Source organism: Sporolactobacillus sp. PKPK-6 (assembly GCF_056678885.1).
This window is the reverse complement of the sequence record NZ_JBWXPA010000001.1, coordinates 922,745-980,415: the sequence shown is the minus strand read 5'-3', so window position 1 is coordinate 980,415 and position 57,671 is coordinate 922,745. Positions and strand designations below refer to the sequence as shown.

At 43.3% G+C, this 57,671-nt stretch carries 46 protein-coding genes and 1 CRISPR repeat array (2 of these 47 running past the window's edge); of the genes, 33 read left to right on the top strand and 13 right to left on the bottom strand.

The genetic code is table 11. The features are described from left to right. The 8 genes from cas8c to AC1MBV_RS04630 all read left to right on the top strand — a co-directional run. A protein-coding gene (cas8c, locus tag AC1MBV_RS04665) for a type I-C CRISPR-associated protein Cas8c/Csd1 (RefSeq protein ID WP_480947645.1) crosses the window boundary here: on the top strand, positions 1 to 908 show its 3' portion. The gene continues 1,021 nt to the left of window position 1, outside the view; the window shows 908 of its 1,929 coding nt (coding positions 1,022–1,929); its start codon lies off the left edge, out of view; it ends in the stop codon at positions 906 to 908. 28 nt (positions 909 to 936) lie between these two features. Further along, positions 937 to 1,797 (top strand): type I-C CRISPR-associated protein Cas7/Csd2, encoded by an 861-nt coding sequence (gene cas7c / locus AC1MBV_RS04660; RefSeq protein ID WP_480947643.1) that lies wholly within the window; start codon positions 937 to 939, stop codon positions 1,795 to 1,797. Next, entirely contained in the window at positions 1,784 to 2,446 is a 663-nt protein-coding gene (cas4, locus tag AC1MBV_RS04655) for a CRISPR-associated protein Cas4 (RefSeq protein WP_480947641.1), read from the top strand. Before cas7c ends, cas4 begins: the two co-directional genes overlap by 14 nt. Continuing rightward, a complete protein-coding gene (gene cas1c / locus AC1MBV_RS04650) occupies positions 2,443 to 3,474 on the top strand; it encodes a type I-C CRISPR-associated endonuclease Cas1c (RefSeq protein ID WP_480947640.1) in 1,032 nt (343 codons plus the stop codon). Before cas4 ends, cas1c begins: the two co-directional genes overlap by 4 nt. Before the next feature lie 10 nt (positions 3,475 to 3,484). Beyond that, on the top strand, positions 3,485 to 3,775 hold the full coding sequence (gene cas2, locus AC1MBV_RS04645) for a CRISPR-associated endonuclease Cas2 (protein ID WP_480948257.1): 291 nt from the start codon (positions 3,485 to 3,487) through the stop codon (positions 3,773 to 3,775). A gap of 200 nt (positions 3,776 to 3,975) precedes the next feature. Next, a CRISPR array of direct repeats spans positions 3,976 to 15,988; the repeat unit is 32 nt; unit sequence ATCGCACTCCTTGAGAGTGCGTGGATTGAAAT. 249 nt (positions 15,989 to 16,237) lie between these two features. Further along, positions 16,238 to 17,653 (top strand): AAA family ATPase, encoded by a 1,416-nt coding sequence (locus AC1MBV_RS04640; RefSeq protein ID WP_480947639.1) that lies wholly within the window; start codon positions 16,238 to 16,240, stop codon positions 17,651 to 17,653. After that, a complete protein-coding gene (locus AC1MBV_RS04635; protein WP_255747530.1) occupies positions 17,646 to 18,383 on the top strand; it encodes a hypothetical protein in 738 nt (245 codons plus the stop codon). The genes AC1MBV_RS04640 and AC1MBV_RS04635 overlap by 8 nt, the downstream gene beginning before the upstream one ends. Before the next feature lie 11 nt (positions 18,384 to 18,394). Beyond that, on the top strand, positions 18,395 to 19,732 hold the full coding sequence (locus AC1MBV_RS04630; RefSeq protein ID WP_480947638.1) for a D-serine ammonia-lyase: 1,338 nt from the start codon (positions 18,395 to 18,397) through the stop codon (positions 19,730 to 19,732). Positions 19,733 to 19,743: 11 nt separating this feature from the next. On the opposite strand, the gene AC1MBV_RS04625 is transcribed toward AC1MBV_RS04630, so the two are convergent. Then, on the bottom strand, positions 19,744 to 19,899 hold the full coding sequence (locus tag AC1MBV_RS04625) for a hypothetical protein (protein ID WP_480947637.1): 156 nt from the start codon (positions 19,897 to 19,899) through the stop codon (positions 19,744 to 19,746). Between the two features lie 282 nt (positions 19,900 to 20,181). On the opposite strand from AC1MBV_RS04625, the gene AC1MBV_RS04620 reads away from it, so the two are divergent. From AC1MBV_RS04620 to AC1MBV_RS04610, 3 genes are all read left to right on the top strand, one after another. Then, a complete protein-coding gene (locus AC1MBV_RS04620; protein ID WP_480947636.1) occupies positions 20,182 to 20,718 on the top strand; it encodes a VanZ family protein in 537 nt (178 codons plus the stop codon). Positions 20,719 to 20,834: 116 nt separating this feature from the next. Further along, a complete protein-coding gene (locus AC1MBV_RS04615; RefSeq protein ID WP_480947635.1) occupies positions 20,835 to 22,115 on the top strand; it encodes a methyl-accepting chemotaxis protein in 1,281 nt (426 codons plus the stop codon). Between the two features lie 67 nt (positions 22,116 to 22,182). After that, positions 22,183 to 24,300, top strand: a complete 2,118-nt coding sequence (locus tag AC1MBV_RS04610) for a methyl-accepting chemotaxis protein (protein WP_480947634.1) — start codon at positions 22,183 to 22,185, stop codon at positions 24,298 to 24,300. Positions 24,301 to 24,373: 73 nt separating this feature from the next. On the opposite strand, the gene AC1MBV_RS04605 is transcribed toward AC1MBV_RS04610, so the two are convergent. Continuing rightward, positions 24,374 to 25,606 (bottom strand): aminopeptidase, encoded by a 1,233-nt coding sequence (locus tag AC1MBV_RS04605; RefSeq protein ID WP_255747520.1) that lies wholly within the window; start codon positions 25,604 to 25,606, stop codon positions 24,374 to 24,376. A 204-nt stretch (positions 25,607 to 25,810) separates the two neighbouring features. Between AC1MBV_RS04605 and AC1MBV_RS04600 the strand changes: the two genes are divergently transcribed. Next, a complete protein-coding gene (locus AC1MBV_RS04600; protein WP_255747519.1) occupies positions 25,811 to 25,909 on the top strand; it encodes a YjcZ family sporulation protein in 99 nt (32 codons plus the stop codon). 54 nt (positions 25,910 to 25,963) lie between these two features. Here AC1MBV_RS04600 and AC1MBV_RS04595 read toward each other — a convergent pair whose 3' ends face one another. Beyond that, positions 25,964 to 26,497, bottom strand: coding sequence for a GNAT family N-acetyltransferase (locus AC1MBV_RS04595; RefSeq protein ID WP_480947633.1), 534 nt, complete (start codon positions 26,495 to 26,497; stop codon positions 25,964 to 25,966). Between the two features lie 119 nt (positions 26,498 to 26,616). Then, positions 26,617 to 27,672, bottom strand: coding sequence for a ribosome small subunit-dependent GTPase A (gene rsgA / locus AC1MBV_RS04590; RefSeq protein ID WP_480947632.1), 1,056 nt, complete (start codon positions 27,670 to 27,672; stop codon positions 26,617 to 26,619). Between the two features lie 352 nt (positions 27,673 to 28,024). Here rsgA and AC1MBV_RS04585 point away from each other — a divergent pair, with 352 nt between their 5' ends. From AC1MBV_RS04585 to AC1MBV_RS04570, 4 genes are all read left to right on the top strand, one after another. Continuing rightward, positions 28,025 to 29,056 (top strand): YkvI family membrane protein, encoded by a 1,032-nt coding sequence (locus AC1MBV_RS04585; protein ID WP_480947631.1) that lies wholly within the window; start codon positions 28,025 to 28,027, stop codon positions 29,054 to 29,056. Positions 29,057 to 29,272: 216 nt separating this feature from the next. Beyond that, positions 29,273 to 30,553 carry an Nramp family divalent metal transporter gene (locus tag AC1MBV_RS04580; RefSeq protein ID WP_255747695.1) on the top strand — a complete coding sequence of 427 codons (1,281 nt, stop codon included), beginning with the start codon at positions 29,273 to 29,275 and terminating at the stop codon, positions 30,551 to 30,553. 229 nt (positions 30,554 to 30,782) lie between these two features. Then, positions 30,783 to 31,790, top strand: a complete 1,008-nt coding sequence (lacD, locus tag AC1MBV_RS04575) for a tagatose-bisphosphate aldolase (protein ID WP_255747515.1) — start codon at positions 30,783 to 30,785, stop codon at positions 31,788 to 31,790. Positions 31,791 to 32,444: 654 nt separating this feature from the next. Continuing rightward, positions 32,445 to 33,356, top strand: a complete 912-nt coding sequence (locus tag AC1MBV_RS04570) for an LCP family glycopolymer transferase (protein WP_255747514.1) — start codon at positions 32,445 to 32,447, stop codon at positions 33,354 to 33,356. Positions 33,357 to 33,443: 87 nt separating this feature from the next. On the opposite strand, the gene AC1MBV_RS04565 is transcribed toward AC1MBV_RS04570, so the two are convergent. Continuing rightward, complete coding sequence (locus AC1MBV_RS04565; protein WP_480947630.1) at positions 33,444 to 35,171, bottom strand: HD-GYP domain-containing protein; 1,728 nt, start codon at positions 35,169 to 35,171, stop codon at positions 33,444 to 33,446. A 412-nt stretch (positions 35,172 to 35,583) separates the two neighbouring features. Between AC1MBV_RS04565 and AC1MBV_RS04560 the strand changes: the two genes are divergently transcribed. From AC1MBV_RS04560 to AC1MBV_RS04550, 3 genes are all read left to right on the top strand, one after another. Further along, positions 35,584 to 36,417, top strand: a complete 834-nt coding sequence (locus AC1MBV_RS04560) for a flagellar motor protein (RefSeq protein ID WP_255747512.1) — start codon at positions 35,584 to 35,586, stop codon at positions 36,415 to 36,417. Further along, positions 36,414 to 37,196, top strand: coding sequence for a flagellar motor protein MotB (locus AC1MBV_RS04555; protein ID WP_255747511.1), 783 nt, complete (start codon positions 36,414 to 36,416; stop codon positions 37,194 to 37,196). Before AC1MBV_RS04560 ends, AC1MBV_RS04555 begins: the two co-directional genes overlap by 4 nt. Positions 37,197 to 37,317: 121 nt before the next feature. After that, on the top strand, positions 37,318 to 38,088 hold the full coding sequence (locus AC1MBV_RS04550) for a hypothetical protein (protein ID WP_480947629.1): 771 nt from the start codon (positions 37,318 to 37,320) through the stop codon (positions 38,086 to 38,088). 104 nt (positions 38,089 to 38,192) lie between these two features. Here AC1MBV_RS04550 and AC1MBV_RS04545 read toward each other — a convergent pair whose 3' ends face one another. The 5 genes from AC1MBV_RS04545 to AC1MBV_RS04525 all read right to left on the bottom strand — a co-directional run bounded on the left by AC1MBV_RS04545 (position 38,193) and on the right by AC1MBV_RS04525 (position 41,822). Beyond that, on the bottom strand, positions 38,193 to 38,582 hold the full coding sequence (locus AC1MBV_RS04545) for a glycerate kinase (RefSeq protein WP_480948256.1): 390 nt from the start codon (positions 38,580 to 38,582) through the stop codon (positions 38,193 to 38,195). Continuing rightward, on the bottom strand, positions 38,555 to 39,154 hold the full coding sequence (locus AC1MBV_RS04540; protein ID WP_480947628.1) for a glycerate kinase: 600 nt from the start codon (positions 39,152 to 39,154) through the stop codon (positions 38,555 to 38,557). The genes AC1MBV_RS04545 and AC1MBV_RS04540 overlap by 28 nt, the downstream gene beginning before the upstream one ends. After that, complete coding sequence (locus AC1MBV_RS04535) at positions 39,142 to 39,345, bottom strand: glycerate kinase (RefSeq protein WP_480947627.1); 204 nt, start codon at positions 39,343 to 39,345, stop codon at positions 39,142 to 39,144. Before AC1MBV_RS04535 ends, AC1MBV_RS04540 begins: the two co-directional genes overlap by 13 nt. 158 nt (positions 39,346 to 39,503) lie before the next feature. Next, entirely contained in the window at positions 39,504 to 40,766 is a 1,263-nt protein-coding gene (locus AC1MBV_RS04530) for an aminopeptidase P family protein (RefSeq protein ID WP_480947626.1), read from the bottom strand. 315 nt (positions 40,767 to 41,081) lie between these two features. After that, positions 41,082 to 41,822: a WecB/TagA/CpsF family glycosyltransferase gene (locus AC1MBV_RS04525; RefSeq protein ID WP_480947625.1), complete on the bottom strand. Its 741-nt coding sequence runs from the start codon at positions 41,820 to 41,822 to the stop codon at positions 41,082 to 41,084. A gap of 303 nt (positions 41,823 to 42,125) precedes the next feature. Between AC1MBV_RS04525 and AC1MBV_RS04520 the strand changes: the two genes are divergently transcribed. Together AC1MBV_RS04520 and AC1MBV_RS04515 are read left to right on the top strand one after the other, a co-directional pair. After that, entirely contained in the window at positions 42,126 to 43,181 is a 1,056-nt protein-coding gene (locus AC1MBV_RS04520; protein ID WP_480947624.1) for a glycosyltransferase family 4 protein, read from the top strand. 276 nt (positions 43,182 to 43,457) lie between these two features. Beyond that, a complete protein-coding gene (locus AC1MBV_RS04515; RefSeq protein ID WP_480947623.1) occupies positions 43,458 to 44,270 on the top strand; it encodes a hypothetical protein in 813 nt (270 codons plus the stop codon). Positions 44,271 to 44,551: 281 nt separating this feature from the next. Here the strand turns inward: AC1MBV_RS04515 and AC1MBV_RS04510 are convergent, their stop codons facing one another. Together AC1MBV_RS04510 and AC1MBV_RS04505 are read right to left on the bottom strand one after the other, a co-directional pair. Further along, positions 44,552 to 45,703 carry an LCP family protein gene (locus tag AC1MBV_RS04510; protein ID WP_255747503.1) on the bottom strand — a complete coding sequence of 384 codons (1,152 nt, stop codon included), beginning with the start codon at positions 45,701 to 45,703 and terminating at the stop codon, positions 44,552 to 44,554. 244 nt (positions 45,704 to 45,947) lie between these two features. Next, the gene (locus tag AC1MBV_RS04505) at positions 45,948 to 46,613 is read right to left on the bottom strand and encodes a YigZ family protein (protein WP_255747502.1); all 666 of its coding nucleotides are present in this window, start codon (positions 46,611 to 46,613) and stop codon (positions 45,948 to 45,950) included. A 458-nt stretch (positions 46,614 to 47,071) separates the two neighbouring features. Between AC1MBV_RS04505 and AC1MBV_RS04500 the strand changes: the two genes are divergently transcribed. The 4 genes from AC1MBV_RS04500 (at position 47,072) to AC1MBV_RS04485 (ending at position 51,702) form a co-directional block, all read left to right on the top strand. After that, positions 47,072 to 48,247 carry a sensor histidine kinase gene (locus AC1MBV_RS04500; protein WP_255747501.1) on the top strand — a complete coding sequence of 392 codons (1,176 nt, stop codon included), beginning with the start codon at positions 47,072 to 47,074 and terminating at the stop codon, positions 48,245 to 48,247. A 193-nt stretch (positions 48,248 to 48,440) separates the two neighbouring features. After that, complete coding sequence (locus tag AC1MBV_RS04495; protein WP_255747694.1) at positions 48,441 to 49,181, top strand: response regulator; 741 nt, start codon at positions 48,441 to 48,443, stop codon at positions 49,179 to 49,181. 311 nt (positions 49,182 to 49,492) lie between these two features. Then, on the top strand, positions 49,493 to 50,938 hold the full coding sequence (locus tag AC1MBV_RS04490) for an ATP-dependent helicase ComFA (protein ID WP_480947622.1): 1,446 nt from the start codon (positions 49,493 to 49,495) through the stop codon (positions 50,936 to 50,938). Beyond that, a complete protein-coding gene (locus AC1MBV_RS04485; protein ID WP_255747497.1) occupies positions 50,938 to 51,702 on the top strand; it encodes a ComF family protein in 765 nt (254 codons plus the stop codon). The genes AC1MBV_RS04490 and AC1MBV_RS04485 overlap by 1 nt, the downstream gene beginning before the upstream one ends. A gap of 34 nt (positions 51,703 to 51,736) precedes the next feature. Here AC1MBV_RS04485 and AC1MBV_RS04480 read toward each other — a convergent pair whose 3' ends face one another. Further along, positions 51,737 to 52,507: a C39 family peptidase gene (locus AC1MBV_RS04480; RefSeq protein WP_480947621.1), complete on the bottom strand. Its 771-nt coding sequence runs from the start codon at positions 52,505 to 52,507 to the stop codon at positions 51,737 to 51,739. A 267-nt stretch (positions 52,508 to 52,774) separates the two neighbouring features. Here AC1MBV_RS04480 and AC1MBV_RS04475 point away from each other — a divergent pair, with 267 nt between their 5' ends. From AC1MBV_RS04475 to csrA, 8 genes are all read left to right on the top strand, one after another. Further along, a complete protein-coding gene (locus AC1MBV_RS04475) occupies positions 52,775 to 53,161 on the top strand; it encodes a TIGR03826 family flagellar region protein (protein WP_255747495.1) in 387 nt (128 codons plus the stop codon). A gap of 128 nt (positions 53,162 to 53,289) precedes the next feature. After that, a complete protein-coding gene (flgM, locus tag AC1MBV_RS04470) occupies positions 53,290 to 53,556 on the top strand; it encodes a flagellar biosynthesis anti-sigma factor FlgM (RefSeq protein WP_255747493.1) in 267 nt (88 codons plus the stop codon). A gap of 29 nt (positions 53,557 to 53,585) precedes the next feature. Continuing rightward, complete coding sequence (locus AC1MBV_RS04465) at positions 53,586 to 54,077, top strand: flagellar protein FlgN (protein ID WP_480947620.1); 492 nt, start codon at positions 53,586 to 53,588, stop codon at positions 54,075 to 54,077. Between the two features lie 22 nt (positions 54,078 to 54,099). Continuing rightward, on the top strand, positions 54,100 to 55,617 hold the full coding sequence (flgK, locus tag AC1MBV_RS04460) for a flagellar hook-associated protein FlgK (RefSeq protein ID WP_480947619.1): 1,518 nt from the start codon (positions 54,100 to 54,102) through the stop codon (positions 55,615 to 55,617). A 6-nt stretch (positions 55,618 to 55,623) separates the two neighbouring features. Then, on the top strand, positions 55,624 to 56,520 hold the full coding sequence (gene flgL, locus AC1MBV_RS04455) for a flagellar hook-associated protein FlgL (protein ID WP_480947618.1): 897 nt from the start codon (positions 55,624 to 55,626) through the stop codon (positions 56,518 to 56,520). Positions 56,521 to 56,544: 24 nt separating this feature from the next. Beyond that, positions 56,545 to 57,138, top strand: coding sequence for a DUF6470 family protein (locus AC1MBV_RS04450; protein ID WP_255747485.1), 594 nt, complete (start codon positions 56,545 to 56,547; stop codon positions 57,136 to 57,138). Positions 57,139 to 57,141: 3 nt separating this feature from the next. Beyond that, positions 57,142 to 57,585: a flagellar assembly protein FliW gene (gene fliW / locus AC1MBV_RS04445; protein ID WP_255747483.1), complete on the top strand. Its 444-nt coding sequence runs from the start codon at positions 57,142 to 57,144 to the stop codon at positions 57,583 to 57,585. Positions 57,586 to 57,588: 3 nt separating this feature from the next. Then, positions 57,589 to 57,671 carry the 5' portion of a carbon storage regulator CsrA gene (gene csrA / locus AC1MBV_RS04440; protein WP_480947616.1) on the top strand. 157 nt of this gene lie beyond the right edge of the window, so the window shows 83 of its 240 coding nt (coding positions 1–83); the start codon lies at positions 57,589 to 57,591; the stop codon falls past the right edge of the window.

The following is a 57,671-nucleotide window of genomic DNA, read 5'->3' as shown; positions in this document are numbered from 1 at the left end:
AAGAGGCAATGATCGAACAAACAGCGTTTACTGATCAAGCTTTTGCTGATCAATTTAGAAGAGCAATTGATGGACTCCGAAATGACCTGAGTCATGTAAGTGAAGTTAATATTCTCATCCTTGATTCTGCAACGACGGGTAGAATGGCTATTTTATACGATCGGAGTATGCAAAAAGAGATCTATTTGAATAGCCTGCGCGAATGGCATTCTCAATGTATTTGGAAACATCGATATGTCAGAAAGAAAGATAAGAAATTAATAGAATTTATTGGTGCGCCGTCGACCTTAGATATTGCCTATGCTGCCTATGGTCCCAACGCAAATGAAAAGGTCATTAAAGATACTATAGAACGATTGTTGCCGTGCATTGTTGATCGGCGCCATATTCCAAAGGATATTGTTACATCAACATTTAATCGTGCCGTTAATCCCCTCGTCAAGGATCAATACGAATGGGAGAAAACATTAAGCATTACCTGCGCATTAATTAATCGACAAGAACATGAAAGAAAGAAGGGATTCACATTGGCTTTAGATGAACAGACAAAAGATCGAAGTTATTTGTTTGGCCGTCTGCTCGCAATTGCAGATGTATTAGAGCATCGTGCACTTAAGTCAGAGGATTGGAGAATGAGTAACGCGATGCGCTATATGAATGATTTTGCAAAGCATCCAGAAAGAACATGGGCCATTATTCAAGCGAACCTTGTCCCCTATCAGGCGAAGCTTGGCAGAGGCGGATGGTACTTAACTCAGCTTATTGATCAACTAGGCGCAATGTTTCAAACAGATGAATTTAATGATCGGCCGCTATCCGGTAAATTTCTTCTAGGATTTTATAGTCAACGACATCAACTGTACCAAAAGAAATCTGAGGAGTCAGTGACTTCTCAATTGGAAAAATAAAAAACAAAAATAAAAGGAGCGATTTTAAATGACTGTTCTTGATCATAAAATTGATTTTGCCGTTCTTTTAACGGTTACGAAAGCCAATCCAAATGGCGACCCACTAAACGGAAATCGTCCAAGACAGAATTACGATGGTTACGGAGAAATTTCTGATGTTGCCATTAAACGCAAAATTAGAAACCGCCTTCAAGATATGGGCGAATCAATCTTTGTTCAATCAAATGATCGACAAGCTGATGAATTTAACAGTTTGCGAGAACGTGCGGACGGCAATGAAGAATTAAAAGCAATCACCAAAGATAAAAAGAAAACAAATGATGACTTTGCTGAAGTTGCCTGCAAAACATGGTTTGATGTTCGAAGTTTTGGACAAGTTTTTGCTTTTAAAGGGGGATCCAGTAAAGGTGTTTCTGTTGGGGTACGCGGACCTGTAAGCATACAAACAGCGGTGAGTGTGGCACCAATAGATATATCAAGCATGCAAATTACAAAAAGTGTCAACTCGGAGCCGGGGGAAGGCAAGGGTTCAGATACGATGGGGATGAAGCATCGTGTTGATTTTGGCCTTTATCGGTTTAATGGAAGTATCAATACACAATTGGCGGAAAAAACAGGTTTTACTAATGACGATGCCAATAAAATCAAAGAAGCACTGATGTCATTATTTGAAAATGATGCGTCATCTGCACGCCCTGAGGGGAGTATGGCGGTTTATAAGCTCTATTGGTGGGAACATAGCAGTAAATTAGGTCAATATTCTTCCGCTAAAGTCCATCATTCACTTGAAGTCAAACCAGCTAATGACCTGCTAAAACAATTGGGAGACTATGAAATTACTCTTGAAAAACTTGATGGTCTGGATGTGGAAGTTATTGAAGGCAGATAATGAAGACGATTATTTGATGCTTTCAGGAATCCAACATTTTCAATTTTGCAGACGACAATGGGCTTTAATTCATATTGAGCAGCAATGGGAAGAAAATGTCAGAACAGTTGAAGGACAATTTTTACATCGTAAGGCGGATCAGCCTTTTATCCGGGAAATGCGTGGCGACAAGCTGGTTGTCAGAGCAATGCCTGTGAAATCAAACGACTTGAGAGTTACAGGTATTTGTGATGTCGTTGAATTTGTGAGAGATGAAATACATGGTGTCACAATTAATGGGATGGATGGCAAATTTGTTCCATTTCCTATTGAGTATAAACATGGTAAGCCCAAAGTAGATGATTCAGATCGTTTACAACTGACTGCACAAGCAATATGCCTTGAAGAAATGCTTCTTTGTGATGTGAAACAGGGGTTTATATTTTATAATGAATTAAAGCATCGGGTATCAGTTGAATTTACTGAGGAAATAAGAAAGAAAGTTCATTCAATGATTTCGGAGATGCAGGAATATTATCGACGTCAATACACACCAAAAGTGCGGACCGGTAAATTTTGTTTGAGTTGTTCGCTGCAAAATATTTGTTTACCAAAATTAATGCAGAAACAGACCGTAAAGCGTTATATTGAAGGGAAAATATATGAATGAAAAGACTGCTCAACACACTATATATCACTCAACCCGATGTGTATCTTTCCCTTGATGGCGGCAATATCGTACTGCAAAAAGAGCAACAGAGACTTGGAAGAATCCCGCTTCATAACTTGGAAGCAGTGATCTCGTTTGGATATACGGGAGCAAGTCCAGCACTAATGGGTTATTGCGCAAAAAATAATATTGTACTTACCTTTTTTACCATGAATGGACATTTCTTAGCAAGGGTAATAGGTGAGAGTCGAGGAAATGTTGTTCTTCGAAAAAAGCAATATCGGGTCTCTGACAATCTCACTGAATCATGTTTAATCGCAAGAAACTTTATCTTGGGAAAAGTATATAATCAGAAATGGATTCTCGAACGAGTGACACGAGATTATCCTTTGCGAATTCAAGTCGCTACATTTAAAAATGCCTCACAAGAACTAACCAATGTTTTAAAAGCAATTCGTGAATGTAATGATTTGGAGCGATTAAGAGGCTTAGAAGGACAAGCTGCCACAACTTATTTTGCTATGTTTGATCAGATGATTCTGCAGCAAAAAGATCATTTTATTTTTAAAAGCCGATCAAGGAGACCTCCTTTAGATAATGTTAATGCAATGCTTTCGTTTGCTTACACATTGCTAGCAAACGATGTAACGGCTGCTCTTGAAGGAGTGGGATTAGATGCTTATGTTGGTTTTATGCATCGTGATCGACCTGGCCGTGCTTCTCTTGCATTAGATGTCATGGAAGAATTGCGAGGTGTCTATGCAGATCGGTTTGTTATTTCATTAATCAATAAGAGAGTTCTGCATAACGAGGATTTCATGAAGAAGGAAAATGGCGCGGTAATCATGAATGAAGAAGCAAGAAAACTATTTCTCAAAGCATGGCAAACAAAAAAACAAGAAAAATTGACTCATCCTTTTTTGGGCGAGAAGATTTCATGGGGACTTGTTCCACATGTTCAGGCTTTGTTATTAGCTCGGTATTTACGAAATGATTTAGATGAATATCCACCATTTTTATGGAAATGAGGTGTTGAATATTCTTGTCCTTATCACCTATGATGTCAGTACCGTAACAAGTGCCGGGCAAAAAAGACTGAGAAAGGTAGCAAAAATTTGTCAAAGATATGGTCAACGTGTTCAAAATTCAGTGTTCGAGTGCATTATTGATTCGACACAATTCGTTGGCCTAAAAAGTGAATTAGCTGAGGTAATCGATAAATCTGCGGACAGTCTTCGATTTTACCAAATGGGAAATAAATACAAAAATAGGGTTGAACATCTTGGGGCTAAAGAAACGGTGGATTTAGAGGGGCCCCTATTATTCTAAATTTCAATAGAGGCATCTAATTACTACCTAGGTGCGGATATGGTGTGCACACAATTTCTCTTCAGCTTTCGCACCACTGTAATGTAAAAATGTTGGCCATATAATTAACTGCTAACTAGATATTTGTTATAAAATGTAATTAATTGGCATAAATTAGCAATAATATGGAAATATTAAACATATTATTGCTAGTTTCCGCTATCGCACTCCTTGAGAGTGCGTGGATTGAAATCCCATCGAAAAAGTAATCGATGGAAACATCGAACAATCGCACTCCTTGAGAGTGCGTGGATTGAAATAAGATGCCATGATCGATGCCAACTACCTAAGCATCATCGCACTCCTTGAGAGTGCGTGGATTGAAATAGAAAAAGGAATCGAGACTGACAACCTGCAGAAAGATCGCACTCCTTGAGAGTGCGTGGATTGAAATAAGGTGTTTTACCAAAATCAGAAACAGAAGAAGAAATCGCACTCCTTGAGAGTGCGTGGATTGAAATTTTTAATGGCAGTAAATCGGTTACAATCAGTCAAATCGCACTCCTTGAGAGTGCGTGGATTGAAATCTTTTAACAGTGATTACAAAAATACAAGATGGTATCGCACTCCTTGAGAGTGCGTGGATTGAAATAAATGGTAAAGTTTTAAATGGCTTGGTTAAGCGCATCGCACTCCTTGAGAGTGCGTGGATTGAAATAGATAGGATCTTATCGAAACGAATAGTCGGATACATCGCACTCCTTGAGAGTGCGTGGATTGAAATATTTTTAGTATGTATAGCAGGCTTTACACCTGCTATCGCACTCCTTGAGAGTGCGTGGATTGAAATCTGTTATGGTGTATTTATACTACTTTTACCCTAGATCGCACTCCTTGAGAGTGCGTGGATTGAAATATTTATTTTATTTTCATTGCAATTATGGCTTTGCCATCGCACTCCTTGAGAGTGCGTGGATTGAAATAGACAATCACATAGCACGTTAAGGAACTGGGTAACATCGCACTCCTTGAGAGTGCGTGGATTGAAATTACATTTGGTGATAATACATACATTACTCATTATCGCACTCCTTGAGAGTGCGTGGATTGAAATTCAAGGGAAATACTTAATTTGGCTTCGATGAGAACATCGCACTCCTTGAGAGTGCGTGGATTGAAATCTTGCCTATCTCACTATCTGTTATCTCATATACATCGCACTCCTTGAGAGTGCGTGGATTGAAATTGAAGTCATGCCAGTGTAATCAACTATTCTAATCATCGCACTCCTTGAGAGTGCGTGGATTGAAATATCGATTATGACAATACATTGACCCTCTTTACCAATCGCACTCCTTGAGAGTGCGTGGATTGAAATTAGTTCCGTGCCAAGGCTATCCGAAAAATGCTCTATCGCACTCCTTGAGAGTGCGTGGATTGAAATCCCTTTTCAAGCTTTTTTAACTCCATGAACCAAGTAATCGCACTCCTTGAGAGTGCGTGGATTGAAATAAGGTCAAATACGCTATAGCTTTTCATTGTTCAGCATCGCACTCCTTGAGAGTGCGTGGATTGAAATCGCTATAGCTTCATAGTCAACCATCTTTTCATACATCGCACTCCTTGAGAGTGCGTGGATTGAAATACAAGGTTTGCTTATTATATCGCTACAATAAGGGAATCGCACTCCTTGAGAGTGCGTGGATTGAAATTAGCAATGGCTTACCCGTTTCAAGGTCAAATACATCGCACTCCTTGAGAGTGCGTGGATTGAAATCGAAAGACTTTTATGATCTTCCGGATCCGGTAAGCATCGCACTCCTTGAGAGTGCGTGGATTGAAATGTACGGATGCCGGATCCATGCCGGTCGGAAGAGTATCGCACTCCTTGAGAGTGCGTGGATTGAAATTGTATGCTCTCATTGTTTGCTCCCTCTTCCTTTATCGCACTCCTTGAGAGTGCGTGGATTGAAATTCCTAAAATATATAAGAGTAAAATAACACAACAAAATCGCACTCCTTGAGAGTGCGTGGATTGAAATCATATGCAGAAGATGTCCGGCTCAACCGTACCTTATCGCACTCCTTGAGAGTGCGTGGATTGAAATCCAGTAGCATCTACACCGGCGACAATGGGCAGAAATCGCACTCCTTGAGAGTGCGTGGATTGAAATTACGCTGTGCTGGATGTGGTAAGCGGCCAAGCCAAATCGCACTCCTTGAGAGTGCGTGGATTGAAATTATCCATGCAGCGACCGGATGCACAGGTGTTAGATCGCACTCCTTGAGAGTGCGTGGATTGAAATCGGTAATTATGTAAATGCATTAAATGGTAATTTAAATCGCACTCCTTGAGAGTGCGTGGATTGAAATTGATAACTTATGCTATCTGCGGGCATAGAAAAAGAATCGCACTCCTTGAGAGTGCGTGGATTGAAATTATCAATCAAGTGATAATATGCCGATATGCAGACATCGCACTCCTTGAGAGTGCGTGGATTGAAATATAATATTCAGACTATTTTAGGCAAAAAGAAAAGATCGCACTCCTTGAGAGTGCGTGGATTGAAATGACAAGATCAGCGAACACAAAAGCATTAAGCTAAATCGCACTCCTTGAGAGTGCGTGGATTGAAATATTATGTGGCTATTGATACTAATGGTAACACGTATCGCACTCCTTGAGAGTGCGTGGATTGAAATTTAAATCAGATTTGAAGAAACAGGAGGAGATTAAATCGCACTCCTTGAGAGTGCGTGGATTGAAATCTTCTCAGATTGTAGCCATAAACGTATTACATTATCGCACTCCTTGAGAGTGCGTGGATTGAAATATGAATGATGACGATGAAGGTGATATACATGACAATCGCACTCCTTGAGAGTGCGTGGATTGAAATTAACGTGGCAGCTAAACCATAAAGAAAACAATACATCGCACTCCTTGAGAGTGCGTGGATTGAAATTCTCGGCAAGTAGCGCGACTAAATGGCTGAACTGATCGCACTCCTTGAGAGTGCGTGGATTGAAATATCCTGCGGCGTACTCAACAGTCGTACGCTTAGGCCATCGCACTCCTTGAGAGTGCGTGGATTGAAATATTTATGCTCTAACACCTTAAAAATACCTAATGCATCGCACTCCTTGAGAGTGCGTGGATTGAAATCCAGCACTTTGGCGGTCACGTCCAAGCCTGCAGTATCGCACTCCTTGAGAGTGCGTGGATTGAAATCAAATTGCATCATGCCAAACAGATTGATAGGTAGAGATCGCACTCCTTGAGAGTGCGTGGATTGAAATACAATAGAAGTACCACGAGTTTATTGTGGAAAATATCGCACTCCTTGAGAGTGCGTGGATTGAAATTGCATGACAGATAGGACATTCCCGAGTGCAGCCACATCGCACTCCTTGAGAGTGCGTGGATTGAAATTGTTTTTGTCATCATAGATGATCTCATTACCATCATCGCACTCCTTGAGAGTGCGTGGATTGAAATCCATCATATCCGATACAGACTGAGTGCTAATTGATCGCACTCCTTGAGAGTGCGTGGATTGAAATATACACCAATAAAACATTGTCATATGAAGAAGTAATCGCACTCCTTGAGAGTGCGTGGATTGAAATCCATAAAATGGATGTAAAACACCCCCATGCCTACTAATCGCACTCCTTGAGAGTGCGTGGATTGAAATTTTCTCAATAAATGCTGTTGTACAAAAATCATCCAATCGCACTCCTTGAGAGTGCGTGGATTGAAATTAAAAGTATGCAAATTGTTGATCTTTCAGTAAAAATCGCACTCCTTGAGAGTGCGTGGATTGAAATTGTTGAAGGAGGATATCCTAGAGGATCAAATCAGATCGCACTCCTTGAGAGTGCGTGGATTGAAATAATTTGTGCAATATTATTAGGAATATTTTTACAATCGCACTCCTTGAGAGTGCGTGGATTGAAATTTGCTTATAGATGTCACAATTCATCTCGCCAAATTATCGCACTCCTTGAGAGTGCGTGGATTGAAATTCATCTCGTTGCATGTACACTCCCCCAGATATTTATCGCACTCCTTGAGAGTGCGTGGATTGAAATTTGAATTTATTAATGAAATATAATTGACCTTTCGGATCGCACTCCTTGAGAGTGCGTGGATTGAAATAGACGTATTCTCCTGATATTATCTGTTGTGACCTAATCGCACTCCTTGAGAGTGCGTGGATTGAAATCCTTTACTTTCATTATTCCATCGCATGAAAAATGATCGCACTCCTTGAGAGTGCGTGGATTGAAATAAAAGCTTGATGCCCAGATACTGCCGCATCTCCCATCGCACTCCTTGAGAGTGCGTGGATTGAAATACTAGCCAGTGAGTTCGCGGCAGATAGTGCTAAATCGCACTCCTTGAGAGTGCGTGGATTGAAATCTTCGCCAATCTTTTAGCCCGCTTGTGGTCACAACATCGCACTCCTTGAGAGTGCGTGGATTGAAATATCCTTATTGATCACAAGCTTGTCCTTTTCATTATCGCACTCCTTGAGAGTGCGTGGATTGAAATAACGGCTAAAGCTCCGGAGATCTTCTCATCATCATCGCACTCCTTGAGAGTGCGTGGATTGAAATCCATTTAAGTTTTGACTGTTGTTTTGACATATTAAATCGCACTCCTTGAGAGTGCGTGGATTGAAATATCAATCATAGTAGCAATCATTTTTTCGTATTTAAATCGCACTCCTTGAGAGTGCGTGGATTGAAATCTCCGATTATGTATTCACGCATATAAACTATACATCGCACTCCTTGAGAGTGCGTGGATTGAAATTGATCCCTTATCAAATAGTTTTGATTCAAACGTATCGCACTCCTTGAGAGTGCGTGGATTGAAATAAAAAATAGTTGTTGTTATTGATGCTTCAATTATATCGCACTCCTTGAGAGTGCGTGGATTGAAATACGTAGTAGAGCTTGCGCTTCGAAGGCAGCTGAAATCGCACTCCTTGAGAGTGCGTGGATTGAAATTGCTTCGGGAAGAACACCCTGAACGGTTTGCAACACATCGCACTCCTTGAGAGTGCGTGGATTGAAATAGACCAGCATCGCCAACGTTTCCGCAACCGCGAATATCGCACTCCTTGAGAGTGCGTGGATTGAAATTACTGATCCCAAAGAATGACACCAATACGAAAGCATCGCACTCCTTGAGAGTGCGTGGATTGAAATCCGCCAAAGTCCATGCGCTTCATGGCGCCAACGCATCGCACTCCTTGAGAGTGCGTGGATTGAAATGTCCGTTGCGTGCTTGGTGCCGCGTTCGCTGTCAATCGCACTCCTTGAGAGTGCGTGGATTGAAATGACTTATCAGATCCAGAGCAACAAAGGCAATGCTTATCGCACTCCTTGAGAGTGCGTGGATTGAAATCTTTTTGGATGGCGGCGTTAACGGCTGCGTCAAATCGCACTCCTTGAGAGTGCGTGGATTGAAATCTGATATATCAAGTCCTGCAGTGAAACCAAGGTATCGCACTCCTTGAGAGTGCGTGGATTGAAATATTTTTATCACCTCAAAACGTCCGTACTGGCAAAAATCGCACTCCTTGAGAGTGCGTGGATTGAAATATTGGTCGCCATGTTGTTGTGTTTATCGGCAGCCATCGCACTCCTTGAGAGTGCGTGGATTGAAATTTACAATTCGATCCTTACTATAAAAAGACAATGATCGCACTCCTTGAGAGTGCGTGGATTGAAATAGCCACAATGCAGCGATTGGCGGAACCCTGAAAAATCGCACTCCTTGAGAGTGCGTGGATTGAAATCATCTTTTTTCGGGGCTGATAATCATCACCCAACCATCGCACTCCTTGAGAGTGCGTGGATTGAAATCCATTGTAGTTTTGACCGTTGTTTTGGCATATTAATCGCACTCCTTGAGAGTGCGTGGATTGAAATATACCGACTAACCAAAGGTTGAATATTCTTCATGATCGCACTCCTTGAGAGTGCGTGGATTGAAATTAGTCTTTTTATTATTTATTCCGTTGTGTTTATATCGCACTCCTTGAGAGTGCGTGGATTGAAATTTTAGCAATATGTATTAATGAAATCACCCTCTATAATCGCACTCCTTGAGAGTGCGTGGATTGAAATCATAAATGTTAGTTTGTGAATCTCTAATTAAATTATCGCACTCCTTGAGAGTGCGTGGATTGAAATCGACCCAGATACGCAATAAGAAAGGACAGTAGGATCGCACTCCTTGAGAGTGCGTGGATTGAAATTAATCCCTTGTAAATAAAGGGTTTAGAGACATCATCGCACTCCTTGAGAGTGCGTGGATTGAAATTTGCCATCAGCATTCGGCGTGATACCTGCATCATATCGCACTCCTTGAGAGTGCGTGGATTGAAATGGATTAGGAAAACCAAGAACAAAATTTGGAAAATATCGCACTCCTTGAGAGTGCGTGGATTGAAATAAAATGTGAACCTTAACCCACCGGATAAATTCAGAATCGCACTCCTTGAGAGTGCGTGGATTGAAATACTACATACTTTCTGGTTCGGTTGTTTCTTGACATCGCACTCCTTGAGAGTGCGTGGATTGAAATATTGTAACACAAGAGAAGGAGCGGCGGCAATGAACATCGCACTCCTTGAGAGTGCGTGGATTGAAATTTTATAGAACTTGTCAGTCTGTATTTTTATTGAGATCGCACTCCTTGAGAGTGCGTGGATTGAAATTCCATAACGAATATCACCGCCTATTCGGAACGTGTATCGCACTCCTTGAGAGTGCGTGGATTGAAATAGATGATGCCGCTGAACTTCTGAAAAAGAGCGGAATCGCACTCCTTGAGAGTGCGTGGATTGAAATATTTAATGGGAGGGATTTTGATGCGCACAGAAACACATCGCACTCCTTGAGAGTGCGTGGATTGAAATCCAAACGTTACAAAGCGTGAAATTAGGGAGCATAATCGCACTCCTTGAGAGTGCGTGGATTGAAATCGGAAGTGCAATTTAAAGAAGCTGTCAGACACTAATCGCACTCCTTGAGAGTGCGTGGATTGAAATCGTATACCATCCGCTTAATACATAGCCCTCGCCGCATCGCACTCCTTGAGAGTGCGTGGATTGAAATAACGAAGTCAGGAACTCTCTCTTTTATGACTGAACATCGCACTCCTTGAGAGTGCGTGGATTGAAATCATCAACCGGAATACATGGTGTTCATCCGGTCGTATCGCACTCCTTGAGAGTGCGTGGATTGAAATCGTTTTCTGTTGGAAATAATCCGGATCATCTTTAATCGCACTCCTTGAGAGTGCGTGGATTGAAATAACAATATATCGTAATGGCTAAATCAAGCAAAGAAATCGCACTCCTTGAGAGTGCGTGGATTGAAATAAAATTACTTAATTCATCAGCAGGTGTGTTAAGTATCGCACTCCTTGAGAGTGCGTGGATTGAAATATGAGTGTTAGTAATTCAATAATTAAACTATAATATCGCACTCCTTGAGAGTGCGTGGATTGAAATTCGTTTTCGTCGCGATCGTTCCTGAGGCTCGTCTAATCGCACTCCTTGAGAGTGCGTGGATTGAAATAAATGTATTGGGGCGGCGTAAGATGGGCTATTAATCGCACTCCTTGAGAGTGCGTGGATTGAAATAAATCAATCAAGTGTGCTTCGAGTTTTGCTTTGATCGCACTCCTTGAGAGTGCGTGGATTGAAATAGAAAAATAAAATAAGCCGCTCTGCCAAGCGACTCATCGCACTCCTTGAGAGTGCGTGGATTGAAATTACTACGGCATGGATCAGACAACTAAGAAATGGAATCGCACTCCTTGAGAGTGCGTGGATTGAAATCCCTTGAGTAGCCAATAATAGCGAAACTTATTAATCGCACTCCTTGAGAGTGCGTGGATTGAAATCTCGTACACGCCGGGCAAAAATTTATCGATTGCCTATCGCACTCCTTGAGAGTGCGTGGATTGAAATCATTGTGAGCATATATCGTTGCCAGCTAGTTGAATCGCACTCCTTGAGAGTGCGTGGATTGAAATAGCTTCAGCAGCCGGTCATACTCGGTAAGATAGCATCGCACTCCTTGAGAGTGCGTGGATTGAAATCTTTAATCCATCAAAACCGCTGATTAATCCGCTGATCGCACTCCTTGAGAGTGCGTGGATTGAAATTTGTCCTTGCATTTAAGCAATCGCTCGATGTAGGAATCGCACTCCTTGAGAGTGCGTGGATTGAAATTTTAACCGCCTTGTACCAATTGTCGAGTGCCTTCCCATCGCACTCCTTGAGAGTGCGTGGATTGAAATGACATCATCCGTGCTCAAAACGCCTAACTCGTCATAATCGCACTCCTTGAGAGTGCGTGGATTGAAATACATAGTAGAGTTTGCGCTTGCTTGGCAGCTGAATATCGCACTCCTTGAGAGTGCGTGGATTGAAATCCATTATTGCCGGATATGATGCTATAGGTAATCTATCGCACTCCTTGAGAGTGCGTGGATTGAAATCATAAGGCGCGGCGTTTAAAGCAATTGTTTTGCATCGCACTCCTTGAGAGTGCGTGGATTGAAATCCGGTACCAGGGGCCGTTTGGGAGCAATGGCGACATCGCACTCCTTGAGAGTGCGTGGATTGAAATATATGTCTCGTATTTGATCGATAAAAACATTTCAATCGCACTCCTTGAGAGTGCGTGGATTGAAATAGGGCATCGTTGGCATCAGCGGATAGTACACGATCATCGCACTCCTTGAGAGTGCGTGGATTGAAATCGATTACTGCACCTATACTTTTATCCCATAGCCAATCGCACTCCTTGAGAGTGCGTGGATTGAAATAAAAAAACGATCGATAAACTAACACAACTTGAAGCATCGCACTCCTTGAGAGTGCGTGGATTGAAATCTTTTTCGACAGCTGTGGCTACTTTGTCAGGACCCATCGCACTCCTTGAGAGTGCGTGGATTGAAATCATACCATAACTTGGATAAAGTCGGCTTCGTGCTATCGCACTCCTTGAGAGTGCGTGGATTGAAATTGATCTGGCTCCCCATGTTGGCAATCTGCGTTTAAATCGCACTCCTTGAGAGTGCGTGGATTGAAATGTCAGTCGTTGTGTATGCAGATGTGATCGCTTCACATCGCACTCCTTGAGAGTGCGTGGATTGAAATATCATCATCTAAATGGAGGGATTAAAATGCGAACATCGCACTCCTTGAGAGTGCGTGGATTGAAATTTAAAAATCCAATTTATATCGGCAAGTTTAGATGATCGCACTCCTTGAGAGTGCGTGGATTGAAATATGGAATGGACAACGTGTATCTTATAGGTATGATGATCGCACTCCTTGAGAGTGCGTGGATTGAAATATTAAGTTTATGCGAATCAACCTTATCTACAATAATCGCACTCCTTGAGAGTGCGTGGATTGAAATTGTTTACCAAAAATCCCATTAACAATAGCTGAAAATCGCACTCCTTGAGAGTGCGTGGATTGAAATTGTAAATGCGTTTATTCAAGACATTAACGCTACAATCGCACTCCTTGAGAGTGCGTGGATTGAAATAATAGAAGATATTCTCTCTCAAAATAGTGTTACAATCGCACTCCTTGAGAGTGCGTGGATTGAAATTCATCATAATCATACAATCCACTTTTCCAACGATCATCGCACTCCTTGAGAGTGCGTGGATTGAAATTTTGAATGATGTGTATTGATTATATCCGAATAATATCGCACTCCTTGAGAGTGCGTGGATTGAAATTGATAAATCTCATTGATACTGTGCATATATGTAATCGCACTCCTTGAGAGTGCGTGGATTGAAATTGTGCTTAGTCGGCATGTGTTAGATAGCATCCAAATCGCACTCCTTGAGAGTGCGTGGATTGAAATATGAAAATAACCTGTAGATTTAACAACATGCCCATCGCACTCCTTGAGAGTGCGTGGATTGAAATTTTCGTAGGCAGATCAACGTAACTGCCAATTGGATCGCACTCCTTGAGAGTGCGTGGATTGAAATAATATTGGCATAATACATCCTCGCCGCTAAATGAATCGCACTCCTTGAGAGTGCGTGGATTGAAATCCACTCTAGGGGGAATACAAATGAATACAGTTGAGATCGCACTCCTTGAGAGTGCGTGGATTGAAATTTCCGTAACCGTTGCGTATCTTTGGGTCGTGTCTGGATCGCACTCCTTGAGAGTGCGTGGATTGAAATATAACACTGAGAACTTGAAATAATTTTTAATTCAATCGCACTCCTTGAGAGTGCGTGGATTGAAATGATTTTATTAGAAGAAATATCTGAACAAGCATTCAATCGCACTCCTTGAGAGTGCGTGGATTGAAATAAACTGGCGAAAACATGGCAGGATTTCCGTATTAATCGCACTCCTTGAGAGTGCGTGGATTGAAATTACATCATTAACTAAATTATCAAGAAACATTTTAATCGCACTCCTTGAGAGTGCGTGGATTGAAATTTCGTTTTTGTCTTCTCTAACTTGCAAAAATACTGATCGCACTCCTTGAGAGTGCGTGGATTGAAATAAGATTGAAGATGTTTGCACGCTGGTATTATTACCATCGCACTCCTTGAGAGTGCGTGGATTGAAATAGCAGAGGAGATGAAACATTATGAAGACAGAAGAAATCGCACTCCTTGAGAGTGCGTGGATTGAAATAACTCTATGGAAACCATCACTAAACACCACACTTATCGCACTCCTTGAGAGTGCGTGGATTGAAATCCGAGTGCAGCCACCGGTCTCCTCGAATTCGGTAATCGCACTCCTTGAGAGTGCGTGGATTGAAATAAGTAAGAGACTTAGCACCAATGGCACGCAGAATAATCGCACTCCTTGAGAGTGCGTGGATTGAAATGCTACCTACAGTACCAGTGTATAAATTAATCATTATCGCACTCCTTGAGAGTGCGTGGATTGAAATTCATATTCGCGGCAACCCTGCCCCGAAAGAGAAAATCGCACTCCTTGAGAGTGCGTGGATTGAAATTTTAATCGGCGTTTTTGGCTGCGCTTCAGATGAATATCGCACTCCTTGAGAGTGCGTGGATTGAAATTATATAATTTAGAACTAGGATCAATACTTTGATTATCGCACTCCTTGAGAGTGCGTGGATTGAAATGAGCCTGGGATTAACGCTGATCAAGTCGAAGAAAGATCGCACTCCTTGAGAGTGCGTGGATTGAAATCTTTTGATCATCAGTGCTTGCAAAAGTATATTTATCGCACTCCTTGAGAGTGCGTGGATTGAAATATCAAACATAGAGCCATCGTCATTGGCTTTAAAATCGCACTCCTTGAGAGTGCGTGGATTGAAATAAAAACATATGGCAAGACAGCTTACGAATGTAAAAATCGCACTCCTTGAGAGTGCGTGGATTGAAATTGTCATTAAACGTATCAACTTTGATGAAGATACATCGCACTCCTTGAGAGTGCGTGGATTGAAATAAATTAGTCAAGAGAAAACTCATACAGCACTAGATCGCACTCCTTGAGAGTGCGTGGATTGAAATAAGAGGGCATTACTACAACAAGAAATACTGTTTGATCGCACTCCTTGAGAGTGCGTGGATTGAAATGCAAAGGGATCATTTAACCCTGGTTGTCCTTGCAATCGCACTCCTTGAGAGTGCGTGGATTGAAATTGCATATTTATATCAGCTATGTTTAGTTTTTGGAATCGCACTCCTTGAGAGTGCGTGGATTGAAATGTCTGTGTCTGCAGTTATGGACCAGTCAACCTGGATCGCACTCCTTGAGAGTGCGTGGATTGAAATCAAAGTCGGTGCTCCAGGGCAGTGAGGAGCTGAATCGCACTCCTTGAGAGTGCGTGGATTGAAATCCGCACATGATCCATGAGATCCGTCCAGAGCAGATCGCACTCCTTGAGAGTGCGTGGATTGAAATATGAATTACATCAAACTGCTGGGAACGGACCGAATCGCACTCCTTGAGAGTGCGTGGATTGAAATCGAAAATATCCGTCTTGGTATGAAAGTCTGAACGAATCGCACTCCTTGAGAGTGCGTGGATTGAAATGTATCGGGTATACGAGGGCGGCCAAGATGGTGGATCGCACTCCTTGAGAGTGCGTGGATTGAAATCGCCAAACAGCATTAAAGCTCCGCTTGCCAATCCAATCGCACTCCTTGAGAGTGCGTGGATTGATTGAATTCCATTGGATATCAGTCATAGTAGATGATACTATCGCGCCAATACGCTCCAATCGTGAGCAACTCATGAGTCAATTGAATTCATCAAACGTAATTTGTGGCAGGTGTTGCGCATTATCTACTTTAAAGTGCTAGCGACAAATGCACGGCGAAATTCATGTATACAATCCACCTTTTCCCAGAATACTTATTGTGAGGATTTGTTTTATGTTATCGTTACGAAAATGTCCTTGAAGGAGTACTATTCATGAATCTAAAAGTACGCGTCTCAAGTGTGGAAATACATAATTGCAAAAACGTTGTTCAAGGCAAATTGTATTTTCCTTGTTCCAAAAACCGTTCAATGAAGCGTGCGGATGTGCTCGGTTTGTATGGGCAAAACGGTTCGGGAAAAACGGCGGTTGTGTCTGTGTTTGAGGTGCTTCGTGCACTGCTCTGCGGGCAGCCGCTTGATCCGGGCGTTGATCGTCTGATCTATCAGCGGAGCGATACGGTGCGCTTCGTTTTCACCTTTTTGATTTGTGTGGAGCGTCAATGCTACGAAGCTGTCTATGATGTGGCACTGACAAAGCAGGATCTGGATGCGGATGATGCGGTAAATCTGGCAAATGATCGCGGTCCTGATCCGGTGTATTTGTCGCATGAAGAAATTCGCTATAAGGAATTGGTCAAAGGCGCTCGCTATAAAACGATGGTCGCTTTTACTCGAAAAGATGGGGAGGAGAAGCTTGCCCCGAATACGGTTGCGTCGAAAATAAAATCGAGAAAAGAAAATTTAGTGGTCGCATTCAAGGTCAACTCTGAGTTGGCTTATCAGCAGCGTACCTCTGTTTTCTTTCGTCAGGAAGGCTTTGATCTGCTTGAAAGGACTCTTGATCAGGAACCGTTCACGCTGCTTCAGGTACTCAAAAATATCTTTGCCGGACGATTGTTTGTGCTGAGCAATCATGAATCGGGAATGTCGCTTGCCAACCTGTCGATACCGATTCATTGCAGAAATACGACTTTGAATCCCAATGAGCAGGGCTATGGGGTCATCAATTTTCCAATTGATGCACCCAAAAGAATGGATATGGAAACGTTTGAAATTCTCCACACAATGTTCACAGCGATCAGCAAGGTATTGAAAGAGGTTGTCCCCGGTCTGACTGTGGAAGCAAAAAATCTGGGAGGCGAGCTGCTGCATGACGGCAGAAACGGTGTACGTGTTGAGTTGGTAGCAAAGCGTGAAGGTCGCTCGCTTCCGATCGCTTGTGAAAGTGATGGCATCAAAAAACTGCTGACGGTGCTGAGCTCGCTTATTGTGATGTATAACGATGAAAATGCATGCATTGTGATTGATGAACTTGATGCCGGTATCTACGAATTTTTACTTGGCGAGATTGTGAAAATTTTGAATAACGGCGGCAAGGGGCAACTCCTGTTCACCTCGCACAACTTACGCCTTCTCGAGGTTCTTGAAAGAGAAAATTTGGCATTTACATCTGCCAATCCCGAAAATCGCTATATTGTACTGAAAGGAATACGGGACAGCTCAAATATTCGTGATGTCTATATTCGTGCGATTCAGCTTGGTCATGCTGGAGAAGAAGTTTATCAGCCAACGGATCGCTACGATATTATGGAAGCATTCGATGAGGCGGGTGAATGGAGTCATGGCTGAAAAAAAGGCCATTGTGTTTATTGTGGAAGGTGTGTCGGACGAACGGACAATTGCAGCGATCCGTAACTATGTGCCGAGCAAGTACAGTGTATATGTTCATATTACCCGTGGCGATATGTTCACAAGACCCGGCGTGCGAAAAAATGTAAAGACCCGAGTCACGGATCAGGTTCGAAAAATAATGAATGAAACGAAATACCGCAAGCAGGAGATTCTTGCGGTGATACAGTTGACGGACACGGACGGGGTTTTCGTTGACGATCGAAACATTGAGGTGAACGCATCGGTCGGGCGTGATCCGGTTTACCGTGAGTCGGGAATTGTTGTTGCCAATCCCGGTATTCAACAGTACATACAAAAAAGGAATAAAATAAAGGCATCTGAATTGCGGACCATGTGTTCGGCAGACGTCATTATGAATGGAATCTACTATTTTATCTTCTATTTCTCTTGCAACTTGGATCATGTCATGCATAATAATCGTAATATGACTATTGAAGAAAAAATTAATCAATCGCGTGCATTTGAACGTGCCTGCCGTGATCAGCCGGATCATTTTTATCATTTTTTCCATGATCAGCCTTTTGCTGTTCAAGGATCAATTGATGGCACCTGGGATTTTATTGAGAGGGGCGCACATTCTGTGCAACGGTATTCAAATTTTCATTTGATTTTTGATATGCTGGATACTTTGGAACAGCAGAAAGCCCTTGAAGAAAACGCACGTTAAGGAGGAGACCGATGGACAAATGTATTGGCGGCAAAACATTGGCGGAGTGGGAGCACGCGGAACCGACAGTGATAAAGATAAGAGATAAAAATGAAGTGCTGTGGCTGAATCCACGTTATGGGGAACGTGATGCGAGGATGGTTACCTCTAGTGATGTGACTGATGCGGAAGCGCGGCTGCACCGCTTTGCTCCGTACTTGGCGTCAGTTTTCCCGGAAACCGGGCAAGCGGGCGGCTTGATTGAATCACCGATTTATACAACAGCTGAATTACAGGCTTATTTGGGAAAAGAAGTAGGCACACGAATTCCCGGTCGATTAATAATGAAGGCGGACAGTGAGCTGCCGATTTCCGGATCAATTAAGGCGCGTGGCGGGATTTATGAGGTACTCAAGACCGCGGAACAATTGGCAATCAGCGCCAATTTGCTCAAGGAGTCCGATGATTACGCCATACTTACGAACGATTCGTTCAAGCAATTTTTCTCACGCTATTCAATCGCTGTCGGTTCAACAGGCAACTTGGGTCTCAGCATTGGCATTGTTGGTGCAACGCTTGGATTTCAGACAACCGTACACATGTCGGCGGATGCAAGCACATGGAAAAAAGCGCTGCTCCGCGAAAAAGGAGCTTTTGTTAAAGAATATGCGGCAGACTACAGTGTGGCGATTACAGAGGGGCGCAAGCAGGCGGCTCTAGATCCGCACTGCCATTTCGTTGATGATGAAAATTCAAAGGATCTGTTTGTCGGTTATGCTACCGCGGGTAACCGTTTGAAGACACAATTCCAGGAAGAAGGTATCTCAGTAGATGCCGATCATCCGCTGTTTGTCTATTTGCCGTGCGGTGTCGGCGGGGGACCGGCCGGTGTAACCTTTGGATTAAAACAGGCATTCGGCGTGCATGTTCATGCCTTTTTTGTTGAACCGACCCATGCGCCATGCTTTTTACTCGGCCTTTTGACGGGATTAGACGACCAAGTATCCGTACGCGATTTCGGACTTGATAATCACACAGCTGCTGATGGATTGGCTGTTCCGCGCCCATCGGCGTTCGCAGGCAAGGCAGCCGGTCATTTGATTTCGGGTTGTCTTACCGTGGATGACGATCGCCTTTTCTACTATCTAAAAGCACTTAAGGATAAGGAAAATCATTGGATCGAACCGTCGGCTGCCGCAGGTCTAGTCGGCCCACAAATGCTTCTAAACAATGGGTTGGGCAAGAGATACTTAGAAAATCATCATTTGACGGATAAAATGGCCAATGCGATACACCTTTTTTGGGCAACCGGAGGCGGAATGGTTCCTCAAAAAAATCGAGAAGCCTATTATGTCAGGGCTTCTCGCTAGGAGATTCGTGATCAACGGTTCTCACTCTTATGTTCGCTGGTGAATTCATTCGGTGCATGTTTGTTCCCATTGGCGTGATTTTTTTGCTGGGCGAGCCGTCCATTGCGATGTTCACCTGTATTTTCCCTCGCCTTAAATTGGCGGTTGAATTCCTGCTCTTTATTCATAGAGATAACTCCTTTCAATGTTTGAATCACTTATTAATTTGCACAAATTGGCCATGAATTATGCACGTTTTTTTACAAGGTGATTCAGCAGTACGGACATAATTTTAATTATTCTGACGAATGAACTAATTTGATTAAACAGCAGACGGGGAAAATACACCTATAAAATGTCTAAGTCATTGCGCTATAATTGAGAAATAATTAAGAAATTGTTTTGTGATCTTTACAATGGAATGTTCGGACAGATCTAGGATAGAGATTCTTTTGATGGGGGTTTACAAGATGTTTAAAAATCCTAAAGCATTCGTTTTTTGGCTTATTCTTATCTTATTTATTATTGGCATGATCTATAAAGGATCATCGACTCCTTACGCTGACCAGAATATGCAGCCGTTCTTAAAGGCGCATTTTCAGTGGACGGCGGAAACGTTTCCGCATGTCGATTTTAATTATGGCGGGGAACGTATTACGTCCGACGAACCTTATGCATTGTTTGAGTTTGTTTTTCGCAAGGCAAGTCATGTAACGGAATACTGTCTTTTAACCTTCATGATTATTAACTTATTTATGACGACAGTCATGCCTCGTTTGCTCTGCTATTTGTGCGGTCCGGCGATCTCACTTTGCTATGCGATGTTCGACGAGTGGCATCAGACTTTTGTTCCGGGGCGAACCGGTCACTTAATCGACACATTTACGTTTGATTTGACCGGGATGATTTTGGCGATGGTCATTGTATTTATACTTGATCTTTATTACTATCTCTTTTATACAGGCAGCAATCATTCGTCGCGATTTCGCGCTGAACAACACGGATAAATGATGGAAATTGAATAAACTTTTCAGTTGAACACTCCGATATACTAAGTGATAGATGATGGGCTGTGCGAGAATTGTGAAAGTGATTGAAGTGGGCTTGAAGGGATGGATCAGTCATGGCTTTAAAAGAGAAACAAAAAAGCCAAAACAAAAGGCGCTTTAATCTTCAGAGCCTTTATTTTGTTGCTTTTTTTATTGGCGTATTGGTTGTCGCTGCGGTTTTTTATTATCTCGGTGTCGAAGGAATGCTTGTTCCCGCTATTTTTGCAAGCGGGGTGACCTTAATCGCGGGTCTTTTTGCCTTACTTTTTATCTTCAAGGGATACAACAAGCGTGTGCATGATTTGAGGCTTGCTGTCGGCAAAGCTGAGACAGGCGATATGAGTGTGATTATCAACGATAAAGAAAATGATGAATTGGCACGACTCGCCGAAGGCATCAACCACATGATTCGAATGAATCACAGTGTGATTGAGAGCATGTCACTAGTCTCCGAAAAAGTAAACGATGCCTCGCAATCGCTGGTTTCAAGTGTTGAAGAGCATACGGCTTCATCAAACGAGATCGGATCGACGATGACCGAAATTGCTGCCGGAGCCTCCGATGAAGCAGAATTAATGGGAAAAAATAAAGAGGCAACGGATCAGTTAAAAGAGAGAATGGGCAGCATTACGGAGCAGACACAGATGATGGAGCACGGCGCGGAGCAGCTGGCCAAAATTTCTGAAGGAAATCAGCAGTCTGTCATTAAGCTGAGAAATCATTCGGAACGGACAATCAGTACGACTGCTGATATTATTGACGCGATCGCTTCCTTAGATTCACGTTCAAAGAATGTAGGCAAGATCATTGAATCCGTCTCTGAAATTGCCGGCCAAACCAATTTGCTTGCCTTAAATGCGGCGATCGAGGCCGCTCGTGCCGGAGAACAAGGCAAAGGCTTTGCTGTTGTCGCAGATGAAGTGCGTAAGTTGTCGGAACAAACCGATCATGCCTTGAAAGAAATTTCCGAGTTGATGACCGGCATTCGTTTGGATACGGAAAATACGGTTCAGTTTGCCGGAAAAACAAGTAAAGTTCTGGAAGAACAATTTATCGTTGTCAGTGCTTTTGAGAAGGCATCAAAGCGGATTGCTGAAGCCGTGACTGAGAATAAAGAGCGAATCAGCAACATTTCCGCTTCGATCAAAGACATGGCGACGCAGACGCAAAAAATTAAAGAACATATTGATGGAATGACTCAGATCAGTGAACAAACAGCTGCCGGCACAGAGGAAGTGACGGCATCGATCGAGGAACAGACCGCCGGAATGGAACATCTGACCAAACTTGCGGCTGATCTGGAAGCAGATGCTGCGATCATTCAAAAGGCCCTTAAGGGGTACAAGCTAGTTTAATTCAAATTTTTCCATTGATTTGATCAATAGATATAAGGGAGCAAGGTACTCGGGGGGCTGACAACGCATGAACAAAGAGAAGGACACGGATAAGGCAAAAAAAAAGGTGAGACAACTGAAAAAGAAAACGAAATTGGCGTGGGGAGAAACGTTTAAATCCGCAGGGGCATTAATCGTTAAATTGCCGCAATTTCTGAATGGACGCGCTCTAGAAAAAATGAGTGTGAAAAAACAGCTCTTAATTCCGATTGTCAGTATCATGGTAATCGTCGGTTTGATCGGCGGGCTATTCAGCTACATCTATGGAGCGAGGCTCATTCGCAATCAGATGACGCAATCGGCCATGGCACAATTGAAGGCCACGGATCAAACCTTTGATACCTATTTTGATGACGCACAATCGGTTACCCGCCAGTTTACAATGAGCAAAATGCTCGGAGATGTAAAGAAAAATAACGAAGAAATTCAACAGGATTTCCAAAATGTACTTAGTTCAAATACTAAATATCAGGCAATTACCTATGCATCGGCGAAAGGAGCTGTTGTACGGTCGCCTATGTATTTCTTTGACAAAGGCTATGATCCCACCGAAGAAGGATGGTACAAGGACGGGGTAGGCGGAAACGGCCAGTCCATGTGGACCGACCCTTATACGGACAGCGTGACGAAGCAAAATGTCGTGAGCGTCGTGCAGGCCATTGTTGATAACGGACAAGTAAAAGGTGTCATTAAGATGGATTTATTTATTCAATCCATTATCAAGCAAGTAAGCGAAGCAAAGCTTGGAGATTCCGGCTATGTCGCGCTGCTTGACAGTAAGGGCACCTACATTGCCTCTCCTAAAAAAAGTCAGTTAGGTAAAAATGTTGCCGGTCAAGACTTCTATAAGACAATGCGCAGTATGGGAAAGAGCGGCAAGTTTTATGCAAAGATCGACGGTTCACAAAAATTGGTAAGTTTCCACACGAATAAGACATCCGGCTGGACTCTATTAGGCATTATCGATAAGAGTGCGATTTCAAACAGAGCGAACCTCATTACTCTGCCATCCGTTGCAACGTTGGTCATTATTATTATTGTTTCTATTTTGATCACGCTCTACACACTTGGCCGTGTCGTTACGCGATTGAGAAAGCTTCAAGAAGCTGCAGGTCGCATTGAAAATGGAGATCTTACCGTAAAGATACCGATCCAAGGCGATGATGAATTATCCCAGCTGACAAAAAGTATTAATGCACTTGCGAATACGAACCGTGAAGCCTTTAAGAAGATGTATGAGGTGTCGCATCAAATCATTGGGGCCTCGCAAACATTGGTAGCCAGTGCTGAAGAGAATGTTGCGTCCGCAAATGAAATTAGTGCAACGGTTACGGAAATTGCTACAGGAGCATCAAGTCAGTCTAAGTCGATTGATGAGAGCCAATCGTCGCTGCAAGGCCTTTTGGATGAGGTTAATCGAATTGATGACCGCAGTACAGAGGTTCTCCATGGGGCTGAGCGAATGAAGGAATATGCGAATGGCGGCCTTGAAAAGATGAATCATCTTTCCGCCCAATCAAAGACATCTGCGGATACGACGCATCAGATCATCAATACCGTATTAAAAATGGAGGAACATGCGAAAAATGTGCATCAAATTATTGATGTGCTGGACGGCATTGCACGAAGAACAAATTTGCTCTCCCTGAATGCGAGCATCGAGGCCGCGCATGCAGGTGAACATGGAAAGGGCTTTGCGGTTGTTGCCGGAGAAATTCGAAAACTTGCACAGCAGACGAATCAATCATTAAAAGAAGTAACCGATACGGTTCAATCAATGAATCATGAAATTCAGCAAGCAGTCGCTTATTGTGAGCAAACGAACGAAACACTTCAAGAACAACATGCTGCCGTTGCCGAATCCAATGACGCGTTTAAAGAAATCGAAAAAACCATCAAACTTAATGTGAAGGGCATGCAGACAATCGCCAATGCGATTATTAAGACGCATGAACAGATTGAACAGATAACTCAAGGTTCACAAACCATTGCGTCAACAAGTGAGGAGACCGCTGCCAGCACCGAAGAAATGAGTGCTTCTGTTCAGGAACAGACGGCTTCGATGGAAGAACTGAACAAGTTGGCCGGAGATCTGGATCAACAGGCTCAAATGATGCAGGAAGAAATCAAACGCTTCAAGATTTGAGACTACTTTATAAATTTAAAGAGACGTAAAAAGCAGGCCTGAGTGAACTCAGACCTGCTTTTTATACTGATTTTCAGATTGCCCAATTACCGTTACGGAAAATCGGAGTCCTTTCACCATCTGCTGTTTCACCGTCAATATCCAGTTCACCGGATCCGACCATGAAATCAACATGGGTAAGGCTTTGATTCATCCCTGCCGCCGCGAGTGCCTCTTCAGACATTTTGCGTCCGCCGCGATAGTTAAATGGAAAACCGTGCCCGATTGCTAAATGGCAGGAAGCATTTTCATCATACAAGGTGTTGTAGAAGATAAGATTGGTTTCTGAAATAGGCGAATGGTGCGGAACGAGAGAAACCTCACCAAGATAGTGCGAGCCTTCATCCGTCTCAATGATTTGTTTCAGCGTTTCTAATCCTTGCTCTGCTTTATAATCCACAATTCTACCGTTTTTAAATGTAACAGAGAAGTTGTTAATCAGATTTCCGCCATAATTCAACGGCTTTGTGCTGGAGACGGTACCGTTAACTCCGGTTTTGAGCGGCATTGTAAAGACCTCTTCAGTTGGCATATTCGGCTGAAAAGGAATACCTTGATCATTGGACATTCCGCCGCCAATCCAAAGATGTTCTGCCGGAAGCTCAATGGTTAGGTTGGTGCCTGGTCCTGCATAGTGCAGTGTCTTAAATCGTTTTTCGTTGAAATAGTTCAGCTTGTCCGTTAGTGATTGGATATGCTGTTTCCACGCGGCTTCGGGATCTTCCTTGTCTGCTCGCGTGATTTTGAAAATTTGCTGCCAAAGCGCATCGATTCGTTCAGATTCTTCCATGCCGGGAAACACTTTGGCTGACCAAGCTGCGGTCGGTACCGAGACAATGGTCCAGCTTACCTTGGCACTGCTTTTATCATTTGAAAATTGTTTATTTGCGGCCGCAGCTGCTTTCTGTGCTGTAGCAACGCGCAGCGGATCTATTCCTGCGAGTAATTCCGGATTCGGCGAATAGATATAGAGAAAAGCCGCATTTTGATTCGAGAGTTCCTGAAATGAGCGTGCACGCCATTCGGGAAACTGGCTGAGTGATTTCTCAGACGCAAGATCGAGTCTCAATCGAGTTAATTCTTCATCAGTCCAGTCGACAAAGACATGACGAGCACCTACTTCATAAGCTTTTCGCACAATTTTCCGTACAAATTCCGGCGATTCAATGGGTGCGAAGATCATGACATCTTGATCTTTTTGCACATTAAGACCGATTGTAACGGTGATATCGGCATAGTGTTCCAACAATGTTTCAAAATTTTCCATGTAGCAAGCCTCCTGTAAGATCCATTCATAACGATGGCAAAATAGCGAAAAGCACGGCAGTAATTACTGTCATTTTATCACAGTCATTTTCGTTCGGCATGCGGATCTGAAACAAAGCAAAAAGCAGATGTAACAAAACGGGCGAAACGATTTGGGGCATTCGCATAAGATAGTAGAGAAAATCAAGTGGAGGTGATGAGGATCATGGGTGCTTCAGAAGGATTCGGACAGAACTCAGGCTTCGCGTTGGTGGTTGTTTTGTTTATTCTCTTAATCATTATTGGCGCGTCGTGGGCTTATTAAAACAAAAAATCGGGCCGGCTGTGTCCCCGGACCGATCTTTTGTACATATAATCTTCAGTTTTCCACTCCATAGACAGATTGGAAAATTTCTTTTTTTCGCTCCTTAAAGACATGCTCGGTCAGGGGATTCGGATACTGCATCATGAGCAAGTCAATGTGATCGCCGGTCTGACCTAAATCAGGCTGAACATAACCGAACGAACTGAGCGAGAAACCCAACTGCTCATAGAAGTGAATACGGCGAACAGCAAGATCGGTCGTTGGTGATTCGACCTCAATTAAAACCGTTTTTTTGGCTTGCTCGAGATAATTGCTGAGCAGTGTCGATCCGATCCCGCGTCCGCGCAGATTTGGATCCACGGCGAAATGCTCCAGAAAGAGAAAATCACTGAACGACCATTCGGCGATAAATCCGTCAATTTTTTTCCCAGATAAATCATAGCGTGTTAAAACGGTAAAATTCGCTTGGTTTAATAGCTGGCGCTCTTTACTGCGCGGGCGAAATTCTGCTACTGGGAATGAACATTTCATTAAACGATAAAACAGATCAAAATCTATAGTCTTCAGCGGTGTTAATTTTTGATCCATTTAATGACCTCCATATAAATGATGCTGCTTGTCTTAAACGATCAGTGTTTTCTATTCTAGCATAAAAGTCAAAGGCACTCGGGAACGAATGCCTTTGACTTTTATTTTGTTCGTACGTTTCAGCGATGGCGTCTCATGGACATATGAATCTGTTTCCAGCGTGCTTTTTCTTTAAGCCGCTCTTGGACATCGGACTTGCGCCGAATAAAAGCAAGCTCGCGCTGCAGCTTGAGATAGCTTTGATAACGATTTTCGCTCAAACTGCCATCCTGCAGAGCGCGTTGCACCGCGCACCCTGGCTCTTTTTGATGGGTGCAATCTCTAAAACGGCATTCAGAGGCGAAAGTTTCAATATCTGAGAAGCTTTGTTCCAGCGAATCATCAGAAGCCGTCCAAAGCTGCAGTTCGCGCATGCCCGGCGTGTCAATAATGACCCCGCCGCCGGGAAGAACAATCAGTTCACGTGTTGTTGTGGTGTGTCTGCCCCGGTCATCATCTTCGCGGACTGAATGCACAACCTGAATGTCTTTGCCGCAAAGCCAGTTTGTTAATGTTGATTTTCCGGCACCGGATGACCCGAGAAAAACGGCTGTTTTTCCCTGACCCAGATAGTCAGTGATTTGCTGCTTGCCGGCATCTCTCAGTACGCTGACCGTAATGAGGGGAACGCCGAATGCAATTTCTTCTACCGCGGCGATCTTCGTTTCCAAATCAGTACACAGATCTGCCTTGCTCAGCAGGATGACAGGATTCGCACCGCTTTCCCAGGCCATGGTCAAATAGCGTTCCAATCTGCGGATATTAAAGTCATGATTCAGCGCCATGACAAGGAAGACGGTATCAATATTGGCAGCGACAATTTGTTCCACAGTAGTTACGCCTGCTGCTTTTCGTGAAAATTTACTGTATCTGGGAAGAATGCGATCTATGGTTGCCTTGCACTCTGACGGACGTTCACGGATAACCACCCAGTCGCCGACTGCAGGAAAGTCTTCACGTTCTTCTGCCTGATGACGCAGTTTTCCGGTAACCTCAGCTAAATAGTCGCCTTGCTCTGTTACGAGTTTATACTGTCCTTTATATTCGGATGTCACTCGGCCAATCGACTGGCCATTTTCTAGATTCAATTGTGTTGCGTCTAAATGTTGATTCCAGCCATACATTTTTAAGTTCATATAAATCCTCCGGTTGTCTTAAAATTAGGTATTAAAAAAAGACCGTTCACACGGTCTTTTCGTAAAAATGGAGCTGCCCTGTGAAAGGCCGCCGATCCCTAATCGTCAGTTCAACGTTCAGATTATGCTGAAAATAGGGGACCGGTGGCACGCGACAATGAGATTGTATGCGGCAGTACGTATGCGATTCGCCATAAAACATGTCCCCTTTCTCAATCATATCGTTTACTTTCAGAGTATAACGTGTCTCATAGCCTTTGTAAAGGCTTATGGAGAGTGGTATGGATGGGACAAGCAGCGCATAGGATGAATAAGAAAACCGAGTATGACGGAATCAGAAAGGGACGATCAGATGAAGAACAAGGTGGTTGGCATTATGCAGGTTGCAGCGACGTTCATCGGTACTGTGGTCGGCGCCGGTTTTGCCTCTGGTCGTGAGATCATTCAATTTTTTACCCAGTATCATTCATTCGGTACGATCGGTGCAATCCTAAGCGGCGCGTTCATGACTTGGATTGGGACGAAAATGATGGTGTACGCGAAACGGATTGACGCCTACTCGTTTAATGAGCTTCTTGCCGCTTTATTTGGCGAACGAATCGGGAATGTCATTCAGGCGCTTTTATTCTTTATTATATTGGGCATGACAGGAGTGATGCTGGCAGGAGCCGGAGCAGTCTTTGGCGAGCAGCTGGGATGGAGCCGGCAATTCGGCATTGTGCTCGCTCTTTTGATTGGCATTCTTTTTCTGGTTAGAGGCGTTCGAGGTTTGCTGTTTGTCAACATGCTGGTCGTACCTCTATTGGTCAGCTTTGTGCTGATTACTTTTTGGACAAACAAAGCTGGTGCTCAATTTTTTCCTGAATCCGGCCATATTCACTGGCTGTTTTCTGCATTTAATTACTCCGCATTTAATCTCTCTACAGCGCTTGTTGTGCTTGTACCTATGGCTAAGGAGTTTAAAGATGAACAGGTGATTCGTCTTGGCGGCATTCTCGGGGGATGCGGGCTTGCGATGATTTTGCTTATGTCCCATCTCATGATGCTCGGAAAGTCTGATATCAGTTTGTTTGAATTGCCGATGGCAGAGATGGTGCGTCCGCTCGGAACAGTGATGCATGCTGCATTTATCTGCGTTATTTTTGGAGAAATACTGACCACTTTTGTCGGCAATATTTTCGGTCTGACACGCCAGCTGCACAGTGTATTTCCAACGTTGTTCACAATTCGCTTTGCCATGCTAAGTCTGATCATCTGTACCTTTTTTATTGGACAATTCGGCTACGCATCGTTAATCTCCACGCTTTATCCTCTCTATGGCGCGCTGTGCGCCGTGGTTTTTATCTATATGTGCTTCGTGCGCCTTCCTGAAAAAAAACGCTGATTTTGTAAAATTTATGTTCTTTTATTGAAATAAATTTTTTACATAAGACATTTTTGAGTAAAAACTAGTTGCATTATGTAAAAGAATAAAGTAGGTTATTTATAGGCACATAAGTTTCTCTGGAGAAACTTATGTTCGCAGAGCGAAAAAAGGAGGAGTGTCATGTCCGATCAAGAACAGCAGAAGACCGGACTGAACCAATTCGAACAAAAGACTATGAACAAAAGACAATCTTCCGATGCGGTCAATTCTGAACCGCACCCGCAATCATTTGAACAAGCTGTTGGCGGGGCGAAGGGATGGAGACAAATGCTTCCATTCATTGGCCCTGCTTTCATCGCGGCAGTCGCCTATATTGATCCAGGCAATTATGCAACAAATATTCAGGCAGGCTCGCAATTTGGCTATTTGCTGCTCTGGGTGGTTGTTATCTCCAACTTAATGGCAATTCTTATCCAAATGTTATCTGCCAAAATTGGAATCGCAACCTCACACAATCTTCCGGAAATTATCCGTGACCGCTGGCCGAGAAAAGTTTCGATCTTTTATTGGCTTCAGGGTGAAATTATGATCATGGCAACAGATCTCGCCGAATTTATCGGTGCGGCACTTGGCTTTCATCTTGTTTTTGGTCTTCCGATGATCCCATCTGCGATCTTGACTGCGATTTGTGCACTGTTGATTCTCATGTTTCAAATCAGAGGATTCAGACCGCTTGAAATGGTTATCGCCTTGATGGTTTTTATTGTTGTCATTGCATTCAGCTTTGAAATACTTTTTGCTTTACCGGAGTTTAAACCATTTGTTCAAGGCTTCGTTCCTCAATTTCAAGGAACCGAGAGCGTGCTGCTTGCGGCAGGAATTCTCGGGGCTACGGTTATGCCGCATGCGATTTATATGCATTCGGGGTTGACCTGTCGGCGTGTTATTGGTCGGAACTCGGAAGAACGTAAGAAAATTTTTCGCTTTGAATTGATTGATATTTTAATTGCGATGATTATCGCAGGTGTAATTAACGCTATTATGCTCACCGTTGCAGGATCTACTTTCTACGGTAAGGAAGTCATCAATGATTTAACCGTTGCTTTTCAAGGGTTCAGCACGTATCTTGCACCGATTGCCGGTATTCTGTTCGGTGTCGGTTTGCTCTCTGCAGGCTTGTCAAGTTCATCCGTCGGTACACTTGCGGGCGACATTATGATGCAAGGTTTTATTCATAAACGTATTCCGGTCCTTCTGCGTCGTGTCTGCTCAATGCTGCCGCCGCTCATATTGATCATCTCGGGGGCTAACGCAACAAAAGCGCTTGTCATGAGTCAGGTTGTCTTGTCCTTTGGCATCGCACTGGCGATCATCCCGCTTATTGTGTTTACCAGCAATAAAAAGCTTATGGGCAAGCTCGTGAACCATAAGCTGACAACCTTCACTGCTTGGTGTATTGCGGCTGTCGTGATTTGTCTGAATGTCTTTCTGCTCTACCAAACATTCTTTGGATAGGATTTATTCAATGCTTTTGCACTGTGAGAAAACAGGTGTAAAGCAGTAAAAAAATTGTTCACAGGATTATTGAATTTGTGAAATTGACTTTATGACAGAAAATGACGTAAAATGAAGATTGTGAGATAAAAGCGATAGGCCACCTGAGAAGGTGCGACGGTTGTTTGTCGTTTGTTTATAATGTATCGGACATGTTAGTTGTCCAATAAATTCTTGGAGGTTATCGGTAATGGTTAAAATTTCCAAAGGCAAGTTTGAATTTCTCGAACAATTGTCTGACAAAAACGGTGTAATTGCAGCATTGGCAATTGACCAACGTGGTTCTTTGAAAAGAATGATCGGCGCAGCACAAGGCAAAGACGCTACGGTTGAAGAATTGGCGGATTTCAAAACGCTTGTATCTAAAGAATTGACTCCATATGCAAGTGCTATTCTGCTTGACCCAGAATATGGCATTCCTGCAGGTAAAGCGCGCGCAGCATCTTGTGGCCTTCTGACTTCTTATGAAAAAACAGGTTATGACGCTACTGAAGCTGGTCGTATTCCTGATCTTCTTCCTAACTGGTCTGTAAAACGCATCAAAGAAAACGGCGGTACTGCTGTTAAACTGCTCGTTTACTTTGACCCTGATGAACCAGATGAAATCAACGATGTTAAAAAAGCATTCGTAGAACGTATCGGTTCCGAATGTAAAGCTGAAGACATTCCGCTGTTCTTTGAAATCGTAACTTACGATGAAAAAATTACGGACAAAGAAGAATATGCTAAAGTTAAACCTCAAAAGGTTCTTGATTCGATCAAGGTCTTTACACAAGAACGTTATGGTATCGACGTTCTGAAATTGGAAGTTCCTGTTGACATGAGCCGTGTAGAAGGCGTTGGCGAAAACGCTCCTGTTTACACTGCTGAAGAAGCTAAGAACTACTTCCTCGAAGTTGACAAACTGACAACGATCCCTTACATCTGGCTGAGTGCAGGCGTTTCAACTGAACTCTTCCAGAAAACACTCGTGTTCGCTCACGATGCAGGTGCAAAATACAATGGTGTACTTTGTGGCCGTGCTACATGGCGTGACGGCGTTGAAGCTTACGGCAAGGGTGGAGAAGAAGGCGCTATTAAATGGCTTCGTTCTCAAGGTAAGGCAAACGTTGAAGAACTCAACGCAATCCTTGCTGAAAATGCAACTCCTTGGTATGAAAAATTCGGCGGCAAAGACAAGATCGAAGTCGTTGACTAATTTATTGCTCAATTAAAGAAAGCGCGGCGGAATTATTCCGTTGCGCTTTTTTTATAAGTAAAGTATATGATTTTTGAAAAAGCAAAAGGTTGTGAACCAAACGCGCAGGTGTGAGACGCTTGCGGGTGCGGCTCTGTTGATCGCACGAGACCCCGCAGATTCCTGCCTGTCTGAGGAGGTTCGCGACGATTCAGCACCGAAAAAGACACAAAACCATCACACATGGATGGAGATTAAGGACCAGGCAGCGCCCAGTAGTTTTTCTTGGTATCAAAATAGAGTCAGCAAAAGATAGAATTAGGGCAATATAAGTTGAGACTGATTTACTGGGTTTCAATGCAAATGAAACCTAGATGATGCAGTGGAAACAACGATCGTATGCTTTGTGATTAAAAAGACTCTGGGAGTTTCTATGATTACAAAGAAAATCACTGTTGACCCCTCATTTTTAAAATAAGCAACGAAAGATATCTTTCAGTAAGAATTGGGTGGACTAGGAAATTGTTCACATCAACGAAAGGGCATGTTATGATTTCTCTATAAGTTCAGTGATGCAAGCATCCCGACTAAGAAAAAAAGATAACCTGTTCGAGGTGGCCAGTCCAAGCTGTGCTCAATAACTAAGATGAATCTACAAGGAAAAGGGAAGAGATCATGAAAAAGAAAATTTTACTGACGATCGGCAGCATTATTGTTGTGCTTTTTGCTGCAGGGGCAGGTTATGTTTGGTGGATGTATCACTCGGTTGCGTCAACAGCTGGCGATATGTATGAGACAGCTGGCGGCAAGGGCAACCACGATGCGATCACTCAGAAAAAACCGATAAGTCTGCTTCTATTAGGCGTCGATGAACGTAAGGGAGACCGCGGGCGTTCGGACACTATTATCGCAACAACGTTAAATCCGACAACAAAAACGATGCAGATGATTTCTATTCCGCGTGATACACGAACCGAAATTGTCGGTCGCGGCACAATTGATAAAATTAACGCTGCGTACGCGTACGGTGATACAAAGATGGCGGAAGATACGGTTCAAAAGTTTATAGGCGATATTCCATTCGATTTCTACATAAAGATCAATATGGAAGGCATGAGCGACCTTGTTGATGCGGTCGGCGGGGTTACCGTAAATAATAAATTGGATTGGCATGATGAGGGCTACTATAAAAAGGGTTATCACTACGCGCGCGGCAACATTACTCTGGACACAGGGGCAAAAGCGATGGGCTATGTACGGATGCGCCATCTGGATCCACAAGGAGATTTCGGACGGAATCAGAGACAACGTGATGTGATCATGGCGATTGTCAATAAAATGGCTAATGTGTCATCGGTATCTCGCTACTCACAGATTCTCGATGCGCTTGGTAGCAATGTGAAGACGAACTTGACCTTTAGTGATATGAAGAATCTCGCGTTTAATTATCGTGATGCGCGCAAGCATTCGATTGATTATGAAGTAAAAGGCCAAGGACAGAAAATTAACGGAATCTATTATCTTGTTGTTGGTTCTGCTGAAAAGCAACGCGTTCATGATATGATTAATGATCAACTGAATAACTGAAATTCAAAGTGAAACAATAGTGAAAACGGGAAGCCTTGAGCAATGCTAATGCTACGCTCTGACTTCCCGTTTTTTTATGTAGAAGAATCATGCTCCCATCTTCTTAGCAAATAAGCGCTTCATATTGGCGATTAGTTCACTCAGGTTTGTGCTGAACAGTAATTTATTTCTTTTGGATTCTTTTGCGAGTTCTTCTTGGTTTCCAAGGACAAAGATCGTTAACTTGGGAAACTCATTTCTCAAATGCTTTAGTAAACTAAAGAGGTTGGTCGCGTGCTTATTTGTACATAAGATGGCAAGATAATGTGCCTGTTTTCTTTGAATTTGATCTTGTATTATGCCTATTTCATTAATTTCAGGAAGGAAATCGGTTTTCCAACCGCTGATTGTGAAAAGATCATCCATCAATTTTGCTCGTGTCAAGCCGCTAAAGGATTCCAAATTTGCGATGACAATCTCGCCCATATCGGTGTTCGGAAGCTGGTGCGTTATTTTCAACATTTTCCAGCTGAGCAATCTTAAGATCGTGAAAGCAGCGACCATATAATCTGCTTGCAAAAAGCGATTCAGTAAAAATCCTTTTTGCACTTCATCCAATGAACGCTCAAAAAGCTTCACAAATACATCCTCAATACGCATTCCGTCAGACAGTGCATCGAGGCAATCAACTGCCCTGACACTGTCGCCCTCAATTAAATACTTAACGTAATCGTTCCATGTCTGCCTTGCCTGCAACACCATCTCACTGCTATCCCAGCTGGTGATCGTTTCGACAGTAAGAGACAGGTCGCTTGGGAGTTGGATGACCTTGCCGCTGTTTTCAAGCTTAACATGCGGTAAGATGTCAGAACCTGATGAATTAGCAAGAATAAAGCCCTTCTCACCGCTTGTCAATAAAACATGGGTCGCAGGAGGGAAAATGTGTATGAAATTAATAAATAAATAACAAATTTTTAAATCAAACAAATCATTGTTATAGCTGTCATTTAGGATGATCTGCATTGCTTTTGTTGTGTGCATCGGTTTTCTATAGGATCGGCTCAACGTCAATGCTGAATATACGTCAACAATCATCATCAATTTAAGATCACGGTCAGATGGTTTCACATGCAGGTGATCCGGATAACCGCTGCCGTTTAACCGTTCATGATGAGAACGTGCAACTCGGCACGTTTCTTCAGGAAAATTCATTCGATCGAGTAATTCACAGCCATCCACGGTATGCTGCGTTATTTTTTCATACTCACGTTGAGTAAGTTTTCCGGTTTTCAATAAGATTTCAATTGGCGTATAGAGTTTGCCAATATCATGCAACAGGGAACCGAGAAGAAATTCCTGACTTACCCGCCAATGAACATGCTTAAAGTAGAGGCTTGTTAATACAAAGACGTCAAGTGAATGGATATAGCAAATCGGATCCCACTGTTTCAGACAGTCCAGTAGAAAACGAACAGTCGGATTTGAGTAGAATTTCAGATAAAGTGATTGGAGCCATAGGTATGAAGTTTCCGAATGCAAAATTCTTCCGTAACGTAATTCATCAGCAATTTGAGCCATTTCATTTTGAAACCGTTCAGTAAGCTCTTTCCGTTCATGAGCAGTCATTCGCGACTTTGGTGTAAATGTATTTCGAAACGGTGCGATCGAAGGGCCATCGAAAATGGCTACGGCACTCACTTTTTTTCTTTTAAGATAATTAATAAGCTCAGAAGTGATCAACATTCCCGTTCTAAAGAGAACAGAGGAATTTATGTAAATATCCTTGGCGAGAATGCTTCCGTCCTTCAAGTTCTCAAGCTTTACGACTTTTGGCATAAGTGCCGTTCACTCCCGTTCAATAGCTCCTAGGAAAAATCAGGATACGTTCCGCGGTAGACAGACTAACGCGATAGTCATTACAAGAGGCGGTACCTAATGTAAGAATTAAAGAGACTGACTATATTAGTGTTTTTTTCGACAATAAGTTACAAATAATATTTTAACAAGTGATGTCAAAAAACGGAAGTGAAAATTATTTGATACTCATATACGATTGAACTTTTCAATAGTAAGATAGGAGTCTGACAATGCATTCACTTGTAATCTGTTGGATTAGGTAATAATGCCTATTAGCATGGAGTCGTTCATAGGTTTGCCGCACCGAATTTAAGAAACTACTTTAATTCAGCGCGAAAATAGCCGATAAAGAATGAGAATGGTATTAGAGCAGCGGAAAGGGTTGACTTACATGGATGTGGCAACAGTCATCGGCTTGCTGGTCGGATTGCTATCTTTACTTGTTGGATTTTTACTTGAAGGCGGAGAGTTAGTTGCGTTATTAAAAGTCACCGCTTTTCTGATTGTAGTCGGAGGCACAATCGGAGCGGTGGTTGTTAGCTTTCCGGGAAAGATTTTGGCAAAAACGCCGTTTATTTTAAAATATGCATTTACAAAACCTAAAGAACGCCAGGATGATACGATCATTGAACTGATTAATCTTGCCAATATATCCAGACGTGAAGGTTTACTTGCTTTGGAAGGTGAGCAGCAGAAGTTTGAAACAGATGCGTTTATGTCGAATGGTATTCAGATGGTCGTCGACGGTGTAGACTCCGATGTTATTGACGACATATTGAATCGGGACATTGAACTTTATGAACAAAAAATACTCTCCATTGCCCGCATATTCGAATCTGCCGGCGGTTATGCGCCGACAATGGGCATCATTGGAACTGTTATGGGGCTTGTACACGTTCTCGGAAGCTTGGAAGATGCCTCCGCACTTGGCCCGGCAATTGCTGTCGCATTTATTGCAACACTTTATGGCGTGGGCAGTGCGAACGTGATTTATTTGCCTATTTACACGAAGATCAAAAATAATTTAGCCAGTGACATTTTAATCCGCCAATTGAAGACTGAAGGAATATTGTCTATTCAGTATGGAGAAAGCACGATGATTTTGAAGAAAAAACTTTATGCTTTCCTAACAGAAGAAGAATCCCGAAAGGTTGAACAGAAACTGACGAGCGGATCTGGCAGCACAACCGCAGATCGGGAATTCCAAGAAGCGGGTCAGCCATGAGCAAGCCAAGAAAAAAGCGGTATACTCGGCCGGAAGAATCAAGTCATAATTCGGAGCGTTGGCTGATCACTTACTCGGATTTGATCACTTTGTTATTAGTCTTTTTCATTGTCATGTTTTCGATGAGCAGTATTGAAAACCAGAAATTTAATGCGCTTGTCTCATCTCTGAAATCATCATTTCAAGGGGATTCAATTCTTCAGGGCATCGGCTATCCGAGTGCGGATAAAGGCCAAACAAAGCCGAGTGTGCCGCTGGTCAAAAAGTCACAGTCCATTAGCGATTCGGAAAAACAAAAGGACAAAAAAAAGCTGGATGCGTTGTACGTTCAATTGGATCAGTACATCAAGAACAATCACTTAAGCCCGGACGTGTCGCTTACGGAAACGCAGCGAGGTGTGCAGCTCACTTTTCGTGAAAAGATTCTGTTTGATCTTGGAAAAGCTAACTTGAAGAAAGATGCTAAATCAGTATTGGCACGGATTGGCAACATTCTTAATAGTGTACCGAACGAGGTCAGTATCGAAGGGCATACGGATAATACTCCTTTTCGGGATCAAGGCAGGCCCATTCGTTCGAATTGGGAATTATCCGGTCTGCGGGCGCAGACAGTCATGAATTATCTGATCAATAAAGACGGACTCGCACCGCAGCGCATGCATTTTGTCGGATATGGTGAATACCGACCGATCGTAAAGAATGATACGGCGGCGCACAAGGCGATGAATCGACGTGTGAACATTGTTATCGTCCGGGAAGAGCAGCAAGATTCCGATTAAAAGTATTGAAAAACATTGATTTATCTGGTAAATGATTGCAACATGGTCTGCCAACCGATATATTATATGCATGGGGAATTTTTCAATATACATAATGGTATCGAGTTGAGGGTGGGCGGAAGTGAAAAAAATTTGGCTGATTTTGGTTTGTGTGCTGTGCCTCGTGAGTGTGGTGGGAGGTAAATGGTATTGGAACCATAAATTGGATCGAATAACATTGCAGGCTAAAAACGATACAGCTAGTATCGAGGGACTGAGTGCTGATCAATCGGAAACATTGATCGAGAAGAACATTGCAAAATTACCAAAAGAGCTGCGGAATGCTGCCGAGAATGCTTATAAGAAAAACGGACAAGTTCGGATTGTGATGATCGGCAGCAGCAATGAACAAGCTCTGGCACTATTGCTGCAAAAGCAGCTCGATGATACGTTTGGAGAAGGCTTTTTCCGAGTAACCGTTCAGGATCTGGGAAAGTCGAACTCGCTTGTGCTGAATCAAGCGAAGCTTGGGGATTTGATGAAAAATGTGAATGGAAGCCCGGACCTTGTGATATATACTCCGCTTATCTATAATGACGATCGTCAAGTAAGTACAGATGATACGGAGACAGTGGCCACTCTGCTGGCTGAAAAAGTAAAAAATAAGTATCCCAAAGCTGCATTTTTGGTCAATCCGCCAAACTATTCATCAAAGCAGCCTTATATGAATGATCGAATCGACCAGATGAAAACATATATTCAGAAACAGAAGATAGCGGTGCTTAACTATTTATCTGAATGGCCGAAAGGATCAAAACGTGCGAATGCTGTTGGCGATGACGGACACACGATGAATGTAACCGGACGAGAAATATGGATTGACTATATAACGAAACAATGGCAGCTAAAATAATGAAATCAAATAAATCACCAGTGAATGGCTTTCACTGGTGATTTTTCGTTTCATTAATAATGTTGACTTGTAATAAGAGAGGCACAACGTAGATCGGCCGTTTATTAACGATTACTTTTTTTAGCCACTTGCCAAACGCGAGCAACATTAGAAATCGTACGGACTAGATTGATGCGTGCGTCTTTTAATGCCTGATCAAGGGAAACGGTACCGGGAACAATCGTGAACAGTGCATCAATACCATGTGCGTAGACAGATTCGCAGCTTTCTGACAGGGATCCGGCAAGCGCAACGACAGGGATCCGATGCTTTTTCGCACATTTTGCGACTCCAATTGGTGTTTTCCCATAAATCGTTTGTACATCAATTTTACCTTCGCCGGTGATCACGAGATCAGCCCCAAGGAGGCTTTCTTCAAGCCCCGACTCCTTGATCACTAACTCAATCCCGGGGCGAATGGCACTGTTTAAGAAAAAGAGAGCTCCGGCCCCCAGACCGCCTGCCGCACCACTTCCGGGGACGATCTAAATCTCTTGTTTATCGTCGCGTCGTACAATCTTAGCGAACCTTCCAAGTGCCTGATCCAACTGAGCAATCTTGTTGGAGTCTGCACCTTTTTTGGTCCGAAAATTGCGGAAGCGCTTGTAACTCCTGTTAGTGGATTAGTGACATCGGTTGCGGCTTCAATCTGTACTTCTTTAATCCTCGGATCTAGTCCGGATAAATCAATTGAATCCAGATTAATTAATGCCGCTCCGCCGACGGGGAGTTCGTGTCCATCCACGTCGAAAAGGCTGGCGCCAAGTGCCTGCGCCATGCCGCAGCCTCCGTCGTTCGTTGCACTTCCGCCTAATCCGAGAATAATGTGACGCGCGCCTTGTTCTAAAGCAGAACGGATCAACTCGCCGACCCCGTATGTTGTCGCAACGAGCGGATCGCGTTCCTCTTGTTTTATATGTTCGATGCCCGATGCCGCAGCCATCTCAATTACTGCTGTACGGTCACCATTAATTAATCCATAAAATGCGGTCAACGGCTTGCCCAGAGGACCGGTTACCTTTCGCAAATGATTCGTCCGTTCCGCGCATCGACAAGGGAGCGGACCGTTCCTTCAACGCCGTCAGCCATCGGAACGAGAATGTAGTCAGCTTCCGGCCACACTTTTTTGAGGCCTTCTCGTATGGATTGTGCAACCTCAAGTGCGGATAAACTTTCTTTAAATGAGTCCGGTGCGATGACTATCTTTTTCTGTTTCATCTCGATCCTTCCTTTGTCTACCTTTTTTCTTCATTGTAGCAGATTTAGTGATTACCATAGCTTAGAACACTATTTCCGGGGAAATGACAAAATAAGACATCTATTCCATGAAAAAGAGATTCCGCAAAATCATCGGAATCTCCTAATTTCTTTAAAGATTATTTTAGATTACTATTATTCTCTGCCATAAACGCTTCAATTTCATCGGTCGTGCGCGGAAGGCCGGTGGTAAGCACTTCAGAACCATCCTCTGTAATCAGCAAATCATCTTCAATGCGGATGCCAATGCTTTCTTCGGGAATATAGAGTCCGGGTTCATTGGTGATGATTTCACCCGGAACCAGCTCCATTTCGCGATAAGGACCGACGTCATGCGTGTCTAGTCCAAGTGAATGGCTGACTCCGTGGAAGTAATACTTGCGCAATTCCTCAGGTGTTTTAATCAATCCGATTTTCATGAGTTCCTCAGTGTAAAACTCGATTGTAAATCGGTTCAAGTCCATGAAGGCAACGCCTGGCTTTGCCATTTTCGTTATTTCTTGGTTACAACGTAAGACAATGTCATAGATTATTTTTTGGCGAGGCGTAAACCGTCCGTTTACAGGGAAAGTATAGCTGATGTCGCCATTATAATAGTTGTACTGAGCGCCAAGATCGAGTAGCACAAGATTTCCATCAGCGGCAGTGCCCGTGTTTGCCGAATAGTGAAGAACGGTACCGTTAAACCCACTGGCGAGAATGGTTGGAAAAGCAAATTCGGTGCAGCCGCTGCTCTTTAATACGAAATTAAAATAAGCCTCCAGCTCAAATTCTTTCATGCCGGGTTTGGCATTCGCAAGCACATTTTTGATTCCGTCTGCAGTAATTTTACCTGCTTTTTTCGTTAGTTCAATTTCCTCAGACGTTTTAACAATGCGGAATTTGCAGATGACCGGATATAGGTTGTGAATAGTCAGGTATGGATAGGTGACAGCGGATTCAGCAGCAAATTTGTTTGACGGCTTTGCTGGAAATTCCCATGATTTTGTCTCAAGATCCGCGTACAAATGGTTGCACACACGACTGTCCATAAATGACCGGATGTACGTGTCAAATTTGTCTAGAAGTTCAATGTTCTGAACACCGGAGGCTTCTTGTGCTTCATTAGGCGTAATGGTTTCGCCAACCCATCTGGCCATCCACGGATCAGCACGCTCAATAAATAGTGTCTCTTCAATTTCACCGCCGAATTTTGCTGCAACGAATATTACTTTTGGCTCGGCGATGCCGGTCATATAGTAAAAATTGCGGTTGGGATAGAAAGGATAGCTCTCATCTGCAGACTGATGTGCCGCTTCACCGGCAAAAAGAACAGTCAGCGATTGATCTTCCAAGGTTTCATAAAGCTTCCTACGGTTCCGAATAAAAAAGCTCTTCTCCATGTGGATCCTTCTTTCATTAAAAGTTTTTCCATTATTATTCTATCATTATTAGCTAGTCTTCACCGAACCTTAGTCGAAGGCGAAGACTTAGTTGCAACGGCCATCGACGGCCTAGTGTCCGGTGAGCCGCAGGACGCACTTTCGCAGGATGCGATGGCTTTCGCGTTGTGTACAAGGACGTACCTTAGTTAGCGAAAGTTCCCTTATTGCCGGACCGCTTATTCTAACTTCCGCTAATCTTTTACGATTTTATACTTTCTTTTTGTAGAACGCCAAGATGTCGTCCGCATGATTTCTTGGTTAAACGGTATCATTTTAGTGATTATGCTTCCATTTAAGCCAAATGATTTTCGAAAAAAATTGGGCATGTCCGACCACATTGCGCTTCCACATTCTTCGCGGTTCCAGTGCCATGCGGAACAGCCATTCAAGATTCAGCTTCCGCATGATTTTCGGCGCCCTCGGCTTTACTCCGGATGCGAAATCAATAAAACCGCCAACGGCGATTCGAGCTAACGGTTCAAGAGATTCGGAGTTGCGGTCAATAAATTTTTCCTGCAGAGGCATGCCCATACCAACAAGTAAAATATCCGCATCCGATTGATTAATCGTTGCAACCATCTCTGATTCTGATGAAAAATAGCCGTCATGAGTACCGGCAATGACTAAATTCGGCAACTGTTCAGTAAGCTTTTGAGCAGCAGTCTGAGCGATATGCTGCGAAGACCCGAGCAAATACACCGACCAATGGTTCTCAGCGCATTTTTGCAGCAGCAGGGGAATAAGATCCGTTCCATTTAAATTTTCTTCAAGGGAGACGCCCCAAAGCTTTGCTCCTAATTTGATTCCGATGCCATCGTTAAGCAAGTAATCTGCACGATTAAGAACCTCGTTATAATTGCGGTCTTTTTGAGCAATATTATAGCCGTGGTCATTTAGAAAATATAAGTTCATGGGTTTACGATCCATAATGCGGTCAGTAAATACATCCGTAAATTCCTTTTTTGTGTGAAATTCATTCATACAAATCGTACCAACTTGCTTTTTTTCATTCATAAATTGATCCCATCCTTAAAATAAGTGAAGCAATCATATTCATTTTGCCTTTTTTGCTATTTTTTTAATCCTATTAGAGATTCCAACTGTTACTTTGAATCATCAAAAAAATACCGAATTTGATGCGTAGGGCTTCTAATATTGTAAACTAATTTTAACGGATTGTGTTGTTTGTTTAGATATCGTAAAGTTACCAGTGGTATTGTCTTTACAATGTGGTATAATTCCGTATAAGAAAGCTTAAAAGATTGCTATCTTGTTGGACACGAATCCGAATTTATTGATAAGGGCGGGGCTGAAACGATGGTCTATGTGACGTTCTTGATTTGTTTTCTTGCTGCGGTTGCTGTAACACCTCTTGTTAGGAAACTGGCGATTCGCATTGGCGCGACCGATCTTCCGAACGCCCGCAAAGTACACAAAAAAATAATGCCGCGAATGGGCGGCTTGGCTATTTATTTAGCTTTTATTATCGGTATGCTGATCATGTGGCCGGACAGCAGTTTTACATTGCCGCTGATTATCGGCAGTGTGATTATCATTATTACAGGCGTACTTGATGACATGTATTCGCTGTCGCCAAGGGTAAAGATTGTGGCCCACTTTTTTGCTGCTTTAGTAATTGTCAACAGCGGGATCAGTGTCACATTTATTAATCTTCCGTTTAACGGCGTGCTGCATTTGTACTGGCTCAGTATTCCACTGACCTTGCTATGGATCATGGGCATTACGAACGCGATCAACCTAATTGACGGTCTTGATGGTTTGGCTGTCGGCGTATCGAGCATTGTGCTTTTAACGATCGCCGGACTATCACTGACAGAAGGAAACTTTTTCGTTTTTACGGTGAGCGCGATCCTGCTTGGAAGTACGCTGGGCTTCTTGCCTTATAATTTTCATCCGGCGAAGATTTTCATGGGAGACACCGGCAGCTATTTTCTTGGATATATTATTTCCGTTCTTGCGTTGCTCGGATTTAAAAATGTGACTTTGTTTTCACTCGTTGTACCAATCATTCTCTTAGCGGTTCCGATTTCCGATACGTTATTCGCAATCATCCGTCGATTGGTAAATAGAAAGCCGTTAACAGCACCGGACAAGTCACACCTTCATCACTGTCTGCTTCGCTACGGGTTTACCCAAAGCCAGACTGTGGTTCTTATTTACGGGATGAGCGCGATGTTTGCTTTAGCGGCAATCCTGTTCTCGACATCAACTTTGCTCGGTTCGTTGCTTATAATCGTCAGTGTCATGCTCGTGATTGAGCTGGTTGTTGAAGGTGTTGGCCTCGTGAGTGCGAATTACAAGCCGCTGTTGAACACATATAAGCGTCTGCTCAGCATGGCTAAAGTAAAATAAGAAAAATAGATTAAAAAATGGAGCGGTTCATATGAGCCGCTCCATTTTTTTAAAAGCTTGTATTTTTAAGTGCAACACTTAGAAAATTAAAGGACTCATTGCTGAGTCTTCTCTGTAAAATAGGGTTTGCGAGAAATAACTGAAAACAACGGAAAACCGCAAAGAAGTTTGGTTCATGCGTTATAATGAGTCAAAATAAGAGAATATCGCACAGTCCCCGAGCTGAACCGGGAGTTAGATTAGGTTCAAAACTTATTAGACGAAGAGGATATAGATATGAACAAATGGATCAAATTATTCATGGTTTCAGTCCTTGCCGTAGCGAGCTTATTGACTATAACATCATGCAATACAGCAACAATTAAAGTGGGTTACACGCCTTTAAAGACTGCCGAATCCACTCGTAACGTGGTTGCTACAGGTAAATACGCCCTTTATACGAAACCCGGCACGGTAAAAGGGGCTAAACTAGTGGCTTCCAAGAACCAAATGGAAAAATTTGCTTCTTATACTCGTGCAGATGCTGACTATCACGAGTTTCGTCGGAAGAACCCGGCTTATAAGGGTTCAACTTATTATTTCCGTGCCTACGGTTATAAGGTAACCCACACCGGTTCCGTTTATTATCGTGTCGTGACGATGAATGGTAAATATCGGGGGTACGTCTATGGGGGCAAAAAAGTCGGTTCATTTGCTGGCGGAGTTAAAAGAGCAGCGACTACCCAAGCCACAACAATTCCTGCTAACTTTAAGGATTACGTCGGGGTTGTCATTCCAGGTACTGTTTGGAATTATCCTCCCTACACGCAATACAAGACTAAGAGATTAGGTAAAGTAAACTGGACCATTCCAAGTCTGGCTAAATTTAAAGTCATTAAGGCTGTAAAACGGACTCGTGAACAAGATATTTACTACTACCTTGAACCTCAAAATAGCCCAGCACCTCCAAATTTTCCATTTCTTACTCCGTCAGGAGTTCGGATTAATAAAAAATCTCAATATATCCAAGTACCTTCAGGTTGGGTCAGTAGCCGTTACGTTATTTCTTACAGTGAAGTTGAAAGCAATGAAGGCATTATTGATAATTGATCACTCTAATGCGTCATTACATGTTACTCATCAATGATCAAATAAAAATGAAGTTGCTTCATAAATAGTCAAGTTTCAGAATTAAAAGATGGATCATTAATTTTGAATGTAGTGCTCCAAAGGGACAGGGCAGTTCGAGAATGTGTCAAAATGAGCCCAATAAATGAGTCTAAGGAAAGTGGTAGGGTAGAAATTGGAACTATGCATCATTCAATTTAAAGAGGCTGTCATAGTCAACTTCTTGACTATGACAGCCTCTTTAATAAGTGGTCTTTATTTTATTATTGATTACTGCTCGTACCATCGGATGATTCATCGACCAATCCGGAGCTATCGGAGGCACCACTGCTGCTTGATGTACCGGACGTTGCTGATCCGCTGCTTCCGGAATCACTGCTGCTGTCGCTGCTTTCCGCTGTTGATTCATAATTTAATTGCTGTTTAAGATCAGAGCGAACTTTATTTAAATAGTCATCATCTAAGGCAAAATAGTATACTCCGGAGCTCATATCGTCTGTACCCTTCAGCTGAAGTGATTTGATTTCAGAAAGAGAGCCCGCATATTGACGTAGGCTGAGCAATTGTCCGAACGTCAAGTTTGTTTCAAAATTCTTATCGAGTGAATCAATGACTTTACTGTATTTAGTTACAGAAGAAAGCTTTGCACTTTTCTTCACGATTGCTTCAATCATCGCCATCTGACGTCTGCCGCGGCCGAAGTCTCCTCCTGCCCCCGGCGACTTGCGGTTACGAACGAGAGACAGAGCCTGTTCACCGTTAAGCAGCTGTTTTCCGGGCTTCAGGACAATGGCGTCTTTACCGGTTTTATCTTCGCTGTTCTGTGTGCGAAGCGCGACTGGGACATTCATTTCAACACCGCCAAGGGCATTAATGATCTTAACGAACGCAGCGAAGTCCACTTGGACATAATAGTCAACCGGAACCTGGAATAAATTCTCAACGGTAGCAATCGTGTAATCCGCGCCTTGGTTGTTATTGGCGTCGCCATAAGCATGTGCATGTGTAATTTTAGAAATGCCGTAATCGCGCGTGTGCGTCGGATCTATGATCTGAACTTTCGAATCACGCGGAATGCTCACCATATGCACCTCATTCGTTGAGTGATTGAAGGTGGCTAAAACAAGGGCATCGGAGCGGCTTGGCTCATTCTTTCGTTTATCAATTCCCATAAATAATATGGAAAAATCATCCTTTACGGGGTCAACTTTTTCTGCGCGAAGATCAGATTTATTGCCTCGTGTAAGTTTATTTTGTGCATGGCTTGTTACATTTTCAAGTTTTTTCGTTAAGTAATAGCCATATGCTACGCCGCTTCCGACTAGAATGAGAAGAACAGCTGATATGATTATAATTATTGTTTTGCGTTTTCCATGTTTTTTCTTCTTGTAGTTTTCTGATCTGCTCAATGCCATCTTCGACGTATTCTCCTTCAGGTTTTCAGTCTTTCACAGATAGGTGCACGTTTCATTCATTTTTTTCTACGCAATTCTCATTGTATAGGCCAATTGTCATGTTTTTTTACAATAGCTTTATTTTACCTAAGTCTTTCTGTTCCATCAATGTTAAATCCGCGTTTTTTCGGCAAAATTCGCAAATCGGAACTAAAGAAGGCTGAATGCCTGTTTTCTGTTCGCTAACAACAGGATGAAGCAGAACTTAATCATTATTTGAAAGCTCACCTGGGTTTGGAAGTTTCTCCTGTAAGTACAATTCATGTGATTTATCGGTTTCTGCCTGGCCGTTTGTCAAATCGGTCACCCAATTCAAAAATGCTGGACCGTCATCCTGATTTGTGTACAAATCGAAACTGACCTTGTCACTATAGCGTATATTCTTAATGATGTATGCGGATTCGCGTAATTTATTTTCCAATGTGCCGCTCAAGTGATAATCAACAGTCACAATCCACTGATAGGAAGGGACCTGTTTTACAACCTCCGCAGCATTGAGCCCGGCACTTGTTGCATGGGCATATGCCCGGATTAATCCGCCGGCACCGAGTTTAATGCCACCGAAATAACGAGTGACCACAACCAGCACATTACAAATGCCGCGTCGCTTTAATACATCAAGAATCGGAACACCTGCAGTTCCGCTCGGTTCACCGTCGTCGCTTGCCTTTTGAATTTCTTGCTTCTTTCCTATGATATAAGCAAAACAATTATGATTGGCTTTCCAATGTTCCTTGCGCACGTTTTGAATCAATTGTTCCGCATCGGTCTCGCTTTCTACCGGATGAACGGCACAAATAAATCGAGAACGCTTGATCTCAGTTTCAATCAGAGCGGCTTTCCCGACTGTAACATAAGCTGTTAATGTCATTTTCGGCTCCTTTCATTTAATCCTTTGAATCGATGCCGTAGCTGTCTTTTCATCTGTTTAGGATTTTGCTGCTGGTTAAGGAGACGGACTATGTCATTCACTCGATCAAAGTGAACCAGGAGCATATAATGATACACTTTTACATTCGACAAACAACGACACGGTTGCGTCCGTCATTAAAGAAATGCCATGAAAATCGAGAAAAGGTACATAGAGATATGGTAATATTTGCACTTGTCATTTGTTTATCAGTAAGAAAGAATGGGTATAGACACTTTTAAAAGAAATTATATATGAAATTGATTGATTGTGCTTTACTGTTTCCTATATTATGAAATTAATTATATGGGACAAAGAAGATTGAGTCGTGAATTAGTGCATAATACCTATATGCAGATAGGTACAAGGTGGCTAGCACGTTCGTAGTGGTTCGGCTACATTTGTTATGGAGGGAAATTATGTCAACCAGCAGACCAATCAAGACAGAGCTTGATGTCAAGCATCTTGATAAAATTATCAATAGCATGATTGATAATGTGAGCGACAGCAAATCTCAGATTTTCGAGATCGGCGAGGAATCGCGAAAAGAGCATGACGCGCTGGTTAAAGAACTCCAACTTGTAAAGCAAGAGTTAAGAGGAATCATTGATCGAAGCGACACACTCGAGATTGAAGCACGAAAATCGAGAGGCCATTTAGCTGAGATCAGCAGAGCTTTTAATCAGTACGGGGAGGAAGACATCCGCCACGCCTATGAAACGGCGAATTCCATTCAAAACGATCTGTCAATTGTTCGTGAGATGGAACGGCAGATGAAGAAAAGACGTGACGAGCTTGAACGACGCTTGATTCAATTAAAGGCGACCATTCACAAAGCGGAAAGCTTGGTCGGGCAAGTTACGGTTGTATTGAATTACTTGACGAGCGATCTGAAGCAAGTGGGCGACGTCATCGCCAGCGCAAGGGAGCAGCGCGCATTTGGGCTGAAAGTCATTGAAGCACTAGAAGAAGAAAGAAAAAGACTTTCTCGTGAAATTCATGACGGACCCGCCCAGACACTTGCACAGGTGCTGCTTGGTCTCGATGTGGTCGAACGTGTCGGGCAAAAAGAAGGAATGGCGGCATCGCACGAGGAATTGCAAAAGTACAGGGTCATGGTACAAGGCGCCTTGGCCGAGGTTCGTAGGATCATTTATGATCTTCGTCCAATGAGCCTTGACGACCTTGGGCTTGTGCCGACACTGCAGAAATACCTTCACCGAGTGAACAGCGATTATCCTTCTCTAAGTATCCATTTTGATCGTATGGGGAAGGAGAAAAGACTGCAATCTAGAATTGAAGCCGCTTTATTCAGGTTAATTCAGGAAGCGGTTCAGAATGCCTGTATTCATGCGGATCCATCGCACATCAGTATTAGAATTGAATATAGAGAAAATAAAGTACTCATTCTAATTACGGATAATGGCACAGGATTTGATCAGTCAGTGAAGAAAGAAGGAAGTTACGGGCTGATCGGCATGAAGGAACGCGCCGAATTATTGGATGGTGAATTGATTATTCACTCAGAAATCGGGCAGGGAACCAAAGTGCTCATCAACATACCGATTCAGCAGGAAGACATGCTTAGCGAGTAACACAGCAGAAGTGGCGGATAGGGCGAGTCCCAAACCCTATCCGCATGGCTACAGTGAAAAAAGAGAGGTGAAAAACTGTTGCGGCACGGGATATGCGAATAACGACTGTTCTCTTTAGGGTTGTGAATCTAGCATTTTTTCTTATTATCTGGCAGCCTTTATTATAACGAGAGACATGCACCTAAAGATGAGCATGAATGAAATCGTTTGCTTAGCAACAGAAATAATCGTGACAAATGTGCGACCGAAAGTGACAACGATTGCTTTGATTGACGATCACCGCCTTTTTCGTGAAGGCGTCAAAAGAATTTTGGATATGGAAAGCGATTTTGAAGTGGTAGCCGAAGGTGATGACGGCAGTACCGCTGAAAAACTGATTGAGGAATCGGATCCCGATGTTGTGTTGATGGATATTAATATGCCGAAATTGAATGGTGTTGAAGCAACGAGACAGCTGATTAAAAATCATCCTGGTCTTAAAGTCATCATTCTTTCGATTCATGATGATGAAAGCTATGTTACCCATGTGTTGAAATCCGGTGCACTTGGCTATTTACTGAAGGAAATGGATGCAGATTCGATGATTGAGGCCGTTCGGATTGTTGCACAAGGCGGTGCTTACATTCATCCGAAGGTAACCCATAACCTTGTTAACGAATTCAGAAGGCTCGCAACTCAGGGCTATTCCACAGAGCTTTCCGGCTTCCGCGATCTTGAATACCGGCCGCCGCTACATATCTTGACTCATCGTGAATGCGAGGTATTGCAGCTGATGGCAGACGGCAAGAGTAACCGAGCGATCGGTGAACATCTCTACATCAGTGAAAAAACGGTGAAGAATCACGTAAGCAACATTCTTCAAAAGATGAGTGTAGAGGATCGTACGCAGGCCGTTGTCGAAGCGATTAAGAACGGTTGGGTAAAAATATATTAAGAAGAAAAACGAGAGCCGTTCGCGGTTCTCGTTTTTTTAATAAAGGCGATGTAGGTGTTTAAAAAATTTTATGATCTTGAAGGATATATGGGCAGCTGCTGTCGAAATAGTAATCTAGCGATTTAATTTTCCAAATAAGATTTACTGCCGCCTTTCATTCTATCTGTACCCAAAGTACCTCATCAACACAGCATCTTTTCCACTATGCATTTCAAATTTATTTTTTTCCACTAACAAAACATCTGATTTTAGCTGCTTCGTCACTCGGTCATTTGTCATCCCTCATTTACTCTCCGAAAGAAGGTTTGTCTATGCTCTTGCTTTCCCGCAGTAAAGGTTTGCTCCTGAATGATTATTCCGATGTTCAGCATGCATTGCACGGTAGAGAGTTTCGTGCTGAAGAACTCCCATTTCCTGAAAAAGTGATTAAAGACTATGTGAAGAGCGGCCATGTTACTGTCCGTCCGGGGATTGTACCGCTTAATGAAAGTATCTTTGATTTGCTGACCGGCCGAAAAAAATGGTTGTGCGCTCGTTGCGGCAATCGTGATCAAGAAACGTTTGCAACGTGCACGTGCGGCCGCTGTCAGAAAAAGTGCGTCTACTGCCGTCACTGTTTGACGATGGGAATCGTGCGGTCATGTACTAAACTGGTGACTTGGTGCGGTCCTGAACCTGCATTAAATCATCGGTTTATTCATCAGAATACCCACCTATGTGCGTGGAACGGTACATTGTCTGATGAACAGAGTATGGCTGCCGAAGCACTGAATCAGACACTTCAGATTGGCAAATCATTTCTTGTCTGGGCTGTCGCCGGGTCCGGCAAGACGGAAATGATTTATCCGGCCATTGAACATCAGTTGATGAATGGCCGGCGTGTTGTGCTGGCAACGCCGAGAACTGACGTCGTCCGTGAGCTTCTGCCGCGAATGCGTGCGGCTTTCCCGGATGTTCCGATCAGCGGGCTCTACGCAGGTAGCCAAGAATCAAACCCGAATGCACCGCTCGTTGTGTCGACTGCCCATCAATTGATCCGTTATTCTAATTGCTTTGATTGCATCTTTATCGATGAAGTCGATGCATTTCCTTATCATTTTGATCCGATGCTGGAATTCGCCGTTCGAAAGGCAGCTAAGCCGGGTGCTCCGATCGCCTATTTATCAGCAACACCGCCTGCCGATTTGACGAATGATTACGCATCAGGAAAATTGCGAGGTGTCATGCTCGCTAGACGCTATCACGGGCATCCGCTGCCCGAGCCGCGCTTTCAATGGATCGGCAACTGGATGCAGATGATTCGCAAAGGGCAGATGCCGTCATTGCTTTGCGAATGGTTGAGCGAAAAAATAAATCAAAAACGACAAGTATTTGTGTTCGTTCCCTCTGTTACGTTAGCTCGCGATTTAACAGAGCTTTTGCAGCGATGCGGTTTTGAAAGGACAGCAGGTGTTCATGCTGAAGATCCGCATCGCCATAACAAGGTCAGCGATTTTCGCGAAGGAAAAATCAATATTTTGGTTACGACAACTATTCTTGAGCGCGGTGTGACTGTTCCGGGTGTCGAGGTTTGCGTGGTTGGAGCTGATGATCCTGTATTTGATGACCGCGCGCTTGTTCAGATTTCAGGACGTGTCGGAAGATCGGCTGAATCTCCAACCGGTGATGTTCTTTTTTTTCATAATGGCAAGACACTGGCGATGATTCGCGCACGCAAACAAATTGAGCATATGAATCAGATCGGGGGCTTTCATTGATGCGCTGTCTGTTTTGCGGTGCGGATCAGCCTGAGGTGTTGACTTTTCGCACACTGCTTTTAGCAGAGGACAAAACCGGGTTTTGTCGTTCGTGCAGAGAACAACTGGCACCAATTGCTGTTCAAAACAGCTGCCAATTATGCGGCAGAGATCTTTCGATACTTGATCCGAAATTGGTGCATGAACATATCTGTTATGACTGCACGCAATGGAAAAAGAGCGGCAGAAACGGTTTATACGAAAAAAATTATGCAGCTTATCACTACAATGCATTCATCAAAGATATTTTGAATCAATTCAAGTTTCGCGGGGATTCAGTATTAGCAGATGGGTTTGCGGATGAAATGAAGAAAATCTTTCGGAGGATAAAGAAGGAACAACGATTGAAGAATTCCTTCAGTTTATTTCGTCCACATGATGAAGAGTACGTTCTTGTGCCCATACCGCTCAGCATGAAACGGCTTGCGGAGCGGGGATTTAATCAGGCAGAAGTGCTGGCCGAGACACTTGATATGCCGATCCTAAACGCACTCACTCGGGTAAAACATGAACCAAAACAAAGTAAGAAAACGCGCAGCGAACGATTGTTGATGCGTGAGACACCTTTTCATCTGGAAAATGAGTATGTATCATTTATCTTGGGGAAAAAGGTTTTGTTGATTGACGACATCTACACGACCGGAGCAACGATGCGCTTGGCTGCCCACGCACTGACAAAGGGGAATCCATTGAGAGTGGATTCTCTTGCACTGATCCACGGATAAAAAAACTTCGCATCGAAGCACTGCGAAGTATGGTTCAGAATAGAGATGATTTTCGATAGCTGATTGCCTGACTGCCCATTTGTTCCCAAGCCTTTATGAATGATGCGCGGTTCGCAATCGTATCTTTTTTTCTGAGCGGATCATTAATAATAATTTTATTCTGATCGTAGCCCGTAACCAGCACTGCATGTTCCTGATTTGTTACTTTAGCTGTACCCCCACTTGTGCGCCAATAGTGAAAATAATTCTTCGAGAGCGGCTTAAAGGTTACATTCGTGATTACGACTACTGGAATACCATCATTTAATTGTGAAAGTACTGAGTCGAATGATTTGCCGCTTAAGTCAATAATACGGCTGGGAAGGTAACGGCGTCCAAGTAGTGCGAGCGGTTCATGATACACGCCGTATCCTCGTTTTGTGGCATCTTCCATGCTGCCGACAAAGCCCACGTCCGGATCTCCGAATTGCTGATTTTGATAATAGGGCACACGTTTGATTTCATGAGCCAGTTCCATTTTTCCTACTTGGATGCCTGCTTTCTGCAGCAGCATCGCCAATGAAGTAACCTCACAGCCCCGTGGCAATTCCGGTTTTTGAAGAATAAATGGGGCATCGATGCGAACGGAATGTTTCCTCGGTTGTCCGGTTGTCTCGTTTTTAATCTGTTCTGCTTCATAGGAAACATCGGATATCCACCTTTTCCCGATTGATCGGTTTCCAGGTGAATAAAGCACAAAGAGCAGTGCTGCAAGCACGATGTCAAAAGCAAGAAACCAGCTTAACCAATGCTTTTTAAAGCGCAATATGCGATCTCCTTTCGATTCAAGATTGTTTGCCGCATCGTATCGGTTGTGCTGCATTTAGCTTATTTGATTTGTGAACGCATTTTTGCATTGTCTTATAGCATGAGGTAATGGCAGTGCTTTGTTAGTGTACCACCATATCCGTAGCCTTTTCGGCTTAATTTGTAACAGTTCCGCTAAAATTTACCGACTTCATGCCGATAATAAGAGCAGACGAAACAAGCAGCGTTCTTACGGCTCTTAGTTGTTATGCAAGGAGGAATTGAATTGCCGGAACTCGAAAATTGTAAAGGATGCGGAAAACTTTTTGTACGCGTATCTTCACCCTATTGTCGGGACTGCTTAAATGAACAGGAAAAGCAGTTTGACACAGTCTACAGCTATATACGCAAACAAGAAAACAGAATGTCCACGGTGACACAAGTTCATGAAGCAACAGATGTTGATCTTGATTGGATTTATCAATGGATTCGTGAGGGCAGACTAAAAACGGCTGTTTTTCCCAACCTTGGCTATCCATGCCGATCATGCGGGCGAACGATACAAAACGGTACCTTATGCGAGCATTGCCGCAAAAAGCTGGAACGCGATATGCAGCAGGAACATATTGATGATTCGCAGACCAATTTCAAAGGCAAGACCTATCATACGTGAAGGGAAAGGAATAGAAGTTAAAGAATTTCTCTGTATTGCCGATATAAAGTATGAACAGACAGAGAAAGAGACAATGTAAATAAAAATGATAATGATACGGCAAATTCCTCTGAGATGAGGTGAATTCATTGAAAATAAATGGTTACCAACCGGTACAATCATACACGAATAATTATCAGACAGCGAAGCTCGGCGAACAGCAAACGGCTGCATCCAAGACAAATGATAAAGTAGAAATTTCCAGTGCGGCGAAACGTTTGCAAGGTACGCAGAAGCTGGACGAAGCCAGGCAGGATAAAATTGAGCAATTAAAATCGCAAATTGAGAACGGAACTTACCATGTTCCGGCAAAAAGTATTGCGGAAAAAATGTACGGATTCTGGAACAGGCAGTAAGGGAATTTGGTAACGAGGAGTGAAGAAGCTTGTCTGCTGAGTGCATGGAACGAATAGTCAAAACAATGATCAGTCAGCATGATGCGCTTTGCAAACTTGCTGATCGTAAATGCGAAGCGATTAAGAATGGAGACGCGCAGACGGTGAGCGCAATCACGAAGGAAGAAGCTCCATTCGTTGATGAACTGGGCAGGCTTGAGAAGAAACGTATTGCCGCGATTCAATCTGATTTAGGCGGCACACGCTCTGAAGCAACATTTTCAGAATGGGAACAAGCGATTATTCCTGAGGATGAGCAGGAAAAGTGGCAACACCTTTACCTGGATTTGGCAAAGAGCGTGTACACGCTTAAACAGGCAAATACGTTAAATCAGGAACTTCTTCGTGATTCTTTGCTGTGGGTTAAGCTGAATATCGGCTTGCTGAAGCCAAAAACGCGCACATTGAATAACTATCAGAATCCAAGAGGCGGACAATCTCCGTCATCCGTCTTCAGCGGACGTATTGATTCTCGGACATAATTTAAGACGGAGGTGCTAACCGGTGATCCCGATTTTTTCCAGCTTAAACATGATGCAGCGAGCGCTGCAGGTCACACAGTCAGCCATTCAAACAACAGGAAATAATATATCGAATTCGAATACAGACGGCTATTCGCGTCAACGCGTCAATCTGGCAACATGGCTCTCTTATCCGGGTATCGGCATTAACGCCGATCGAAGTGCAGGTCAATTGGGGACCGGAGTGAATGACGAAGCAGTTGTTCGTATCCGTGATCAATTTGTAGATCTTCAAGTCAGGGATAGTTCCAACCAGAACGGCTATTGGAGTGCGCTGAACGATGCGTACAGCCAAATGGAAGATATCGTGAATGAGCCGACCGATACTGGTATTTCATCTGAGCTAGACAGCTTTTGGCAGTCTTTGCAGGATTTAGCCAACAATTCCTCGACAAGCGGGACAGGAACGGTTGTTTTAGAGGATGGTGCGGCATTGGCTGATACCTTTAATTACATCGCTGTGTCATTAGGAAAGGTTCAAAATAATTTAAATCAGCAAATTACAGCGAACACGGATCTTGTTAATAATTATGCTGATCAAATCAACGCGCTCAATCAGGAAATTAACAAGCAGGAAGCGAACGGCTTTCTAGCGAATGACTTATATGATGAGCGAGACGCATTGACAGATAAAATCGCTCAGCTGGTTAATATAAAAGTCAGCAAAGACCCAAGCGGCGGCAATCCGTCACCGCTCGCCGAAGGAAAGTATACCATTGAAATTGTTGATGCAAATGGCAACTCTTATGAGCCAAAGGCAACTTTGGTCGATGGCGCGGCACTGACGAATAATCATCTGAAAGCAGATATCGATACAACGGATACATCGAACCCAAAAGTTACGATATCCATGATGCAATCGGATGACACGACTCCGGTATCCACAGGCACACTGACTAATTTTTCCGGAAAACTACAAGGCCAAATTGATGCCTACACTAACGATTATCCGAGTGTATTAAAAAGTTTGGACAATATGGCGAATACGTTGGCAACGGAGTTTAACAACGCCTATAAGGATACAGCGGGATATAAAGCAGACACGAAAGGCGTCTTTTTTCTCGGTAGCGGAACGGACAACGATGCGGGTACGGTGACAGCATTAAACCTTCATGTAAACAGCAAGTTAAGCGGAAGTGACATTACATCGGCAAATTCAGGTATGCCAAGCGGCGACAACAGCGGAGCAACTGCGATGGCTGATGTGATCGCATCCAATAAGTTCGCAATTGATCCCAATGGTGAAGAAATGACCCTGAAAAATTATTTGCAAGGTTTGGTTGGTCAAATCGGAGTGAACGCTCAATCAGCGGATCAATTCACGAGCAGTTCGCAAACGATACTTGATGCAGCAACAAATCGACGATCATCCATCAGCGGGGTATCCATTGACGAAGAACTCACAAATTTAATCCAATTTCAACATTCGTATGCTGCAGCTGCAAAAGTCGTAACGACACTGGATACAATGTTGGATACATTAATCAATAAAATGGGGTGATATTGGATGCGGGTAACACAAAGTATGATGTCCAATAGTTTACTGAAAAATATCTCCAGTGGCTACAGCCAACTGGCCGATTATCAGAATCAATTGTCGACCGGGAAAAAAATCACGCGTGCATCCCAAGATCCGGTGGTTGCCACGATGGGTATATCTTACCGTACGGATGTCAGTCATGTAGAGCAATACCAGAAAAATGTTACGAATGCCTATAAGTGGCTGGACAGTTCCGACGACGCACTGCAACAGGTCAATGATGTACTTAACCGTATTCGTGAGTTGACAAATGAAGCGAGTACTGATACTTATACAGCAGATCAGCGTGCGGCTGCAGGTGTGGAAGTGGATCAACTGACCCAGCAGCTGGTTACTTTGGGGAATACACAGGTTGGCGGCCAGTATATTTTCAGCGGCAGTGATTCCGCAAACCCATTACTTACTCAAGCATCCAATGGAACAGTAACGATTAACAATTTGGCACAGAAAAATCCTGATTTCAATGTTGCGGTGAACGACGGTATTCAGATGACGATTAATGTGAGTCCGGACTCGGTTTTCAATGATCAGCTTTTTAAAGATTTAAATCAATTGAAAACGGATTTAACTGAAGGCACAGCGACAGCCAGTCAGATCAGCGCACATTTAACGGAAATTGACACACATTTGGATGAAGTTGCCAGTGCCCAGGCGGATCTGGGGGCGAAAACCAACCGAATTGATATGGTGCAAAATCGTCTTGCTGATCAAAAGACAGTTGCAACGAAAATCATGTCCAATAATGAAGATGCAGATTATGCAGAAACCATTGTGAAATTAAATCAACAGCAAAACGTTTACAATGCATCGCTTTCCGTCGGTGCGAAAATCATCCAAACGTCCCTTGTCGACTTTTTAAATTAATAAATATGCAGGTAGGACGATGACATGGCTAAAATTCTTCCGCATGTAGAAATGAGACAAGTTTTCGGCAGAGTGTCAGTAAGTACACAAAATGCGACGCAAACGATCCGCCAACCAAAGGCAGAACAATCCATACAACAGCCAAAAGCGGACATGACGATTGACCGAGAACCGGCACATGTGCAGATTGATCAGTCAGCCGGATGGCATAATCTTGATCTGAAATCGGCAAGAGTACGTATTGCCGAGGCGGCAGATGCCGGCAAGCAGGCGGTACTTGATGGAATCGCACGCCATTCTCAAGAAGGAGACGAGCTTCTGCATATCGAGCGCAATAGGGGAAGAAATCTGTTTGCGAAGCAGGCTGCCGATAATGTGAATGCAGCAGTCATTGGTACACGTTACAGTACAGGCAACACACCTGCATCCCAAGCGGTCACTTATGATGTGACACCCGCAACTTTGCAGGTGAATTGGCAAATTCATGCACCAATGATTCAAGCGACCATTAGTGCGCCGGAATATAGTTATCAGCCAGGACAGGTTAACATTTCCATGGAGCACTATCCATCACTTGATATTCAGGCGGTCGGCATTTTTATTGATGAGAAAGGATAACGAATGGTTATGATCATCCAAACAAAGTATTTTGGCGAACAGGAAATCAAAGAAACAGATATTATAGCGTTCTCGTCGGGGCTTCCCGGATTTGCACACGACCATCGGTTCATTATTCAGCCATTTGGCGAAACCTTCTCCATCCTTCAGTCGGCAGACGATGCAGAGGTCGCATTCATTGTTACCTCACCTTTTTACTATTTTGAGAATTACAGCATTGATCTGCCCGACCATTTTGTAGAACAGCTCGAGATTCGTTCGCAGGAGGACGTGGCCGTTTGGGTAATCGTCAGCGTACGCAATCCTTTTTCTGATTCCACGGTTAATTTAAATGCACCGGTCATCATTAATGTAAATAAAAAAGTTGGCAAGCAGTATATACCCGAGCAATCCGATTACTCTCTTCGAATGCCACTTACCGCGCAGCTCCAGGAAAAGAGGGTGTAACCGATGCTCATTTTGACCCGAAAGCTTGGCGAGTCGATACGTATCGGTGATGATATTGAAGTGAAAATCGTAGCGGTATCCGGTGA

Coding starts and splice junctions, on each gene's coding strand:
- AC1MBV_RS04610 (WP_480947634.1), top strand. CDS start 22,183: ATGAACAAAGAGAAGGACACGGATAAGGCAAAAAAAAAGGTGAGACAA.
- AC1MBV_RS04520 (WP_480947624.1), top strand. CDS start 42,126: ATGGTCTATGTGACGTTCTTGATTTGTTTTCTTGCTGCGGTTGCTGTA.
- AC1MBV_RS04565 (WP_480947630.1), bottom strand. CDS start 35,171: ATGCCAAAAGTCGTAAAGCTTGAGAACTTGAAGGACGGAAGCATTCTC.
- AC1MBV_RS04630 (WP_480947638.1), top strand. CDS start 18,395: ATGGACAAATGTATTGGCGGCAAAACATTGGCGGAGTGGGAGCACGCG.
- AC1MBV_RS04535 (WP_480947627.1), bottom strand. CDS start 39,345: ATGAAACAGAAAAAGATAGTCATCGCACCGGACTCATTTAAAGAAAGT.
- AC1MBV_RS04510 (WP_255747503.1), bottom strand. CDS start 45,703: ATGGCATTGAGCAGATCAGAAAACTACAAGAAGAAAAAACATGGAAAA.
- AC1MBV_RS04555 (WP_255747511.1), top strand. CDS start 36,414: ATGAGCAAGCCAAGAAAAAAGCGGTATACTCGGCCGGAAGAATCAAGT.
- AC1MBV_RS04585 (WP_480947631.1), top strand. CDS start 28,025: ATGAAGAACAAGGTGGTTGGCATTATGCAGGTTGCAGCGACGTTCATC.
- AC1MBV_RS04595 (WP_480947633.1), bottom strand. CDS start 26,497: ATGGATCAAAAATTAACACCGCTGAAGACTATAGATTTTGATCTGTTT.
- AC1MBV_RS04600 (WP_255747519.1), top strand. CDS start 25,811: ATGGGTGCTTCAGAAGGATTCGGACAGAACTCAGGCTTCGCGTTGGTG.
- AC1MBV_RS04640 (WP_480947639.1), top strand. CDS start 16,238: ATGAATCTAAAAGTACGCGTCTCAAGTGTGGAAATACATAATTGCAAA.
- AC1MBV_RS04485 (WP_255747497.1), top strand. CDS start 50,938: ATGCGCTGTCTGTTTTGCGGTGCGGATCAGCCTGAGGTGTTGACTTTT.
- lacD (WP_255747515.1), top strand. CDS start 30,783: ATGGTTAAAATTTCCAAAGGCAAGTTTGAATTTCTCGAACAATTGTCT.
- AC1MBV_RS04560 (WP_255747512.1), top strand. CDS start 35,584: ATGGATGTGGCAACAGTCATCGGCTTGCTGGTCGGATTGCTATCTTTA.
- AC1MBV_RS04530 (WP_480947626.1), bottom strand. CDS start 40,766: ATGGAGAAGAGCTTTTTTATTCGGAACCGTAGGAAGCTTTATGAAACC.
- cas1c (WP_480947640.1), top strand. CDS start 2,443: ATGAAAAGACTGCTCAACACACTATATATCACTCAACCCGATGTGTAT.
- AC1MBV_RS04570 (WP_255747514.1), top strand. CDS start 32,445: ATGAAAAAGAAAATTTTACTGACGATCGGCAGCATTATTGTTGTGCTT.
- AC1MBV_RS04625 (WP_480947637.1), bottom strand. CDS start 19,899: ATGAATAAAGAGCAGGAATTCAACCGCCAATTTAAGGCGAGGGAAAAT.
- AC1MBV_RS04505 (WP_255747502.1), bottom strand. CDS start 46,613: ATGACATTAACAGCTTATGTTACAGTCGGGAAAGCCGCTCTGATTGAA.
- AC1MBV_RS04495 (WP_255747694.1), top strand. CDS start 48,441: ATGAATGAAATCGTTTGCTTAGCAACAGAAATAATCGTGACAAATGTG.
- AC1MBV_RS04580 (WP_255747695.1), top strand. CDS start 29,273: ATGAACAAAAGACAATCTTCCGATGCGGTCAATTCTGAACCGCACCCG.
- AC1MBV_RS04515 (WP_480947623.1), top strand. CDS start 43,458: ATGAACAAATGGATCAAATTATTCATGGTTTCAGTCCTTGCCGTAGCG.
- AC1MBV_RS04525 (WP_480947625.1), bottom strand. CDS start 41,822: ATGAATGAAAAAAAGCAAGTTGGTACGATTTGTATGAATGAATTTCAC.
- AC1MBV_RS04635 (WP_255747530.1), top strand. CDS start 17,646: ATGGCTGAAAAAAAGGCCATTGTGTTTATTGTGGAAGGTGTGTCGGAC.
- flgL (WP_480947618.1), top strand. CDS start 55,624: ATGCGGGTAACACAAAGTATGATGTCCAATAGTTTACTGAAAAATATC.
- AC1MBV_RS04450 (WP_255747485.1), top strand. CDS start 56,545: ATGGCTAAAATTCTTCCGCATGTAGAAATGAGACAAGTTTTCGGCAGA.
- AC1MBV_RS04605 (WP_255747520.1), bottom strand. CDS start 25,606: ATGGAAAATTTTGAAACATTGTTGGAACACTATGCCGATATCACCGTT.
- AC1MBV_RS04620 (WP_480947636.1), top strand. CDS start 20,182: ATGTTTAAAAATCCTAAAGCATTCGTTTTTTGGCTTATTCTTATCTTA.
- AC1MBV_RS04615 (WP_480947635.1), top strand. CDS start 20,835: ATGGCTTTAAAAGAGAAACAAAAAAGCCAAAACAAAAGGCGCTTTAAT.
- AC1MBV_RS04500 (WP_255747501.1), top strand. CDS start 47,072: ATGTCAACCAGCAGACCAATCAAGACAGAGCTTGATGTCAAGCATCTT.
- AC1MBV_RS04490 (WP_480947622.1), top strand. CDS start 49,493: ATGCTCTTGCTTTCCCGCAGTAAAGGTTTGCTCCTGAATGATTATTCC.
- cas7c (WP_480947643.1), top strand. CDS start 937: ATGACTGTTCTTGATCATAAAATTGATTTTGCCGTTCTTTTAACGGTT.
- fliW (WP_255747483.1), top strand. CDS start 57,142: ATGGTTATGATCATCCAAACAAAGTATTTTGGCGAACAGGAAATCAAA.
- rsgA (WP_480947632.1), bottom strand. CDS start 27,672: ATGAACTTAAAAATGTATGGCTGGAATCAACATTTAGACGCAACACAA.